The sequence below is a fragment of the Cobetia sp. 29-18-1 genome, assembly GCF_029846405.1.
In the GTDB taxonomy this organism is placed as follows: Bacteria; Pseudomonadota; Gammaproteobacteria; order Pseudomonadales; family Halomonadaceae; genus Cobetia; species Cobetia amphilecti.
In genome coordinates this window covers 344,673-402,343 of sequence record NZ_JARWKS010000001.1, presented here as the reverse complement: position 1 = coordinate 402,343, position 57,671 = coordinate 344,673, and the positions used below count along the sequence as shown (strand labels likewise).

Genomic DNA, 57,671 nt, shown 5'->3' with positions numbered 1-57,671 from the left:
CCTCGGTGTAGAACTTCAAGGAGAAGCCGCGCACGTCGCGAGTGTTGTCGCCGCTGTCCTGGCCACCGGCCACGGTGGAGAAACGCGCCAGCAACGGGGTCTGCTTGCCGACGCCCTGCAGGAAGCGGGCGATGGTCAGGTCAGACAGGTCACGGGTCAGGGTGAAGGTGCCGTAGGCGGCGACGCCACGGGCGTGGACGACACGCTCAGGGATGCGTTCACGGTTGAAGTGCGCCAGCTTCTCGAACAGACGCCAGTTGTCGAAGGTCAGTGAACCATTCGGGCCCGCTGTCTGGCTGATGTCATCGTGAGGCACCGGGGCGCCGTTACCTGTGGTATAGCGTGGAGTCTGGGACATGTAGACGTTCTCCTGTCAGGTAGAAAAAAGCGCTATCAAACTCGACTGGCAAGGCCAGATGCTGCTGATGTCACATTTTCATGCGCTGCTTGATGTGAAAGCCTGCAGCCCATTGTCGAATCGGGTCGGGGCCGATGCCTGCCCGGCATGTGCTGGCTTGTGACCCCTTGATGCCTGCTTACCTTACGCACCTGGTGCTTCTAGCGATAATCAATTACCAGCATGCCTTCGATAATCAGCCCCTATCACTGAGCCTATCAACCGCTCTCAGCGGCGTGAACCGCAGGACGGCACTCAATCCGGCGGTATCACCAACCCTGTTTTCACCTTTCTTCGCTACCCCATCTTCACGTCCGGAAATGACCGCATCATGACCATGAAAAAGCCCCCTGACCTTTGCAGGTCAGGGGGCTTGGTGAGTTACATCATACCTTGTGGGGCGTCAGCACCTCATGCCGGCATCTGGTTGGCACGCGCATCACGCGACCACACACGGTGAGCCATCAGGGCATCACGCAGCGGCAGGCTGGCGGCGAGCACATCATCCACCAGGATGACGCCCTCCTCGACCGGCACGCGAGCGGCGGCCAGCAGCTCCTTGCCTTCGCAGATCGCCACGATGGGCTTCAGGTGCTTGTAGGCTTCCTGGACATAATAGAGCCCCAGGCCCGAGCCGCTCAGCGCCTCGACGCTGCCCACGCCGCCAGCGACGACGACGGCATCCACCGTCACGGACGGCAGGCCATTGAGCATCGCATCCGGCGACAGCATGGTGCCGTCTCCGGGCTTGATCGGCGCCATGCTCGGGGCGATCAACAGCCCTTCGGCACCCTCGGCGGCCAGCTGCTCCTTGATCGAGCGAACATCTTCCATGGCGACGCCATCGGCGGCCAGGATCGCGACCTTGCGGGTGGCGATGGAGTCCGGCAGGCGCGTCATCAGGCTCAGTGCCGGGTCGCTGTCGACCTGGCTGGTGCCCAGTTCACCGTCCGGCGCGGGCTTGCTGGTCGGTGTCTCGATGCCGTGATTCTCACCGACGCGACGTGCCAGCTCCAGATCAATGTTGGGCAGGATCTCGGTGATCACCCGCTCACGGATCCACGGACGCTCGACCTTGGAAAGCTCGAAGGTGTAGGCCGCGATGATGTGTTCCTTCTCCACGTCAGTCTGGCTGTTCCAGAACAGGGTGGCCTGGGAATAGTGATCCCCGAAGGAGGCGCTGCGCGCACGCACCTTGTGCGCCTCGATGCGCTCATGATACGGCTCGAAACCTCCATGGGCGTCCTGGGACGGCGGTGTCTCGGCCGGCCAGCCACCATCGATGGAGTTCGGCTCGTAGGACGCCTGCCCCGTGTTGATGGTCTGACGATGCTGGGCATCGCGCTGGTTGTTGTGGAACGGGCACACCGGCTGGTTGATGGGAATCTCGTGGAAGTTCGGCCCACCAAGACGCAGCATCTGGGTATCCAGATAGGAGAACAGACGCCCCTGCAGCAGCGGGTCATTGGAGAAGTCGATCCCCGGCACGATGTTGGCCGGATTGAAGGCGACCTGCTCGGTCTCGGCGAAGTAGTTGTCCGGATTGCGGTCCAGCACCATCTTGCCGATCGGCACCACCGGCACCAGCGATTCGGGGATCAACTTGGTCGGATCGAGGATATCGAAGTCGAAGCTGTGCTCGTCCTTCTCCTCGACCACCTGGATGCCCAGCTCCCACTCCAGCGGCGCACCGCTCTTGATGTCATCCCACATCATGCGACGGTTGAAGTCCGGGTCACGTCCCCACAGCTTCTGGGCTTCATCCCAGATCAGCGAGCAGGTACCGGCCACCGGCTTCCAGTGGAACTTGACGAAGCGCGACACGCCTTCACGGTCGATCAGACGGAAGGTATGCACACCGAAGCCTTCCATGTTGCGGTAATGGCGCGGGAAGGCGCGGTCCGACATGGTCCACAGCACGGTGTGAGTGGTTTCCGGCATCAGTGACACGAAGTCCCAGAAGGTATCGTGGGCTGACTGGCCCTGGGGAATCTCGTTGTGCGGCTCCGGCTTCACGGCGTGCACGAAGTCAGGAAACTTCATCGCGTCCTGGATGAAGAACACCGGGATGTCATTGCCGACCAGGTCCCAGTTGCCGTCATCGGTGTAGAACTTGGTCGCGAAGCCACGCACGTCACGTACCGTGTCGTTGGAGCCACGCGAGCCCTGCACGGTCGAGAAGCGCACGAACACCGGCGTCTTCTTGGACGGGTCGCTGAACACGCCGGCCTTGGAATACCTGGCGGCATTGTCGTAGGCCTGAAAATACCCGTGCGCGGCCGCGCCACGCGCGTGAACGATACGCTCAGGAATACGTTCATTGTCGAAGTGGTTCATCTTCTCACGGAAGATGAAATCTTCCATCAGGGTCGGACCGCGTTCCCCCGCCTTCAGCGAGTTGTGGTTGTCCGCGATGCGCAGCCCCTGGTTGGTGCGCAGGTCATGCCCTTCGGCGTCGGCGCGATAGGTCTCCAGCGCCTCGTCCTTGGCATGGCCATCACCGGCATTGGGCTTGGTGTCGTGCGGCCCATTGCGGTTGGGATGGGTATAGGGGTTCTCTCCCTCTGCCGAGCGATTCTGACCCTCGTGATAGGGGCACTTCGCGCTGTCGGCATTCGACTGGGAAGAAGGTGCTGAATCGTGCTCATTGCTCGCCATGCTCAAACGCTCCTGTTTTCGCTAGATCCGCAACGCGCCACTAGTGTGACGCTGAAGGATGATTCGGCCTTGCCGCCTCTTGCCGGCGTACTGCTTGTCCAGGTACTGCTTCTCAAAGCACTTCTTGTCCAAGTACTTGTGATCAAAGTACTTCTCGAACAAGGCACCTCTCGGCGCCGTGACAGATCACCGGGCAGTCAGGTGCCCCGGGTGACAAGAGGCGTTGCTGCGGCGGGTGTCTACATCGAATCCATCCAGACACCCGCAGGGGACTTCACTTGCTGTTGACGACTGCACTTGCTGCTTGCACGCCTGACGGGGCTCGACACCGCGCCGTCAGGCCTTGGACTTGACCTTCGAGACGATCCACAGCAACACCACCGCCCCCACGACCGAGACGACCAGCGAGCCGATGATGCCGGTGGAGGCCAGCCCCAGCAGCTTGAAGATGACGCTGCCCAGCAAGCCGCCGACGACACCGACGACGATGTTGCCAAGAATGCCGAAGCTGCCGCCGCGCATGATGTTGCCTGCGATCCAGCCGGCCAGACCACCGATGATCAACCCGAGAATGATACCCATCTGCTGTCTCCTTCCTTGCTGATGTACAGGCGCTTGGCGCCGCTGTACAAGTCTTGGAGACGACGTCACACAATTAAAAGGGGGCGATCTTTCATTTGTCAGAATGAGGAGCCGGGCTGGCCCAGGAAGGCGATTTCTTCCGGCGTGGACTCGCGACCGAGAATCGCATTGCGATGCGGGTAGCGGCCGAATCTACGCACGATGTCCGCATGCAGATGCTCATAGCGCAGGGTGTGCTCGAGACCGGGGCGTGCGAACAATTGTTCGGCGTGTTCATGGATGCGCAACGATTCGCTGTGCATCCACGGCATGATCGCGAAGGGCTGCCAGGCCAGCGGAAGGCGATCCAGGTCGCCCAGCGCGACGGCCTGCTGGGAGAGCGCGAGTGCCAGGTTGTCGCCACTGAAGGCGCGCGGAGTATCGCGATGGATATTGCGCGCGAACTGGTCCAGCAGCAGGATTTCCGCCAGCCGCCCACCGATACTCGCCCGCCACTCCCACAGCTCACAGACGAGCGCCTGCTCGAGCCGCGCGGCGAATCGCTCACGCAGCTGGCCATCGAGGGCATCGCTCTTGCGAAACCAGTCCTTGGGCGTCAGCTGAGTGAACCAGTAATCGAGCACCTGCCGTGCCTGGGGATGGCTGTCCGCGATCAGCGTGGCGGCGTCAGGTTGCGGGGATTCCGAGGGGCTTGAAGGGGGCATGGAGGGGGGCATCGAAGGTGTCCTTGCGTGGAGTCGGGAAGAAAGCCGCGAGACAGGCCTGGCTGAGCGCACCACCTTGCACTGCGAGTGCCGGGCCTGAGCGGCGCGGGGCGATCATGGTTCTGACACCGGATCTTCATCTTGAGCGTGGAAAGTAGCCTCTCCCATCAGCGCTGTCAGCCTTTGCGGCATGTCCCGCGCTGGCTGGTGCACTGATGTCACTTGTGTTGCCACTTATGTTGCCACTCTCTATCTCAACCTGACGCCAGACCGTTACAAGGAAGCCCGTCATGTCCCGCCGTCTGTCTGATCTGCTGCCTTTGCGTTCCTCTCGCAAGTCCCACGCCGCTCAAACCACCCCCACATCCCCCGCTTCACCAAGTGCTGCGCCAGCCGGCAATGGTGCTGCGCCAGTCACCCCCGCAGGCGCCCCGTCACGGATGGACCGCCGCCAGCTGCTGGGGCGCGGCCTGCAAGGTGCCGGGGTCGGGCTGCTGGCGACCACAGGCCTGCTCGGCGCTCCCGCCATCGTGATGGCCGAAGGACGGCGCCCACGCATGCCCTCCGGCGTGATGAGCGGCGACGTGACCGCCAGCCGCGCCATGCTGTGGAGCCAGAGCGACAAGCCGGCACGCATGCTGATCGAACTGGCCGACAATCCCGAGATGCGCGGCGCCTTCCAGATGCGTGGCCCGGTGGCCCTACCGACGGACGGCCTGACCAGCAAGCTCGACCTGACCCGCATCGGCACTCGCGCCAACGCCAGCGGCGAGGTCTTCTACCGGGTGCGCTACGCGGCGCTGGATGACCACCGCGCCATCAGCGAGGCCACCGCCGGTCGCCTGGTATTGCCGCCGAGCGTGCAGGCACCGCGTGCGCTGCGTTTCGTGTGGTCCGGTGACACCGTCGGCCAGGGCTGGGGCATCAACCCGGACTTCGGTGGCCTGCGCCTCTACGAGACCATGCGTCAGGTCAAGCCGGACTTCTTCCTGCACTCCGGCGATACCATCTATGCCGATGGCCCGCTCGAGGAGAGCGTCACCCAGCACGACGGCAGCCTGTGGCGCAATATCGTCACGCCCGCCAAGTCCAAGGTGGCAGAAACGCTGGACGAGTATCGTGGCCAGTACGCCTACAACCTGATGGACGAGAACCTGCGTCGCTTCAATGCCGAAGTGCCGATGTTCGCCCAGTGGGACGACCACGAGACCACCAACAACTGGTACCCGGGCGAGATTCTCGAGGATGATCGCTACACCGAGAAGAATCTCGACGTGCTGTCCGCCAATGCGCGTCGCGCCTTCCTCGAGAACATGCCGCTGCGCACCGGCCCAGCCGCGCCGGAGCGCATCCACCGCAACTTCAGCTTCGGGCCGGGGCTCGAGATGTTCATGCTCGACATGCGCAGCTTCCGCGGTGCCAATTCAGCCAACCGCCAGACGGGACGTGGTCCACAGACCGACTTCCTGGGTCGCGATCAGCTGGCATGGCTCAAGCAGTCGCTCAAGGCCAGCACCGCCACCTGGAAGGTCATCGCCTCCGACATGCCGATCGGGCTGCTGGTGCGTGACGGCGACAATTTCGAGAACGGCGCCAATGGCGATGGCGAGGCGCTGGGACGCGAGCAGGAGATTGCCGAACTGCTCAAGTTCGTGCGCGATCACGACATCCAGAATCTGGTCTGGCTGACCGCCGACGTGCACTACACCGCCGCGCACCACTACTCGCCCGAGCGCGCCGTCTTCAAGGACTTCACGCCGTTCTGGGAATTCGTCAGCGGCCCGATCCACGCCGGCACCTTCGGTCCCGGTGAGCTGGACAACACCTTCGGGCCGAAACTCGAATTCGTGAAGGCACCGCCTGAGGGGCGGGCCAACATGTCGCCCAGTGAGGGCTTCCAGTTCTTCGGCCAGGTGGATCTCGACCCCGAGAGCGAAGCGCTGACCGTGACGCTGAAGGACATCCACGGCGCCTCGCTCTACCAGCAGGTGCTGACCCCCGCCGGCGCCGGCGTCTGACAGCGGTGTCTGTTTCTGCCACTCGCTTCTGATGTCGGCATGTGGCACTCGCTGCTGACTATCGGCTTCTGACACCGACTTCCGATACCAGCTTCTGACAACGACAACGCCCCGCCTCCTGCTGTCGATCGACACGCAAGAGTCGGGGCGTTCTGCTCATGGCGGCAGGTCGACAGCCGCCATCGGGCTATGTCTGCATGAATCAGACAATTGCAGAAAAATGTCAGACAAATTGTCAATGGTGAGGGTCAGGCATTTCTTTGACACTGATCGGCACGCTAGATGTCGGTCGCTGACAGCGTGTCTCGTGGTACCGCGCGCCAACGGTGAGGCATGTTCTGCAGACGATGGGCAGCTGAGCAAGCAGGCCTCCGAGCCCTGTTGTTCAACAAGGATAATGCCATGAACGCCCTCACCCTGAGCTCCTTCGTGTTCTTCACGGGGCTGGTCGCCGTGATCACCTGGTGGCTGACCCGTCGTGACGACCATCAACATTCCACCGGCTATTTCCTCGCCGGACGCAGTCTGACCTTCCCGATCATCGCAGGCTCCCTGCTGATGACCAATCTCTCCACCGAGCAGATGGTGGGCCTCAACGGCGCCGCCTTCAACGACGGCCTCTCCGTGATGGCCTGGGAAGTGGTGGCCGTGGTCTCGCTGGTCGCGATGGCCATGTTCTTCCTGCCACGCTTCCTCAAGAGCGGTATCACCACCCTGCCGGAATTGCTCGGGTTACGGTTTGATCGCACCACCCAGCTGCTGGCCAACCTGATCTTCATGCTGGCCTACGCGATCATCCTGCTACCAGGGATTCTCTATACCGGTGCACTAGGCCTGATGGGCGTGCTCGACCTGCGCGCCCTGACCGGCATCGACTCGCAGATGGTGCTGCTGACCGGTACCGTGATCTCCGTCGGCATCGCCGGTGCCATCTATGCCCTCTTCGGTGGCCTGCGCTCCATCGCCATTTCCGACACCTTGAACGGCATCGGTCTGCTGATCGGCGGCATGATCATCGTCTACTTCGGGCTGGACCGTGTCGGCGACGGCAATGGCATTCTCGCCGGCTGGGAGACGCTCAAGGAGACCCATCCGGAGAAACTCAATTCGCTGGGCGGTGATGACCAGTCAGTGCCGGTCTCGACCCTGTTCACCGGGGTGCTGCTGCTCAACATGTTCTACTGGTGTACCAACCAGCAGATCATCCAGCGCACCTTCGCCGCCAAGACCCTCGCCGAGGGCCAGAAGGGCGTGCTGCTGACTGGCGCCCTCAAGCTGCTGGGCCCGCTGTATCTGGTGCTGCCGGGCATCATCGCCTTCCAGCTCTACGCCGGTGACGGCATCAAGGCCGATGCCGCCTATGGCCGGCTGGTCTTCGATGTGCTGCCCGCCCCACTGACCGGCTTCTTCGCCGCGGCGATGGTCGGCGCGATCCTGTCGTCCTTCAACTCGGCACTCAACTCCACCGCCACCCTGTTCAGTCTCGATGTCTACAAGGCACGCATTAATCGCGATGCCAGTGATGAACGCGTAGTGGTGATCTCCAAGCGTGCGGGCTGGATCATGGCCGCCGCCGCGATGACCATCGCCCCACTGCTGGCGGGGCAGGAAAGCCTGTTCGTCTATGTTCAGAAAGTGAACTCCATCTACTACATTCCACTGCTATCAGTCATTGTGGTCGGACTGATGTCCAAGCGCGTGCCGGCCATCGCCGCCAACCTGGCGCTGGTGCTCGGCTGCGTGATCATCGGTTTATTCTACTTCGTGCCGCCATTAGCAGAACTGGTCGAGGCGATTCATAACTTCCATTTCGTATCTGTGGTACTTCTCCTTTTGATCGCTCTCATGCTGGTGATCGGCAAGCTGTCACCGCGCGCCGAACCCTGGATCCAGCAGGACGTCGGTGCCATCGACATGACGCCCTGGGCCGGCACGCGTATCGCCAGCATCATTCTGCTGGTGCTGGTGATGGCGATCTATCTGGCCTTCGCCGGCTGATCGCTCCCCTCGTACAGCGCGACTGCACGCCACTTGTCATTGTCATCGTCATCGTCATCGTCATGACATCACGACATGAGCGTATGACATGAGTGCACGACATGAGCACGCCAGCGCCCCGTCATCTTCACCGATGGCGGGGCGCTGGCGTCTCTGATTGAGCATGAAGGATGACCCGCAATGCGTGGTGAAAGCCGCGACATGCGTCTTTTTACGACACTGCGATCAAGACCTGATACCAGAGACTGAGAAGCAATGACCGCCTGTTCATTCTCAACGCTCAGTCGACGCCGACCACACCCCGAAACCTACGTATGTTCTACAAATGGCGGATAGCGAGAAATCGGGAGATACCTACACTAGCGCCAGTCTTGCCGTGAATGTTACCGGTGAGTCTCTTCACGGACGATGACACAGATTGCTGTGTGCATTGCATCGCCACGGCTGAATCGGCGTCGAATCGCCACCCGGGCCACCTGCCCACCGCCTCATGATTCGCCGCCGCGCGCCTAAAGGAATCCTCCCCCATGCATGCCTTGACACTTGTTTCTTTCGTGTTCTTTACCGGCCTGGTCGCTGCCTTGACCTGGTGGTGGACACACCGCGATGACACCTCGCATTCCACCGGCTATTTCCTCGCCGGACGCAGCCTGACCTTCCCGCTGATCGCGGGTTCCCTGTTGATGACCAACCTGTCCACCGAACAGATGGTCGGCCTGAATGGCGCCGCCTTCACCGATGGTCTGTCGGTGATGGCCTGGGAAGTCATGGCGGTACTGGCCATGGTGGTGATGGCGATGTTCTTCCTGCCACGCTTCCTCAAGAGTGGCATCACCACCCTGCCCGAGCTGCTGGCCTTGCGCTATGGCCGCAGCACCGAGCTGATCACCAACCTGATCTTCCTGTTCGCCTATGCGGTGATCCTGCTGCCGATCATCCTCTACTCCGGTGCCATCGGCCTGCAGGGCATGCTGGATCTGCCGTCGCTGACCGGCATCAGCTCGCCCAATGCGCTGCTGTGGATGACCATCTGGGTGGTCGGCATCATCGGCGCCATCTATGCCCTGTTCGGCGGCATGCGCTCCATCGCCATCTCCGACACCTTGAACGGCGTGGGCCTGTTGATCGGCGGCATGCTGATCGTCTATTTCGGCCTCGACGCCGTCAGTGATGGCCAGGGCGTGATGGCCGGCTGGGACACGCTGACCGCCGCCAATCCGGAGAAATTCAACTCCATGGGCGGTGAAGACCAGTCGGTGCCCTTCTCGACCCTGTTCACCGGCGTGATGATCATCAACTTCTTCTACTGGTGTACCAACCAGCAGATCATCCAGCGCACCTTCGCCGCCAAGACCCTCGCCGAGGGCCAGAAAGGCGTGCTGCTGACCGGTGCCCTCAAGCTGCTGGGCCCGCTGTATCTGGTGATTCCCGGCATCATCGCCTATCACCTCTACGCCTCTTCCGGCGTCAAGGCCGACAGCGCCTACGGCCAGCTGGTCTTCGATGTGCTGCCCGCACCGCTGACCGGCTTCTTCGCCGCGGCGATGGTCGGCGCGATCCTGTCGTCCTTCAACTCGGCGCTGAACGCCACCACCACGCTGTTCTCCACCGGTATCTACAAGGCGCATCTGCGTCGTGATGCCAGCGACGAGGAAGTGGTCAAGGTCTCCAAGGGCTTCGGCTGGGTGCTGGCGATCGCCTCCATGACCCTCGCGCCGCTGCTGGCCGGTCAGGAAAGTCTGTTCGGTTACCTGCAGAAGATGAATGCCATCTACTTCATCCCGATCTTCGCCGTGGTGCTGATGGGGCTGCTGACGCGTCGCGTGCCGACCATCGCCGCCAACCTGGCACTGCTGATCGGTTGCAGCGTGATCGGGGTGGTCTACTTCGTGCCGGCCTTCTCCGGCGTGCTCGACGTGATCCACGAGTTCCACTTCGTCGGTCTAGTGTTCGTGCTGCTGATCGCGATGATGCTGATCATCGGCAAGCTGGCACCGCGTGACGAGCCGTGGATCCAGCAGGATGTCGGTGCCATCGACATGACGCCCTGGAAAGGCGCCAAGGTCTGTGCACTGTTGCTGGTCGTGCTGGTGATCGCCATCTATCTGGCCTTCATCTGACGCCTGAAAGTCGCCGCTTCAAAACGACAAATCGTCATCAATTGAGTATCACGCCCCGCGCTGCCCTCTCGGACACGCGGGGCGTGTGCATTTCAGGCATGCTGGACTGCATGTTCCCTGAAGAGGTCGCCCATGCCCTGCTTACCCTATCGACAGTTAAAGGGGCTGTTTCCCTCGCTGAGGGGTCCTTTCTTTTCCTCGCTGAGGGCGCCTTGGGCGCTCAAGGCGCTGGGCATCGCCCTGCTGCTGTCCAGTCTGGCCGTCGTCAGCCCGAGCCAGGCCGCCGAGCGCTGGCAGCGGGCCGCTGTGCTGACGGACAGCTTCATGGAAGTGGCACTCAAGCGTGAATACCAACCCGGCAGCAGCGCCTCGCTGGTGCGCTGGCAGGCACCCATCAAGGTGCGGGTCGATTCACAGCTGGGCAATTCGCGCATGCAGCGCCAGATGAGCGAGGTCCAGTTTCGTCATCTGGCCGCCATCACCGGCCAGCCGCTGAGTTTCGTGTCCTCCGCCCGAAAGGCCAACCTGCGCATCGCCTTCATCGCCCGGGACCACATGACGCGCGAGGCCGCCGCCTACGTCGGCAAGCAGCAGGCCGCCACCCCGGGCATGCGCAAGGCACTGCGTGAAGGCGTATGCCTGACGCTGTTCAAGACCGGGCCGGATCACGCCATCGCCAGCGGCCTGATCCTGATTCCCGCGGACTATGCCCGCCAGAAGGCGCGTCTGGTGGACTGCGTCGTCGAGGAGAGCGCCCAGTTGATGGGGCTACCCAATGATTCGGACAGGGTCTTCCCCTCCATCTTCAGTGACGTCACGGTGGATACCTGGCTGAGCCCGCTGGATTACGTGCTGCTCAAGATGCTGTATGCCCCGGAACTTTCCCCCGGCATGTCAGCCGCGCAAGTCCGCGCTGCGCTGCCTGCGGTCATCCAGCGTCTTGCCGAGCAGGGCGAGCTGTCACACGCCATCCGCCGCGTGCGCCAGGGCAGCCTGCGGGAATGGGCGGGAGACTAGGCTCACCGAGAGCGCAATTCTAGGCATGGAGTTGGAACGCCTGAGCGGAGCACAGGCATAATCAGATCAGGCGCGCCGGGCGCCGACATCCGACGGAGCTGCGCCTTCATGCCACTATCTTCTCCCGCTGCCGACCGGGCACGCCTGCCCTTGGCCGTCACGCTGCTGTCGCTGTGTCAGGCCTTGCTGGTCAGCGGCAACATCCTGCTGATCGCGGTCTCACCGCTGATCGGTGCCCAGCTGGCCTCGAGCAGCTGGTCGACCGCGCCGGTCGCCACCCAGTGGCTGGGCCTGATGTGCGCCACCATTCCCGCCTCGTTGATCACCGCCCGTCTCGGGCGGCGGCGCGGCTTCGTGCTCGGCAATCTGTGCGGGTTGGCTGGCGCGGGGCTGGCCGTGCTGGCGCTGCATCTGCAGCATTTCGGACTGTTCCTGCTTGCCACCTGGCTGGTGGGCATCGGTATCGGCTTCGGCCAGCTGTATCGCTTCGCCGCGATGGAGGCTGCCCCGGAAGAGCAGCGTGAACGCGCCATCGGGCTGGTGATGGGCGGTGGCGTGCTGGCGGCCTTCTTCGGGCCCTGGCTTGCACGCACCAGTCATGCATTGGCCGACACGCCCTTCCTGGGCAGCTTCATCGGACTGGGGGCGCTCTATCTGCTGGCGCTGTTGCTGCTGGCCTTCATCCGCCTGCCCCGCGAAGGCAACGCCCGGTCAGCCGACCATGATGCAGCGGCGCCTGCACGCCCACTGGGCGTGATCCTGCGTCAACCGACCTTCCTGCTGGCCGTGCTCAGCGCGATGGTCGGCTACGGGGTGATGAATCTGGCGATGACGGCCACACCGCTGGCCATGGCCCATGCCGGACACGGCTTCGATCATGTCGCCACCACCATTCAATGGCACGTGGTCGCCATGTTCCTGCCGTCCTTCTTCACCGGGCGGCTGGTCGCCCGCTTCGGGGCGGGCACCATGATCGTGACCGGCTGCGGCTTTCTGCTGGCAAGCCTTGCCACCGCGCAGCTGCTGGCCGCCGACTACCTGACGGGAACCCAGGGGTTCTTCCTCGGTCTCATCCTGCTCGGCATCGGTTGGAACTTCACCTTCTTGCCCGCCACCACGCTGCTGACCCGCTGCCATCGCCCCAACGAGAAGGCCCGCACCCAGGCCGCCAACGAGTTCCTCGTCTTCACCACCGGGGCGGTGACGGCGCTGCTGGCCGGCCCCCTGGTCAGTACGCTGGGCTGGGCGCTGCTCAACTTGCTGCTGATCCCCGCCTGCCTGCTGCCCATCGCCCTGCTGGCGTGGCGTCAGCTTGCCTTGCGCGCCGATCGCCCGCAGATAGAGGGATGATGGCGAGCCGTGCGGCGCACGCTGACAAGTCCCGACCATCACCCAGCTCATCATCAGCTGCCAGGACGCCATCACGTCGCGCCGCCGCCCCGCCCCCACTGACAGGGAATTCCTGATGTTCAACACCATGACCCGCAACGCCCGCCAGCTTGCCCGCGATGTGGGCCGCGAAGCACATGACCTGCTGGAACGCGGTCTCGACCGCCAGCTGCGGCTCGCCGTCACGGGCCTGTCCGGCGCCGGCAAGACCGCCTTTCTCGTCTCGCTGATCGAGCAGCTGCGCCATGCCGGACTCGGCGCGCGTCTGGAACTGCTGCCTGCTGCACGCGATGGCCGCCTGCTCGGCGCGGAACGCGTCAGCCAGCCGGACCTCTCCATTCCGCGCTTTCCGCTGGAAGCCGGCTTGCGTTCGCTGTCCGGCCAGCATTCACCCCACGGCCCCGAATGGCCGACGCCGACCCGCAGCATCAGCGAGCTGCGTCTCAAGATCGGCTTTCGCCCCACCTCGCGCGCCGCGCGCATGCTCGACAGCCAGCGCGCCACCCTGACGCTGGACCTGATCGACTATCCCGGCGAATGGCTGCTGGACCTGCCGATGCTGGAGCAGGACTTCAGCGGCTGGAGCAGCGAGTGCGAGACCCAACTGGCCGACGGGCGTGGCGACTGGGCGCATGACTGGATGGCGGCCATCGAGGGCCTGACACCGGACAGTGAGGTGGATGAAGACCGCCTCGCCGAGATCGCGAGCCTCTATACCGACTATCTGCACGCCGCACGTCGCAAGGGTGGCTTCGTCGACCTGACACCGGGCCGTTTCCTGCTGCCCGGCGAGCTGGACGAAGCGCCGGTGCTGCAGTTCTTCCCGCTGCCGGGACTCGGTGACTGGACACCCGACGCGCTGGCCGCCCTGCCGGAAGCCAGCCTGTATCGCACCCTCGCACGCCGCTTCGATCACTATCGCCGCCGCGTGGTGCGCCCCTTCTATCACGACCACTTCCGGCGCTTTGACCGCCAGATCGTGCTGATCGACGTGCTGGGCGCGCTGAATGCCGGCCCGGCGCCATTCCGCGACCTGAGCCGTGCGCTGGACAAGCTGTTCGACAGCTTCGCCTATGGCCGCCGTCATCTGCTGGCGCGCCTGATGGATCGCCGCATCGACCGCCTGGCCATCGCCGCCACCAAGGCCGACCACGTCACGCCAGAGCAGCATGGCGCGATGCGCGACCTGCTCGAGCAGCTGCTGGCGGACCCGCTCAAGCGCCTGCGCTATCGTGATGTGCCGCTCAAGGCCTTCACCATCGCCGCCATCCGTGCCAGCGAGGCGCGTGAGGTGGTCGAGAATGGTCAGCGTCATCCGGCGCTGGCGGGACAACTGCTCGGCGAGCACGAGAGGGCGAGCGACTCGGATACGCAAGGCGCCGGCCGCGAGTCCGTGCTGCTGTTCCCGGGCGAGGTGCCCTCACGGCTGCCCGACCCGAATTTCTGGGCCGAAAGCCGCTTCGACTTCCCCCACTTCGCGCCGCCGAAGATCGACGGCAATGCGCCACCTCACATTCGCATGGACGCCGTGCTCGACTGGCTGCTGGGAGACCACCTGAAATGACCACCGAATCCCGCCATCCGCGCCCGGGCAAACGCTTCACGAGCCCCGACTCTGCCGACTCAGCGCAGGCCGATGCCGTCTCGACCACCTATGCAGAGCGCCCCACCGAGAGCGCATCAGAGAGCGCGGCAGAGGCCCTGCGCGGTGCGCGTCACTTCTCGCCGGAGATGGAAAGCCAGCCCCTGGCGGCGGCCGAGCCGGAACCCGCCACGCCGGGACTCGATGCGACGCTGAGCGCCCGGCCACGTCATCGCGGCCTCAAATGGCTGCTGCTCGGCACCCTGACACTCGGGGGTGTCGAAGCCGGTCATGCGCTCTATCAGGCGGCCATGGGCGGTGACCTGATCGCCGGCGCCTGGGGCCTGCTGGGCCTTGGCGCCATCTGGCTCGGCGCCCGCGCGCTGGGCAAGGAGCTCTTCAGGCTGCGTCACCTGCGCAAGCACGTCGCGCTGCGCGCCGAGCTGGAAGAACATCAGCAGGATGACTTTGGTCAGGAGAGCTTTGGTCAAAGGGGTTTTGGCCAGAAAAGCTTTGGCCAGCGCGGTGATGCGCTGGCCACGCCTGACGAGGACGCGGGCAAGGCAGGCGGCAAAGCCGACAGCCAGCAGGAAGACCTTCTCGAACAGCTGCGCCGTCAGATGAAGCTCGGCGATGATGATGCCGGCGTGCGCGCCTGGCGCGCCGCCTGTGAAGCGCATCACTCCCCGTCGGAGCGCCGCGAGCTGTTCGCCTTCCACGTGCTGGGGCCGCGGGACCGTGAGGCGCGGCGTCTGATCTCGCGCATGAGTGGCGAGACGGCGGTGATGGTAGCGGTCTCGCCGCTGACCTGGGTCGACATGAGTCTGGTGGCCTGGCGCGGGCTGCGCATGATGGAGCGCCTGTCGCGCCTCTACGGGCTGGAGCTGGGCTATGCCAGCCGCCTGCGGCTGTTCAAGGAGGTACTGGCGTCGATGGCCTTCGCCGGTGCCAGCGAACTGGCCGCCGAGGCCAGCATGGACCTGCTGTCGATGAATCTGGCCGGCCGGCTCTCCACCAAGGCCGGTCAGGGGCTGGGCAGCGGCCTGATGAACGCACGTCTCGGCCTGCGAGCCATGCGCCTGCTGCGCCCCATCCCCTTCCATGCCGAGGAGGTACCACGTATCGGTGAGCTGCGCGCGGAGCTGTTCTCGCGCATGCGCAAGGCCGACAAGGGCGAGGACGACGCGAGCTGAGCAGGCCGCGCGCCCCCTTGCCACTGCCTTGAAAACAAGACGCGCGCCTCTGATTGCTGGCCATTCGGCCTTCAGGGCGCGCGTCTTTCGTGAGTCATCTCACCTTCGATGGTTTCAGCCTTCGAGGATTTCAGCCTTCGCTGGCGATGCCGGCCTCCAGCCACTTCATCACGCGCAGTGCCTCATGAGGCGAGGTCGGATTGCCGCCCTGGCCGCGAATGCAGTCGCGCAGCCCCGCATACCAGGCCGGATAGTCGCCATCGCGGCCCTGATGGGTGCCGCCTACCAGCACCTGCTCGCCCTCGGCGCCGTCCGGGTCGGCCTCCAGCACGGTCAACATTCCGGGACGCGCATCCCGCCCCCACTGGCGCGCCTGGCGCTCCTGCGGGTCACGCGAGGGCCAGTCACCGGCCTTGAGGCAATCCTCCTGAGGGTCGAGCCCGAATACCACATAGCTGCCACGGGTGCCGTGCGCGGCGAAGCGTGCCGTCGGCGCCGCCGTCAGTGCACTGGCGTGCAGCTCCACCACCAGACCGGGGTGCCTTGGATGGTGGGAATAATCGAGCACGGCGTGGAAGAAATCATCGGTCACCGCGCCCTCGCGCTGGGCACGACGCGTGAGCTGGATGGCGCCCGGTTCACCGAACAGGCGCAGCGCCTGATCCAGCAGGTGCGGGCCGAGGTCATACCACAGGCCGCTGCCGGGCAGTGCCTGCTCACGCCAGCGGTTCGGCACCGTCGGGCGGAAGCGGTCGAAGTGGGATTCCAGATGCGCGATGCGCCCCAGCGTGCCGTCGTTGATCAATTCCGCCAGCGTCAGGAAGTCGGCATCGAAGCGCCGATTGTGAAATACCGCCAGCACCCGGCCGGCCTGCTCGGCCTGGCGGGTCAGGGCCTCGCCTTCTTCAAGCGTCACCGTGAAGGGCTTGTCGACGACCACATGCTTGCCTGCCGCCAGCGCCGCAGAGGCCAGCGGGGCGTGGGTCTCGTTGGGCGTCGCGATGATGATCAGGTCGATGTCGTCACGCGCAAGCAAGGCCTCCGGGGTGGCCTCCACCTCCAATTGCGGACGCTCGGCCCTGACGACCTCGGGCCGCGAGGTGGACAGCGCCACCAACGCCAGCCCGTCCGTGGCCTCGATCAAGGGCGCGTGGAAGGTGCGCACCGCCATGCCATAACCGATCAGCCCGACCCGGATCGCGCTCTCGGAAGGGAAGGCGGCGCCGTGCCATGCGGCGGTGTCGCTGTGATCATCAGTGGCGGGGTGGGCTATGCGGCTCATCGGGCATCCTTGTCGTTGGCGCAATCTTGAGGGAGTCGTGCCTGGCAGCGCCATCCTAGCAAGGCTCCCGTGCCACAGACAGAGATGACAGCCGCCTTTAATGCTTGTCCATCGCAGACTTCATCCCGCGAGCGAGTCGCCGCGTAATGCCCGCCACCGAACAGCATTCCCCTTGAAGTCACGTGGCTCAGCCCGCAGACATTGCTGTACCAGGAGAGGCGTGGCAATGAGTGGCAAATCACTCGCCAGCCGCCTCGCCATTTGATTCGCGAAGGAGCAGACAGCATGCGCAAGACGCTCATCATCGGTGCCAACGGCAAGATCGGTCGTCAACTCTGCGAGAAGGCTCAGACCGCCGGCGAACCCGTCGTGGCGATGATCCGCTCGACCGAGCAGCAGGGCTGGTTCCATGAACGCAGCATCCCGACGGTTCTGGGCGATCTGGAAGGCGAGATGCGCCAGGCCTTCTATGGCTGCGATCAGGCGGTGTTCGTCGCGGGCTCCGGCCCGAATACCGGCCCGGACAAGACACTGACCATCGACCTGCACGGTGCGATGCGCACCGCGGAGCTGGCCGCCGAATTCGGGCTGTCGCGCGTGATCCAGGTCAGCTCGATCCGCTCCGAGACACCGCTGGCCGGTCCGGCGGCGATGCGCCCCTACTTCGCGGCCAAGAAGGCAGCCGACCTGTGCCTCGCCGAGAGTGGCCTGCGTCACGTCATCGTCAAGCCCGGCCGTCTCACCAACGAGAGCGGCAGCGGCAAGCTGACACAAAGTGCCGATGACTCCGACGAGATGCAGGTCTCGCGCGCCAATGTCGCCGAGTTCCTGCTTGGCTTGATCAAGGCCCGCGAGATCGGTGGCCGTCATCGCAAGGCGCCCATCTTCACCCTGTTCGACGGTGATACGCCGGTTTCGGGTCTGCTGAACGCCACGACGACCGCCGACTGAGCGCGCACCCGAACCTGTGGCAAAGTGCACCGGCAGGCCGCTTTCACCAGGCTTGCCCGCGCTTGACCTGCCGCTCATCCACGCCTGCGCGCAGCCCGCGCGGGCGTTGGGCCATCTGGTAGCTTTCCCCCCATGCTCCATGTCCGTATAGTGAGCCACTGACCCCGCCAACAGAACTTCCGAAATGCTGCAGAACAATTCGCTGCTGGCGCAGCTGAAAGATCAAATCCGCCAGGAAATTCCCCGTGTCACGGGGGTGATCAAAGGCACCGACAAGGGCTTCGGCTTCCTCGAATGCGAGGACGGCGAGTCTTACTTCGTGCCGCCACCCGCCATGAAGCAAGTACTGCACGGCGATACCGTCGAAGCGACCGTCAAGGTGGAAGGTGAGAAGAAGTCCGTACAGCCGGAAGTGCTGATTGAGACGGGTGTCGATCGCTTCGTCGCTCGTGTCGGCAAGCGTGATGGCCGCCTGAACGTGATGCCGGATCATCCCTCCATCAACACGCGCATGAAAGCGCGTGTGAAGCGTGGCATCAATGAGGAAGCCCTCAATGATGGCGACTGGGTCGTGGCACGTCTGCTGCGTCACCCGATGCGCAAGGACGACCGCAGCTTCTTCGCCCAGATCGAGGAAGTCATCGCCACCGTGGACAACCCGCGTGTGCCGTGGCGCGTCACCCTGGCGCGTCACGCGCTGGAACAGGCCTCTCCGGAGGGCGGCACTGACTGGCCGCTGCTCGAGGAAGGCCTGACTCGCGAAGACATGACCCACGTACCCTTCTTCACCATCGATGGTGAGAAGACGCGTGACATGGATGACGCCCTGCACATCGTCGAGCGCCCGGAAGGCGGCTGGACCCTGAGCATCGCCATCGCGGACCCGACCGCCTACGTACCGGAAGGCAGCCGTGTCGACGAAGAGGCGCGCACGCGCTCCTTCACCGTCTACCTGCCGAGCCAGAACGTCACCATGCTGCCGGAAATCCTGGCCGACGACCTGTGCTCGCTGAAGGAAGGTGAAGACCGTCCGACGCTGATGTGCATCGTCGACATCGATACCGATGGCGTGATCGGCGAGCCGAAGTTCTTCGCGGCCACCATGCGCTCCCACCACCGCCTGACCTACGACAATGTCTCCGACTGGATCGAAGGCCAGGAAGGCAGCTGGAAGCCGGAAACCGAAGAGCTGGCCGAAGGTCTGCGTCAGCTGGAAGCCTTCACCCAGGCGCGTATCGCCTGGCGTGCACGCAATTCCCAGGTCTTCCGCGAGCGTCCGGACTTCGAGTTCGAGCTGGATGAGGAAGGCAACGTGCTCAACGTACGTGCCGACCACCGCCGCATCAGCAATCGCATGATCGAAGAATCCATGATCACCGCGAACCTGAGCTGCGCACGTCTGCTCTCCAAGCACATCGGTCACGGTATCTTCAACGTGCACCAGGGCTTCGCGCCGGAGAAGTACGACGACACCATCGAGTTCCTGGCTGGCCAGAACATCACCGCCACGCCGGAACAGCTGGGCAGCCTGGAAGGCTACCGCCTGATCCGTCAGGAGCTGGACAGCCGCGAAGACACCTGGCTGGACGTGCGCATGCGTCGCTTCCAGGGTTACACCGTGATGTCCGCTCAGCCGGGACCGCACTTCGGTCTGGGTCTGGAAGCCTACGCGACCTGGACCTCTCCGATCCGCAAGTACGGCGACATGGTCAACCACCGCTTGATCAAGCGCGTGATTCTCGGCCAGGATGTGCCAGCGGAAGCCACCGAGCAGCTGACCGAGCACCTCAGCGAACGTCGTCGTCTCAACCGCATGGCCGAGCGCGATGTGAAGGACTGGCTCTACGTGCGCTACCTGACCAAGGCCGCCGAAGAACAGCAGGTCTTCACTGGCGAGATCATCGACATCCGTCGTGGCGGCATGCGTGTGCGTCTGGAAGAGAATGGCGCCAGCGTCTTCATTCCGGCACCGCTGATCCACAGCGATCGCAAGAAGGTCGCGATCGATGACAAGGAAGGCCGCGTGCGCATCGAAGACGAGCTGCGTTACTCACTGGGCGACATCATCAAGGTCTCCTTGACCGAAGCCCGTGAAGAGCGTCGTTCACTGGTAGGTCGTCCGGCCGAATAAGCCGCGACCCACCACTGCCGTATGTAACTGCCTTGTCATCACGGGCAATTGCCACGGCCATCTACGCCCCGGAGCGCTCTGCGCCCGGGGCGTTTTTCGTTCTTGTGCATTACGTATACGCATCGTGTGCCAAGCGTGAAAAATTGTAATTTTGTGAAACAGAAGCTCACGCTATACTCCTCACATCGACACACGACATCTGCTTTCACTGCTGCAGCGTTACTGGATTGACCCAAGCGCGAATGACTGAAGCCTGTCCCTGATGAAGTTCGTCCATGCGAGGACCCGGAAATGAAAACTCATCGCTCCACTGCAGCTACCTCACTGCGTCACCTGGCCGAGCATGCCGCCATCGTTCGTCACCCGGCCATGAGCTACGCCCGCGTCGACGCCGGAGCAGACAGCAGCTCGGGCAGAAGCTCGGATGGCAGCTCCACCTCTCCGGAGCGCCAGCGTGAGATTCAACGTGAAGCGATGGAACATGTCGCGATGCTGCTGGAACGTGATCGTCGCCGCACCCGCAACCGTCTGCTGCTGGCCGCCGGCCTGCTGCTGAGCCTTGTGCTGCTCGCCAGCCAGCGCCCAGCCGAGCCGGAAGCCGCCTTCTCGCAGGAGCTTGGCCAGGCCATGCCCAGCGCCCTGCAACTGTCCCAGCATGGACTGGCGTGATGACGCCCGATCTCCCTCCATCAGGACAGATAACGATGCCAGGACCCCATGCAATACCAGGCACGGATGCCAGACATGACTGAGTCGATCCTCTGCTAGACCCTGCAATGCCCGCTCCGGCGACCCTCCCCCCTGTCGCCCCCCTGTATTCCTGTAGTGCACGCACTTGCCCTGTCCGGTGGCTCCGGACAGGGTCTTTTTTTGCCTGTCGTATGGCTTCTCTTGCGCAGCACTGACCAGAGGCCAGCTGCCGGCACTCCCTGCTGGACCATCGCCAGCATGGCGTGACTTCTCTCCTCCCCTCGCAGTGAACCTGATGCCAGGGACCGGATGCCAAGAGCCTAATGCCAGGAGCTTGATGACAAATGTCCGAGAGCGGGAGCGCATCGCACCAACATTGTTCCCTGTTGTCACACAGACCAGTCATCTCCTGATGTAACGTCATTGCCAGCCGCAGTGTGGAACATCGCGTGGCGAGGCGTCTCGTCACGCGCGACACCGCATGTCATGCCTCGTGCCCTTGGTTTCACGTCGGGTTCCCCCCATGACTTGACCAGAGGCTCGTTCGTCATTGCCACTGGCTTGCTGGAATCTGCGTGCTCGATTGCGTCTTTCTCAAGCACCCGGAAGCACCCTGAAGCACGACAAGGCAGCCATGGCGGGCAGTGACGTCGGGATTCATCTTCATCGCGCACGACCGGTAAAGCGGTCTTGAGGAGTCCGTGTGCATATCGCTGACATGACCATGTTCCATGCCCCCTCCAGTGGCGGGGTCAGAACCTACCTGGAAGCCAAGCGACGACGTCTACGGACGCGGCCCGATGTTCGTCACAGCCTGCTGGTCCCCGGCGAGACCACCAGTGTCAGTGATGACCTCTACAGCGTGCCGGCTCCGCCCATTCCCTTCGGCAACGGCTATCGCTTCCCCCTGCGCCGAGGCGGCTGGGTCAGCACGCTGCTGGCACTGCAGCCGGATGTCATCGAGGCCGGCGACCCCTACGTCACGGCGTGGGCGGCACTCGATGCCGGTCGCAAGCTCGATGTCCCGGTACTGGGCTTCTATCACTCGGACCTGCCACGCCTGATCACCAATCGCCTGGGCGAGTGGTCAGGGGCCAACGTCGATCGCTACGTCAAACGCCTCTATCGCCACTTTGACCGCGTGTTGGCCCCCAGCCAGGTGATGGCCGACCGACTCGACCGACTTGGCGTCGACAATGTCCATATCCAGCCACTGGGTGTCGATCTATCCACCTTCCACCCTGACTGCCGCGATGAGAGCCTGCGCCGCGAGCTTGGCCTGGAAGACCACGTGCGCCTGCTGGCCTTCGCCGGTCGCGGCTCACGCGAGAAGAATCTGGATGAGCTGCTGGAGGCCGCCCGCCTGCTCGGCCCCGACTACCATCTGCTGTTGATCGGCTCGGGCATGCCGCGGCATCTGCCCGACAATGTCAGCGTGACCGGGCATTTCTGCAGCAGCACCGAAGTGGCGCGTCTGGTGGCCTCGGTGGATGTGCTGCTGCATGCCGGCACCCAGGAAACCTTCGGTCTGGTGGTACTGGAAGCCATGGCCTGCGGCACACCAGTGGTGGCTGCACGCGCCGGCGCGCTGGCCGAGAATGTGCCACTGGGCTGCGGTCAGCTGTGCAACCCGCACTCGCCGCATGCCATGGCGCGTGCCGTGCAGGAAGTCTTCGCCAATGACCCCGCCGCACTGGGTCGCCAGGCGCGGCGGCATGTCGAGAAGCACCATGCCTGGGACCGTGTCGTGGATGGCTTGCTCGGCCATTATCACGCGGTCACCGGGACTCGCATGCAACCGGTACTCGAGGAGGTGACCCATGGCTGAATCGCCGGCTGCCAAACAGCACTTTCTGCTGGTCCTGCACGATGTCGCGCCCGAGACATGGACCGACTACCGGGACTTCGTCGCCGAGGTGGATGCCCTCTGCCAGGCACGCCTGAACCATCCCTGCCCGATCACCTGGCTGGTGGTGCCTGACTTCCATCATCGCAGCGCCCTGGAAGACGCTCCGGAATTCATCGCCCTGCTGGACTCTCGCCGCCAACAGGGGGACGAGCTTGCCCTGCATGGCTTCCATCACTGCGATGACGCGCCAGCCCCCCGCACCCCGCGCGATTACCTGATGCGCCGCGTGCTGACCTGGGAAGGCGAGTTCTACCCCCTCGATGAGGCCGAAGCCAGACGACGCCTGCGGGAAGGCGCCGCACTCTTCAAGCGTCTCGGCTGGCCATTGGACGGCTTCGTGGCCCCTGCCTGGCTGATGAGTGACGGCACTCGTCAGGCGCTGAAGTCCCTCGACTTCCGCTACACCAGCGACCCCCAGCATCTCTATCGACTGCCTGACTTCACGGTCATCGATGCGCCCGGACTCGTGTGGAGCGCACGTTCAGCGCCACGCCGCCTGATGTCGCAGTGGGTGACGCAGCGCAAGCTGAGCCGCGAGCAACAGGCGCCGGTGTTGCGTCTGGGTCTGCATCCGGTCGATATGCGCCATGCGCGCTCGCGCCAGTATTGGCTGACGCTGGTCGAGCGCTTGCTCGATGAAGGGCGCCTGCCGATGACCAAGATCGGCTGGCTGACCCAGCAGGGGCTGCTCACCCCCGCCACGTCTGACACGACGCAACTGAACTCGCACCAGGCGGCTCACAGTGCTGCCTGAGACCCACCTACCGGATGAGTCCCGTCGTATGGGCCTTGTTGACAACCCGCTGCGGGAATCTGCCATGAATCGTGCCCTCTGGTTACTGGGTGCTGGCCTTGTGATGGTCATCGCGATACCGCTGGTGCTGGGTGGCAGCGGACTGGGTGGCCAGCTGCGCCAGTTCCCCCTCGACACCTTCCTCTTGATGCTGGGCATGATCGTGATGTGCTGGAACCTGAACGCCGGCCGGTTGCGTCTGCTGCTGGCCGGGCGTGGCGGTCACCTGGGGCAACGGCGCGCCGTCGGCATGGTGATGGCGACCGAGTTCGCCATCAGCGCCACCCCCGGCGGCAGTGGCGGTCCGCTTACCCTGATGGGGCTGCTGTCACGTCAGGGGGTGCGCCCGGCGCAGGCCACGGCGGTATTCGCGGTCGATCAGATCACCGACATGCTGTTCTTCCTCTCGGCGCTGGCCAGCATCGGGCTCTATGCCCTCTCGCATACCATCGACCTGCGCCTGGGGTGGATGCTGGCCGTGCCGGCGCTGTTGCTGATCATCGGCTTTGGCCTGCTGGCCGCGCTGGGCAAGCATCATCGGCGCCTGCTCAAGATCAGCGGACGCCTGCTGCGCTGGCTCAAGGTACGCCATCGCTCACGCGTCAAGCTGGCGCGGGGCCTGATCCACTTCCGCCATGCGCTGGTCGAGACGCTCGCCCTGCCGCGCCTGACGCTGAGCCTGATCTTCCTGCTCTGCTGTGCCCATTGGCTGCTGCGCTACTCGATCCTCTATCTGGCCGTGTCCGGGCTGGGGCAGGACATCGACTGGAGCTGGACCTTCATCGTGCAGATGCTCTCGCTGGCAGCGGGCCAGCTGACGCTGCTGCCCGGCGGTGCCGGAGGCGCGGAGCTGTCCTCCACTGCCCTGCTCAGCCCGATGATCGGCGCCGCCAGTGCCGCGGCGGCCGTGGTGATCTGGCGAGCGGTGACCTTCTATTTCTACCTGATCGCCGGCGCCCCGGTGTTCTTCGTGATGGCGGGACGCAGCATGCTGGGAAGCTTGCTCAAGCGTCGCTCGGCAGCCACATGACAGGATGACCGAGCATCGCTGCAGACATCATCATGAAAAACACTTGATCATCGCCATATGAATAAGACTTTGTTATGTTGGCAGGCGGCTTTATTGAACGGCCATACAATAACCACAGCTCAAGGTGATCTCACATGCCGCATCCTTCCCAGCGTCACCCGACTTCCGCCCGCATTCGCCGCCCGCTGGCCATGATGGGCGTGGTCGGCTCGCTGCTGGCCACCTCGACCTCAGCGGCACTCGCTGATGACAGGCCCCTGCGCAGCATCGACCCCGGCCATGGCACCGACAAGGTCGTGGTCGCCCACCGGGGTGCCTCGGGCTACCTGCCGGAGCACACCCTGGCGGCCAAGGCGATGGCCTACGCCCAGGGCGCCGACTTCCTCGAGCAGGATGTGGTGATGAGCAAGGATGACCAGCTGGTGGTGCTGCACGACCGCTTCCTGGACCGCGTGACCAATGTCGCCGAGGTCTTCCCCGAGCGTGCGCGTGATGATGGCCGCTACTATGCCATCGACTTCACGCTGGACGAGCTGCGCCAGCTGTCGTTCAGCGAGGGCTTCACCATCAAGGATGGCGAGCAGGTCGCCGACTACCCTGAGCGCTTCCCGCTGGGCAAGTCGCACTTCGGCCTGCACACCCTGAGTGAAGAGATCGAGATGATTCAGGGCCTGAATCACTCCACCGGACGCGATGTCGGCCTGTATGTGGAGATCAAGGCGCCCTGGTTCCACCAGTCGGAAGGCAAGCAGGTCTCGCGAGCCGTGCTCGAGACCCTCAAGCAGTACGGCTACGTCGCGCAGGATGACAATGCCGTCGTGCAGGTCTTCGATCCCAATGGCCTCAAGCGCATCCACGACACGCTGCAGCCCGAACTGGAGATGGACCTGCGTCTGGTGCAGCTGATGGGCGAGACCAGCTGGGACATGACCTTCCAGCCGGATGCGGAGGGCAAGCTTGAGCCCTACGACTATGACTGGATGTATCAGGAAGGCGGCATGCAGCGCATCGCCACCTACGCCGATGGCATCGGGCCGTGGAAGCCGATGGTGATCGAGGACAGCTCGACCCGGGACGACATCAAGGTCACACCAATGGTCGAGGAAGCCCATGCGCAGGGCCTGATCGTGATGCCCTACACCTTCCGCCTCGATGAAGGCCGCATCCCCGACTGGGCCAGCGATTACGACGACATGCTGCGCGCCTTCTTCGTCGACGCCAGGGTAGATGGTGTCTTCACTGACTACCCGGACCGCGCCGTGCAGTGGCTGAAGCAGCACGGTAAGGCTCTGTAAGAGCTCTACGAGCAGCCCTGCAAGCTCCCCTACAACACAGTCAATCCTTGACAGGGGAACATCAAAAAGCCGGACTCCATGAGGAGCCCGGCTTTTTCGTCCTGCCTGATCGTCAGCGCTCGATCGTCAGCACCCGTTGTCAGTTCACGATATCAGCATCGACACGTGATGAGCGCTGCCTTCATTGACCCGCCGCTTCGGCGGCCAGTCCCTTGAGCAGCCCGGCGATCTTGTCCAGCGGCAGCTTGCAGTCGCCCAGATCATGACGGTTGGCCATGTACTGGGGATCATTCCACTCGATCACGCTGCCACCCTCCACGGCGCGAATCAGCATCTTCTGCGGCAGGTCCAGAGCGGCCGCCCCGTTGCACTGCATCAACAGAGTGCCCACCTTGGGATTGCCGAAGATGACGGTATGCGTCGCGGGCAGCTCCATGCCGACCTTCTCGGCACCCGCCTCATGATCGATGACGCTGAACAGCGTCAGCCCCTTGGCCTTGAGCGCCGTCTCGAGACGCGCCTGGACGGAGGCGACATCATCACGACTGGTCACCGACTCGATGCCCTTGGCAGGCACCTGCATGCTCGCTGAAGCTTCAGGGGCGGAGGCTGCCGCCGCGCCGGAATCTGCACTGGCAGACAGCGGCATGCCAGCAGCCAACGGCAGGGACAGCAACGCCAGCAGGCGCGCGGAGCGCGTAAGGGCGGGGAATGACTTGAGCATGGAACATCCTTATCAGTGAGTCGTGTTGCGCCGTGGGGCATCTGCACGTGTCGCTTGGTCAGGTGCCAATGAACAGACATCAGATTAGCAACTGCTTGATATGAACGCACCTGCCCCGCCTGCATCAGCCGAAACATCTCTCCCCTCGCCTGCGCCACCGGCCGCAGGTAACCCCGCCGGCATGCACTAGAGAGAGACTGGTGAGGGCCAGAAACGAAAAAAGGGCAGGCCCTATGGGCCTGCCCTTTCGGTGACATGCGATCCGCTTGACGCCGATCGCTGTCAGGAGATCAATGGCTTACCAGCCAGTGACTTCCTTGATGGCATCGCCGATCTGCGCGAGTGAACGCACAGTCTTGACGCCAGCCGCTTCCAGAGCCGCGAACTTCTCGTCGGCAGTACCCTTGCCGCCGGAGATGATGGCGCCTGCATGGCCCATGCGCTTGCCCGGAGGCGCAGTCACACCAGCGATGTAGGAGACGACCGGCTTGGTGACGTTCGCCTTGATGTAGGCAGCGGCTTCTTCTTCAGCAGAACCGCCGATCTCGCCGATCATGACGATGGCTTCGGTCTTCGGGTCCTTCTCGAACATCTCGAGGATGTCGATGAAGTTGGAACCCGGGATCGGGTCGCCGCCGATGCCGACACAGCTGGACTGACCGAAACCGTGGTCAGTGGTCTGCTTGACGGCTTCGTAGGTCAGGGTGCCGGAACGAGACACGATACCGACCTTGCCCGGCTGGTGGATGTGACCCGGCATGATACCGATCTTGCACTCACCCGGAGTGATGACACCCGGGCAGTTCGGACCGATGACGCGCGCGCCCAGCTCGTCGCACTTGACCTTGACTTCCAGCATGTCGAGAGTCGGCACGCCTTCGGTGATGCAGACGATCAGCTTGATGCCTGCATTGGCCGCTTCAAGGATGGAATCCTTGCAGAACGGTGCCGGCACGTAGATGACGGACGCTTCAGCGCCAGTCTCGGCAACGGCTTCGGCGACGGTGTTGAACACCGGCAGGCCCAGGTGAGTCTGACCACCCTTGCCCGGCGTCACGCCACCGACCATCTTGGTGCCGTAGGCGATGGCTTGTTCAGAGTGGAAGGTACCCTGGCCGCCAGTGAAGCCCTGGCAGATCACCTTGGTGTTCTTGTCGATCAAAATGCTCATTACTTGCCCTCCGCAGCTTTGACAACCTGCTGCGCCGCGTCAGTCAGGCTGGTAGCAGCGATGATGTTCAGACCGCTTTCGGCCAGCTTCTTGGCGCCGAGTTCAGCGTTGTTACCTTCCAGACGCACCACGACCGGCACGTTGACACCGACCTGCTCGACGGCACCGATGATGCCTTCGGCGATCATGTCACAACGCACGATGCCGCCGAAGATGTTCACCAGAACAGCTTTGACGTTGTCGTCGGACAGGATGATCTTGAATGCTTCTGCAACGCGTTCCTTGGTAGCACCGCCACCCACGTCGAGGAAGTTGGCCGGCTTGCCGCCGTTCAGGTTGACGATGTCCATGGTGCCCATCGCCAGGCCTGCGCCGTTGACCATGCAGCCGATGTTGCCGTCGAGGGCAACGTAGTTCAGTTCGAACTTGGCAGCATGCGCTTCACGCTCGTCTTCCTGAGACGGATCGTGCATCGCCTGCAGGTCCGGGTGACGGTAGACGGCGTTGGCGTCGATGTTGATCTTGCCGTCGAGGCAGTGGAGGTTGCCTTCGTCGGTGATGACCAGCGGGTTAATTTCCAGCAGCGCGAAATCCTTGTCGGCGAACATCTTCGCCAGACCCAGGAAGATCTTGGTGAACTGCTTGATCTGGGTCGGGTTCAGACCCAGCTTGAAGGCCAGTTCACGCGCCTGGTACGGCTGTGCGCCGACCAGCGGATCGATCTCGGCTTTCAGGATCTTTTCCGGCGTCTCTTCAGCAACCTTCTCGATTTCCACGCCGCCTTCGGTGGAAGCCATGAAGACGATGCGACGAGTGGTGCGGTCAACGACGGCGCCTAGGTACAGCTCTTCGGCGATGTCGGTGCAGTTCTCGACGAGAATCTTGGTGACCGGCTGACCGTTTTCGTCAGTCTGGTAGGTCACCAGGTTCTTGCCCAGCCACTGGGTCGCGAAGTCGGAAGCGGCTTGTGCGCTGTCGACCAGCTTGACGCCGCCAGCCTTGCCGCGGCCACCTGCGTGGACCTGTGCCTTGACGACCCACTTGTCGCCGCCAATCTTCTTGCACGCTTCAGCAGCGTCTTCCGGGGTGTCAACGGCAAAGCCCTTGGACACCGGCAGGCCATAGTCGGCAAAAAGTTGTTTTGCCTGATATTCGTGAAGGTTCATCGTGTCATGCCATTGGTTGCATTAGACTCGAACGGCAGTCGCAAGATGCCACTGCCACCGTTCGCCCCGGCCTGGCCGGGGCGACGCGCCTCTTGTTCGGAAGGACGCTTACTTGCGCTTCTTGCGGTTTGCGATGTGAATCGCATGCCCGTCAACGGCCAGCGCGGCTTCGTGTACGGCTTCCGACAGGGTCGGGTGAGCTGTACAGATCAACGCGAGGTCTTCGGCGCTTGCGCCGAACTCGAGGGCAGTCACACCCTGTGCGATCAGCTCACCGGCATGCTGGCCGATGATATGAACGCCCAGGACGCGATCAGTCTCAGCGTCGGCAATGATCTTGGCCAGACCTTCAGTGGCATTGTTGGCCATGGCACGACCGCTTGCCGCGAACGGGAAGCTGCCGGTCTTGACTTCGATGCCTTCGGACTTGGCTTGTTGTTCGGTCTTGCCGACCCACGCCACTTCCGGGAAGGTGTAGATGATGCTCGGGATGGCGTCGTAGTTCATCTCGGCCTTGTGGCCGGCGATGATGTCGGCAACCATCACGCCCTCTTCAGAGGCCTTGTGCGCCAGCATCGGGCCACGCACCACGTCACCGATGGCGTAGACGCCCGGCACGCTGGTCGCGCACTGGTCGTCGACGTGGATGAAGCCACGCTCGTCCAGATTGATGCCGACATCGCTGTCGAGCAGGCTCTGGGTGTACGGACGACGGCCGACCGCGACGATGATCTTGTCGAAGGTCTGTTCCTGTTCGCCGTTGGCGTCGGTGTACTTGACGACGACTTCGCTGTCCTTGATGTCGGAACCGGTCACACGGGCGCCGAGCTTGATGTCCAGACCCTGCTTCTTGAGCAGCTTCTGGGCTTCCTTGGCGACGGCCGCATCGACCATCGGCAGGAAGCTGTCGACCGCTTCCAGCACGGTGACTTCAGAACCGCAACGGCTCCACACGCTACCGAGCTCGAGACCGATGACACCGGCACCGATGACACCCAGACGCTTCGGCGCTTCGTCGAACTCGAGCGCGCCGGTGGAATCGACGATCAGACCTTCGGTCAGCGGCGTCGGCGGAATCTCGACCGGCACGGAACCGGACGCGATGACGATGTTCTCGGCTTCGTAGGTCGCCTTGCCACCGTCGTGATCGGTCACTTCGACCTGCTTGTTCGGCAGCACCTTGCCGGTACCTTCCAGCGCGGTGACACCGTTGGCCTTGAACAGACCGGAGATACCGCCGGTCAGGTTCTTCACGATCTGCGCCTTGCGCTCGATCATCTTGGCCACGTCGATCTCGACGCCGTCGGCCTTGATGCCCAGTTCGGCGAACTCATCACGCGCTTCGACGTACTTGTGCGAGGTTTCCAGCAATGCCTTGGACGGAATGCAGCCGACGTTCAGGCAGGTACCGCCGTGAACGACCTTGCCTTCCTTGTTGACCCACTTCTCGACGCAGGCGGTCTTCAGACCCAGCTGAGCAGCGCGGATAGCGGCAACATAGCCACCAGGGCCAGCGCCAATGACGATCACATCAAATTTATCGGCCATGTCTCTTCCTGTTGGTGCAGTTCGATTCGGGTTGGCAACCCGGCGAGTGTCAGTGCCACCCGCCGGGGCCGCTCACGCCCTCGAGATCCTCAAGGGCGTGAGACATTGCGGTCTCAGACGTCGAGCAGGAAACGAGCCGGATCTTCCAGCAGGTCCTTGATGGCGACGAGGAACTGGACTGCATCCTTGCCATCGATCATGCGGTGATCGTAGGACAGTGCCAGATACATCATCGGACGGATGACGACCTGACCATTCACGGCCATCGGACGCTCCTGGATCTTGTGCATGCCCAGGATGGCGGTCTGCGGCGGATTCAGGATCGGGGTGGACATCAGGGAACCGAAGATGCCGCCGTTGGTGATCGTGAAGGTACCGCCCTGCATCTCATCGATGCCCAGCTTGCCGGCGCGGGCACGCTGACCGAAGTCGACGATGGTCTTTTCGACATCGGCGAGCTTCATGCTGTCGGTATCACGCAGCACCGGCACGACCAGACCGCGGTCGGAAGACACGGCCACACCGATGTCCTGGTAACCGTGGTAGACGATGTCGGTGCCGTCGATGGAGGCATTGACGTCCGGGAAGCGCTTGAGCGCTTCGGTGGCCGCCTTGACGAAGAAGCCCATGAAGCCGAGCTTGGTGTCGTGCACCTTCTGGAAGGTGTCCTTGTACTGCTTGCGCAGTTCCATCACCGCGCTCATGTCCACTTCGTTGTAAGTGGTGAGCATGGCGGCAGTCTGCTGGGCATTGACCAGACGCTTGGCGATGGTCTGACGCATGCGGCTCATCGGCACGCGCTTCTCGGGACGCTCGCCCTCGAAGGTCGGTGCAGATTTCGGCGCGGCCTTGGCATCAGACTTGGAAGCGCCGGACTTGGCAGCCGGCTTGGCAGCGGACTTGGCCGCAGTGCCTTCCTTGACGGCCTTGGCCACGTCTTCCTTCAGCACGCGACCGCCCTTGCCGGTACCGACCAGCTTGCTGACGTCCAGATCGTGCTCGGCGACCATCTTGCGCGCTGCCGGGGCGAGGATCTTGTCGCCGACCTTCTCGTCCTGACCTTCGTCAGAGCCGGACTTGTCGTCGCTTGCCTCAGCGGCAGGCGCGGCGCCACCGGAAGCACCAGCGCTGAACAGTGCCAGTACGGCTTCAGTCTCGCAGGTATCGCCTTCCTCGACCTTGATCTCGCTCAGGGCGCCGTCGGCCGGAGCCACGACTTCCAGCACGACCTTGTCGGTCTCGATCTCGACGATCAGCTCGTCGCGCTCGCAGGCTTCACCGACCTTCTTGTGCCAGGTAGCGACGGTGCCTTCGGCAACGGATTCCGGGAAGCTCGGCGCCTTGACTTCCAGCGTCTTGCCTTCGCCACCGGCGGCCGGCTTGCTGTCGGCCTTGGCGTCGTCCTTGCTCTCTTCAGCGGCGGAGTCGTCCTTGGCGTCAGAAGACGCAGCGGCGTCTGCATCACCGATGGAGCCCAGCACTTGCTCGGACTCGCAGGTGTCGCCTTCCTGAACCTTGATCTCGCCCAGGGTGCCGTCCTGCGGTGCGACGACTTCCAGCACGACCTTGTCGGTCTCGATCTCGACGATCAACTCGTCACGCTCGACGCTGTCGCCGGGCTGCTTGTGCCAGGTCGCCACAGTGCCTTCGGCGACGGATTCCGGAAAAGACGGCGCTTTGATATCGATAGCCATTGGAGTTCCTTAACTCAATTCTCTCTCGGTGCCCTTGCGGGTCGCGAGCCTTTACTTGTTGAAGGCGTCGTCGACCAGCTGGCGCTGCTGCTCGTTATGAACGGACATGTAGCCCGCGGCAGGTGCCGCAGAGGCCGGGCGTCCGGCGAAGTCCAGGCTCATGCCAAGCCCCTGACGGTGCTGCTCAGCGACCTGACGCATATGGTGCTGACTCTGATACCAGGCACCCTGGTTGAGCGGCTCTTCCTGACACCACATCACCTGCTCGAGATTCTCGTAGTCGGCGATGGCGGCCTGGAGCTCTTCCTTCGGGAAGGGATAGAGCTGCTCGACACGGATGACGGCAACATCTTCACGGCCCTGCTCGGCGCGATAGGCGGCCAGGTCATAGTAGACCTTGCCCGCACACAGCACGACGCGCTTGACCTTGGAAGCTTCCAGGTTGCCCTTGTCGGACAGCACCATCTCGAAGCGGCCATCGGCCAGTTCGTCGAGGGTGGAAGTCGCTTCCTTGTGACGCAGCAGAGACTTGGGTGACAGCACGACCAGCGGCTTGCGCAGCGAGCGGATGACCTGACGACGCAGCAGATGATAGATCTGCGCCGGCGTGGTCGGCATGCATACCTGCATGTTGTGCTCGGCACACAGCTGGAGGTAACGCTCGAGGCGTGCGGAGCTGTGCTCCGGGCCCTGACCCTCGTAGCCGTGCGGCAGCAGCATGGTCAGACCACACAGGCGGCCCCATTTGCTCTCGCCGGAGGAGATGAACTGGTCCATCACCACCTGGGCGCCGTTGGCGAAGTCACCGAACTGGGCTTCCCACACGACCAATGCCTTGGGCATGGTGGTGGCATAGCCATATTCAAAGGCCAGCACCGCTTCCTCGGAGAGGTAGGAGTCATGGATGGTGAAGGTCGCCTGACCATCCTTGATGTGCTGCAGCGGCACGTAGGTGTCGCCATCCTTCTGGTTGTGCACCACCGCGTGACGGTGGGAGAAGGTACCGCGACCCACGTCCTGACCGGTGATACGCACCGGATGGTCGGCATCGACCAGGGTGGCGTAGGCCAGTGTCTCGGCGAAGCCCCAGTTCAGCGGCATGCCACCAGCGGCCATCTTGCGACGGTCTTCGTAGATCTTGTTGACCTGACGCTGGACCGAGATGCCGTCCGGCACTTCGCACATCTTGTTGGCGAGGGCCTGCAGCTGCTTCATGTCCATCGAGGTATCGGCAACGCCGGTCCACTCGTGGCCCAGGTACGGCGTCCAATCGACGAACAGACCGGTGTTGGGCTGCTTCACCAGCGCATTGGCAACGTGGTTGCCGGCATCCAGGTCAGCACGGTACTGGTCGACCAGGTGCTTGGTCTCTTCCGCGCTGAGCACGCCTTCCTCGACCAGACGGTCCGCATACTTCTCGCGGGCAGTCTTCTGGGACTTGATCTTGGCGTACATCAGCGGCTGGGTACCGGACGGCTCGTCGGCTTCGTTGTGACCGCGCTTGCGGTAACACACGAGGTCGAGCACGACGTCACGCTTGAACTGCTGACGGTAGTCGATGGCGACCTGAGCGGCGTGCAGCACGGCGTCCGGATCATCTCCATTGACGTGGATGATCGGCGCCTGAACCATCTTGGCGATGTCGGTGCAGTATTCGGTCGAGCGAGCATCATCGGCACGCGAGGTGGTGAAGCCCACCTGGTTGTTGATGACGACATGCACGGTACCGCCCGTCTTGTAGGCACGGGTCTGCGACATCTGGAAGGTTTCCATGACCACGCCCTGACCGGCGAATGCCGCGTCACCGTGGATGGAGATCGGCAGTACGCTGTCGCCTTCGCTGTCTTCGCGACGGTCCTGACGGGCACGCACGGAGCCTTCCACCACCGGAGAGACGATTTCCAGGTGCGACGGGTTGAACGCCAGCGCCAGGTGGACTTCGCCGCCCGGGGTCATGACATTCGAGCTGAAGCCCTGGTGGTACTTCACGTCGCCGGAACCCTTGGCAATCTGCTTCTTGCCATCGAATTCCTCGATCAGCTCTGACGGGCTCTTGCCCAGCAGGTTGACCAGCAGGTTGAGACGGCCACGGTGGGCCATGCCGATCACGACTTCCTTGGTACCGTACTTGCCGCTGCGCTGGATCAGCTCATCCATCATCGGAATGAAGGATTCGCCGCCTTCCAGACCAAAGCGCTTGGTGCCCGGGTACTTGCTGGCGAGATAGCTCTCGAGGCCTTCGGCGGCGGTCAGACGTTCCAGCACGTGATGACGGACATCGCGTGAGAAGTTCGGCTTGGAACGTACGGACTCGAAACGCTGCTGCAGCCAGCGCTTCTCTTCCGTGTTGACGATGTGCATGAACTCGGCGCCGATGCTGCGGCAGTAGGTCTGCTCCAGCGCGGCGTGGATTTCCTTGAGCGGTGCAACATCCTTGCCGAGGAACAGCGAGCCGGTCTGGAACTCGACGTCCATGTCAGCGGCGGACAGCTGATGGAAGGACAGTTCGAGGTCCGGCACCGGTGCCGGCTTGCGCAGGCCGAGGGGATCGATATCCGCCTTCTGGTGGCCACGGAAGCGGTAGGCGTTGATCAGCTGGAGAACACGAACCTGCTTCTTGTTCTCGCTGCTTTCGCCCGCAGAGACAGCCACCGGGCGGCGACTGTTGCGACCCATCTCGTAGAACTGATCACGGATCGGCGCTAGCGGAACATCCTGGGAGGGGCTGCCGTCATGACGCGGCAGAGTATCAAAGTAGTTGCGCCACTCGTCGGGAACCTCATTCGGGTCGACAAGATAACGCTCGTAGAGATCTTCTACGTAGTGGACATTCCCCCCGCTCATATGGGAAGTGCGCCACATCAACTCCATTGTGCCTTCTTGCATCTCTCGGTCACCCTGACTGATGGGGTGGGGTAGGCGCCTGACAAGCGCTGTCGGCGTCACTCGATTATGCCCTGTATGGCGAAACCATGGAGGCCTTCACCATCTGAGTCTTCTTTTATCGTCAAAAGCCGGTGCACAAGGCACCGGCTTCAGCAAGCTGTGCGCTGCGACAAGGTGTGACACCCTGCCGCAGCTGACGTGCATCATAGCAAGCTAAGGCGCGGCTTTTAAGTGGCGTTTGCCAGCAAAAGCTCACGAATCTTGCCGATGGCACGTGTCGGGTTCAGACCCTTGGGGCAAACCGCGACACAATTCATGATTCCGCGACAACGGAATACGGCAAACGGGTCGTCCAGCTCGCTCAAACGCTCCTTGGTGGCGGTGTCACGCGAGTCCGCCAGGAAGCGATAGGCCTGCAGCAGACCGCTCGGACCGACGAACTTGTCCGGGTTCCACCAGAAGGACGGGCAGGCAGTCGAGCAGCAGGCACACAGGATGCACTCGTAGAGACCGTCGAGCTTGTCACGGTCTTCCGGCGACTGCAGACGCTCGATGGCCGGCGCCGGCGTGTCGTTGAGCAGGTACGGCTGGATGCGCTCGTACTGCTTGTAGAAGATGCTCATGTCGACGACCAGGTCACGCACGACCGGCAGGCCCGGCAGCGGACGCAGCACCAGCTTGTTGTCCTTGACGACTTCGGACAGCGCGGTGACACAGGTCAGGCCGTTCTTGCCGTTCATGTTCATGCCGTCCGAACCGCAGACGCCTTCACGGCAGCTGCGACGATAGGCCAGCGAGCTGTCCTGTTCCTTAAGCATTTCCATCACGTTCAACACCATCAGGTCACGACCCTGGGTGTCGACCTGAAACTCCTGCATGTACGGCGCAGTATCGGTTTCAGGGTTGTAGCGGTATATGGATACCTGAAGCATGGTTTCCCCTCCGGGCAAACGGGTCAGGTGCGTGCGGTGACCTGCACGCACCTCGATCACGGCGAACTCAAGCGAGAGTGAACTCGAGCGAGTGCGAACTTGGTCTGAAGCAAGGCGCGGCGTCCCGAGCGGGTCGCGACGCGCGCCTTGGGTTCAGACTCAGTAGGTACGAATCTTCGGCTCGAAACGCTCGACGGTCTTCGGCGCGAAGTTCACATCACGCTTGCCGACACGCTTCTCGTTCGGGAAGAACAGAGAATGCTTGAGCCAGTTCTCGTCATCACGGTCCGGGAAGTCGTAACGGGAGTGAGCACCACGGCTTTCCTTGCGGGTCAGGGCCGCAATGGCAGTGGCTTCGGCCACTTCCATCAGGTTGTCCAGCTCGAGAGCTTCGATACGCGCGGTATTGAAGACCTGAGACTTGTCGGACAGACCCGCCTTGGCGATACGCTCACGCAGATCGGACAGCTGCTTGACGCCCTCTTCCATCTTGTCTTCCTGACGGAAGACACCGAAGGAGTTCTGCATGATCTGCTGCAGTTCGCGCTTGAGTTCCGGCACGGACTCGCCGCTTTCGGACTCGTTCCAGCGGTTCAGGCGCACCAGGGCTGCATCGATGTCGCTCTGCGTCGGCTCGAGGTACTCGACACCTTCGTTGAGCGCGCTTTCGATGTACTTGCCCGCGGCGCGGCCGAAGACGACCAGATCCAGCAGCGAGTTGCCGCCCAGACGGTTGGCGCCGTGAACGGACACACAGGCCACTTCACCCACGGCATAGAGGCCGTTGACGATGCGGTCGCTGCCGTCTTCGTTCTGTGCGATGGCCTGACCGTGCACGTTGGTGGCGATGCCGCCCATCATGTAGTGGCAGGTCGGCACGACCGGGATCGGCGCGTTGGTCGGGTCGACGTGCGCGAAGGTCTTGGACAGCTCGGAGATACCCGGCAGGCGCTTGTTCAGCACTTCCTCACCCAAGTGATCCAGCTTCAGGAAGACGTGGTCGCCATTCTCGCCACAGCCACGGCCTTCGAGGATTTCCAGCACCATGGAGCGCGCGACGACGTCACGGCCCGCGAGGTCCTTGGCGTTCGGCGCATAACGCTCCATGAAGCGCTCGCCGTCCTTGTTGACCAGGTAGCCACCTTCACCGCGGCAACCTTCGGTGACCAGCACGCCCGCACCGTGAATTCCGGTCGGGTGGAACTGCCACATTTCCATGTCCTGGACCGGCAGGCCGGCACGCAGTGCCATGCCGATACCGTCGCCGGTGTTGATCAGGGCATTGGTGGTGGAGGCGTAGATACGGCCCGCACCGCCAGTGGCCAGAACGGTGGCCTTGGACTTCACGACCACGGTCTCGCCGGTCTCGATGCACAGGGCAATCACGCCGACGATATCGCCGTTGGCATTCTTGACCAGATCGATGGCGTACCACTCGTCGAGGAAGACGGTGCCGTTCTTCAGGTTGGCCTGATACAGAGTGTGCAGCAGGGCGTGACCGGTACGGTCAGCCGCGGCGCAGGTACGAGCCGCCTGGCCGCCCTTGCCGAAGTCCTTGGACTGGCCACCGAACGGACGCTGATAGATGCGGCCGTTGTCGAAACGGGAGAACGGCAGCCCCATGTGCTCAAGCTCGAAGACCGCTTTCGGGCCTTCGGTACACATATATTCCGCAGCGTCCTGATCAGCGATGTAATCGCCACCCTTGACGGTGTCATACATGTGCCAGCGCCAATCATCATTCGGATCAGCAGAAGCGATGGCACAGGTGATACCGCCCTGGGCAGAGACAGTATGCGAGCGGGTCGGGAAGACCTTGGACAGCACGGCGGTCTTCTTGCCGGACTGGGACAGTTCGAGACCGGCACGCAGGCCAGCGCCGCCGCCGCCGATGATGATCGCGTCGAATGTCAGGCTACGCATGGTGGACATGTATCAGGCTCCCCACAGGACTTGAACGCCCCAGACCAAGAAGATGAACAACGCAAGGATGACGAAGACCTGGAAACCGAAACGCAGTGCGGTCGGCTTCATGTAATCGGTCGCCACGGTCCACAGACCGATCCAGGCGTGTGCGGCAATCGAGATGAATGCCATCAGAGAGAAGATGCGCATCGCCGTGTTCTCGAACAGACCACTCCAGGTGGTGTAGTCGAGGTTCGGGTGGAGCAGCAGGTAGCCGACCATGAACACGGAATAGACTGCCAGAATCACGGCAGAAACACGCTGCAGCACCCAGTCGGACAGACCGCTGCGGCTGAAATTGGTGATGTTGTTTACCATACCCAGACTCCCGCCAGGACCACGAGAACAGCACTGATCACGACAGTGACCTGCGCCTTGCGATTAGCACTTTCCAGTTCGACACCAATATCCATGTCCATCAGCAGGTGCTTGATGCCAGCCACGAAGTGGAAACCGAGGGCAGACAGCAGGCCCCAGGCCACGATCTTGGCCAGGAAGTTGGTCGCCAGGGTGTCGCGCACTGCCTCGAACCCTTCCGGGGAGGACAGCGAGGCATCGAGTGCCCACAGCGCAAATACCAGGCCCACGAACAGAATCACGCCGGTAATACGGTGGGTGATTGAAGTCAGCGCAGGGAGAGGGAACTTTATCGTCGTCAGATCGAGATTTACGGGTCGTTTGCTATTCACGGCTCTTACACACTCTCTTGGCCCAACACGGACGCAAGCCCGCAGGGGCGGTGGTTTGAGGAAGGGTCTCGGGCGCAGGCCATCCACGGTACCGAGCCGAATTTCCCGCCAGTCGCGCGACGGTGGATTATAGGGGTTGGCCATTGGCATGACAAATGGCATGACGTCGCAGGGCCGCAACCACGGATTGCACAAAATGCAGTGAACAGGACGCGACCTGACGGCACGGGATACGTAAACGTCGGAGAACTGACGCACAGCAGCATGGCGCGCGTCTCTACGCCGTGTGGCGAATTGACAATCTTTCGCGGGCTTCTATAGTGGGCGGGATTGATGCAAGCCCGGCATGGCAAGCAAGTCAAAGAGTTACGCGAATAATGAGGAGGTCGGCATGACTGACAAGAAAGCGACATTGACAGTAGACGGTATCGACAAGAGCATCGAGTTCCCGGTCTATTCCGGCACGCTCGGCCAGGACGTCATCGACGTTCGCGGCCTGACCGCCGAAGGCATGTTCACCTACGACCCGGGCTTCGTCTCCACTGCCGCCTGCGAATCATCCATCACCTTCATCGATGGCCAGAAAGGCGTGCTGCTGCATCGCGGCTACCCCATCGACCAGCTGGCCAAGAGCTCCAACTACATCGAGCTGTGCTACCTGCTTCTGTTCGGAGAGCTGCCGAGCGACGAGGAATACGACAAGTTCGCCCAGCTGATCAGCAACCACACCATGGTGCATGAGCAGATCGTCAACTTCTTCAAGGGCTTCCGTCGCGACGCCCACCCGATGGCGATCCTGTGCGGCGTGGTCGGTGGCCTGGCCGCCTTCTATCACGACAACCTGAACATCACCAACGAGAAGGAACGCTACGTCAGCGCCGTGCGCCTGATCGCCAAGATGCCGACCCTGGCGGCCATGTGCCACAAGTACAACATCGGTCAGCCGTTCATGTACCCGCGCAATGACCTCTCCTACGGCGAGAACTTCCTGTACATGATGTTCGGCAACCCGTGCGAGGAGTACAAGATCAACCCGGTGTTCGCCAAGGCGATGGACACCATCTTCATGCTGCACGCCGACCACGAGCAGAACGCCTCGACCTCTACCGTACGTCTGGCCGGCTCCACCGGGGCCAACCCGTTCGCCTGCATCAGTGCCGGTATCGCGGCACTGTGGGGCCCGGCACACGGCGGCGCCAACGAAGCCGTGCTGGCCATGCTCGACGAGATCGGTGAAGAGTCCGAGGAGAACATCCAGCGCTTCATCGACAAGGCCAAGGACAAGGAAGACCCGTTCAAGCTGATGGGCTTCGGTCACCGCGTCTATCGCAACTTCGATCCGCGCGCCAAGGTCATGAAAGAGACCTGCGACGAAGTGCTGGAGCAGCTGGGCATGGCGGACGACCCGCAGCTCAAGATCGCCAAGCGTCTGGAACAGATCGCGCTGGAAGACGAGTACTTCATCGAGCGCAAGCTGTACCCGAATGTCGACTTCTACTCCGGCATCATCCTCAAGGCGATCGGCATCCCGACCAACATGTTCACGGTCATCTTCGCCATGTCGCGCACCATCGGCTGGATCTCCCACTGGAACGAGATGATCGCCGGCGGCCACCGCATCGGCCGTCCGCGTCAGCTCTACACCGGCCACCCGCAGCGCGACTATCCGGCCAAGTAACCCAGCACCAGGTAACCAAGCACCAGGCAACCAAGCACCCGGCAACATCGAGTCATGCGCCTGCAGGACAGACCGCCTCTTCGGAGGCGGTTTTTTTGGCCTGTTGCCTCTCATGCGCGCAGCCCCTGCCTGACAGCAAGCCATAAAGCCGCCCCATCCCCGCCCCGGACGTGCTAGCGTGCTGATGTACCGGCCTCTTCACGTCCTGTACGCGCCGGCACGCCATGCGCCCCACCGCGAGCGGCGCAACCTCATTCCTGATTGATGGCAAGGAGCCCCCAGCATGTCAGACACACACACAACGCCACGTACCGCCGCCTTCATCGGACTCGGCGTCATGGGTCACCCCATGGCCGGCCATCTGAAACGCGCAGGCCTTGAGGTGCGGGTCTACAACCGCACACGTGCACGCGCCGAGCAGTGGAGCGAGGAGTATGGCGGCAGCCATCACGCCACCCCGCGAGAAGCCGCCGAGGGCGCCGATATCGTGCTGATGTGCGTGGGCAATGATGATGACGTGCGCAGCGTCACCTACGGCGACGACGGCGTGCTGGCCGGCATGACGAGCGGGAGCCTGCTGGTGGACCACACCACCGCCAGTGCCGACCTGGCACGCGAGCTGGCCGCCGCCGCAGTCGAGGCCGGCATCGGCTTCGTCGACGCACCGGTCTCCGGCGGCCAGCAAGGCGCCGTGAATGGCGTGCTGACCATCATGTGTGGCGGCAGCGAGGCGGATTACGCGCGCGCCGAGCCGGTGCTGACGCACTACGGTCGCATGGTGAAGCGCATCGGCGAGACCGGTGCCGGCCAGACCACCAAGATGGTCAACCAGATCTGCATTGCCGGGCTGGTGCAGGCGCTTTCCGAGGGCCTGCACTTCGCCGAGCAGGCCGGACTGGATCGCGAGGCGGTGATCGAGGTGATCTCCAAGGGCGCCGCCGGTTCCTGGCAGATGGAAAATCGTCACGCCACCATGATCAAGGACGAGTACGATCACGGCTTTGCCGTCGACTGGATGCGCAAGGACCTCGACATCTGTCTGGCGGAAGCACGCCGCATCGATGCCAGCCTGCCGGTGACCGCGCTGGTCGATCAGTTCTATGCCGACGTGCAGGCCATGGGCGGCAATCGCTGGGACACCTCCTCGCTGCTCAAGCGCCTCTCCAGATGAAGCGGGTCTGAATACACACGAGCGAGCTGAATCGCATCACACGGCCTCGCACTGAAAACGCCTCATTCCAACGCCATATGGACGCGGGAATGAGGCGTTTTTTCATGCCGCAGCGCAACATCCCAGACAGCAGCGGCGCTCGGCAGGTTTTTCCACACTATCTGTGGATAACCTCGTTGATAACCCCTAGACAAGCGCGGCGAACCAGCATGACAGCGGGCTTACCAACAGATTGCACAAAATTTAACCAGCGCATAAACCATTGATATAAAAGAAATTTTTGGTAACACGACGTAAGCGCCAGCCGCAGGGTCCGCACTTTGGGAAGAGATGCAGGGGGAGATGTGACAGCGCGCGAACAGTGGACAAGACACGGGGTCTGTCAAGGGCGACTTGGGGATAACATGCTTTTCTGCCGACACACAGGCTGTGCATAAGCCAGAATCAGGGACAAAAAAAACACACCCCGCAAGGTGTGCTTTTTTGTTGACTTCACGAGACCTGAAAGGTGACTCGAGATGTCTGAAGAGTGGCGTCCCATAGGGGGTTCGAACCCCTGTTACCGCCGTGAAAGGGCGGTGTCCTGGACCACTAGACGAATGGGACGCAGTCGCTTGAGAAACTTGGTGGAGCCTAGCGGGATCGAACCGCTGACCTCAACACTGCCAGTGTTGCGCTCTCCCAGCTGAGCTAAGGCCCCGTCTCTCAAGAACGAGGCGTATCTTACTGATAACCCTCGGGGTCGTCAACTTCTTTTTCACACAATTCTCATCGTGCTGCTGATCAGCAATGAAAGCGCTGTTCAGCGCCCTGCTGCAAGACATGGCCCCCATGACGACATACGTCACGGGGGCCATCATCTGCACATCGCAGACACCCTTGCAGGTCGCGATATTCTTACAGGTCGCGATATTCTTACAGGTCGCGATATTCCTTCTCGAAGCGCTTGGCGGCCTTCTTGGAGACGCCGCCCAGTACGGCCACGGCGTGACGCAGACGCGCGCGCGTCATGTCGGAGCCCAGAATGACCATCGCGTCCATCACCGAGGTGGAAGTCGCCGAGCCGGTCACCGCCACGAACACCGGTGCCAGGAAGTCCTTCATCTTGAGCCCGAAGTGCTCGGAGAGCAGCTTCACTTCCGCCAGCAGGTGCTCCTTGTCCCAGCGGCTCACGGCTTCAAGCTTCCAGGTCAGGAACTGCATCTGACGCACCAGGTCTTCGCCTTCCAGCTTCGCCTTGGCGAAGTCGTCCGGCGTGATGGCCGGCAGACCGGAGAAGAAGTGGCCGGCCAGCGGAATCGCCTCGGACAGCGTCTCGATGCGCGGCTTCACTTCCGGCAGGATCTGCTTGACGTAGGACTCGTTGAAGGCCCACTGACGCAGCTCGCTCAGCAGCTCGTCCTCGGACAGATCACGGATGTAGAGACCGTTCAGCCAGCTGAGCTTCTCGACATCGAATACCGGGCCACCCAGCGAGACACGCTGGATATCGAAGTGCTCCTGCATCTCGCTCAGGGTGAACTTCTCGCGCTCGTCCGGCATGGACCAGCCGAGACGACCGAGATAGTTGATCACCGCCGCCGGCAGGTAACCCATGCGACGGTAGTAGAGGATCGATGTCGGGTTCTTGCGCTTGGACAGCTTGGTCTTGTCCGGGTTGCGCAGCAGCGGCATGTGGCACAGTTCCGGCATCTGCCAGCCGAAGTATTCATACAGCAGCTGATGCTTGGGCGCCGAGTTGATCCACTCCTCGCCACGCAGCACGTGGGTGATCTCCATCAGGTGATCATCCACCACGTTGGCCAGGTGGTAGGTCGGCATGCCATCGGACTTGAGCAGGATCTGCGCATCGACCTGGGCCCACTCGACCTCGATCTCGCCGCGCAGCATGTCCTTGACCACACAGGTGCCGCTTTCCGGCACGTTCATGCGGATGACGAAGGGCGCGCCCGCCGCTTCACGACGTGCCACTTCTTCTGCCGGCAGCGCGAGATCGGACGGCTTGAGCGCCATGTGCAGACCTTCGGCCTTGCGCGACTCGCGCAGCTCGTCCAGCTCTTCACTGGTGCGATAGCACTTGAAGGCATGGCCGGCATCGATCAGCTGCTGGCAGTGCCTGGCGTAGATGTCGCCACGCTCACTCTGACGGTACGGGCCGTGCGGACCACCGACATCCGGGCCTTCGGCCCATTCGATGCCCAGCCAGCGCAGCGAGTCGAGGATCATCTGCTCGGATTCGCCGGTGGAACGCGTCTGATCGGTATCCTCGATACGCAGAATGAACTCGCCACCGTGCTGACGAGCGAAGCACTGGTTGAACAGGGCGATGTAGGCGGTGCCGACGTGGGGATCACCAGTCGGCGACGGTGCGATGCGCGTACGAACGGTCATGTGGAGTCCAGTAGTTCGAGAAGAGAGGGCAACAAGCGTCTCGGCAATGACTGACTGCCGGGCCGTGAAATCACGCTGCTGTCTCAGCAGCAAGTGCTGGGGCATATTATACGCAAGGTGAAGATGTGCGACAGTGCGTCGCCGTGTACCAACGCTCTCTCGGCGGTAAGCTTGCGCCAGATGCGTCATTCTCTGCCTTGAGACGTGACGCCAGCGCCTCCCTGCAACTATCTCTGCCACCACCGGCAGGAGCATGAATGCCCCGAACTGCCGCTGCACCCGATGTTTCACCCTCCCCCACCGATGCCACTGCATCGGCAGAATTCGTGCCACGCCGCTGGCTGGAGACACTGGCACGTGCCGGTGGCCGCTGGCCCCAGCTCGCCATCCTGTGCGCCCTGCTCTCGACGCTGGTGCTGCTCGCCCAGGCCTGGGCCATCGCACGCCTGGCCCAGGGCGTGGCGATCGACCGCGAAGGCCTGGCGACACTGTGGCCGGCCATCGCGGTGCTCGCCGCCAGTCTCTCGCTGCGCGGCGCGCTCACTGGCCTGCGTGGCTATGCCGGCACCCGCGCCAGTCAACAGATCCGCCGTCGCCTGCGCGAGCGACTGTTGCAGCGCTTCGCCGAACTCGGCCCGCTGTGGGTGCGTCGCCAGCATCGCGCCAGTCTCGCCAACCGCGTCTGGGACCAGGTCGAGTCACTGCACGGCTACTACGCCGACTTCCGCCCACAGACACGCCTCGCGGGGCTGATTCCGCTGATGCTGCTGTGCGTGGTGTTTCCGCTCAACTGGGCGGCCGGCCTGATTCTGGCCGCCACCGCACCACTGGTACCGATCTTCATGATTCTGGTCGGCATCGCGGCGCGCAAGCGCTCGCAGGAGCAGTTCCGGGAGATGGACCGCATGGGCCGCCACTTCATGGACCTGCTCACCGGCCTCAAGACCCTGAAGCTGTTCGGCAGCGCCAGACGCGGCCCCCAGGTCGAGGCGGTCAGCCATGCCTTTCGCAAGCGCACCATGCGCGTGCTGCGCCTGGCCTTCCTGTCCTCCACGGTGCTGGAATTCTTCACCGCGGTGTCCATCGCGCTGCTGGCGGTCTACCTCGGCTTCCACTTCCTCGGCCACCTGCAATTCGGCACCTGGGGCGACTCACCGCTGACCCTGCAGACCGCGCTCTTCATTCTGGTGCTGGCGCCCGAGTTCTATCAGCCGCTGCGCGAGCTGGGCGTGCACTATCACGCCAAGGCCGAGGCCGAGGCTGCCGCCAGTGATCTCGCCCCCATCGTCGGCAGTGCCCCCTTCACGCAAGAGGCCGAGGCTGGCGCACAGGCGCACAATGCCATCAGCGACCTGCCCGCGGCGCGCCCTCAGACCCGCAAGCTGCACTCGCTGATGCTGGAAGAGGTCTGTGTGCGCTATCCCAATCAGTGGAACCGCCAGACCAGCACGCTGACTCCGCCGGCGCTCGGCCCGCTGACCCTGCGGATCACCCAGGGCGAACGCGTCGCGCTGACCGGCGCCTCCGGTTCCGGCAAGTCGACGCTGCTCAATCTGCTGCTCGGCTTCGTCGCGGCCAGCGACGGCCTGCTGTATTTCAATGGCCATCCGCTGAGCCACGGCCTGCCGCCGGGCATGGCGACCTGGGTCGGTCAGGAGACGGTGGTCCTGTCCGGCACGCTGGCCGACAACCTGCGCCTGGCCAGGCCTCAGGCCAGCGACGCACAGCTCGAAGCGGCGCTGGACAATGCCGACCTGCTTGACTGGTACCAGCACCTGCCGCGCGGGCTCGAGACGCGTCTTGGCGAGGGCGGCCAGGCGCTGTCCGGCGGTCAGGCACGCCGCCTGTCTCTGGCCCGCGCCTTCTTGCATGACGCGCCGCTGGTGCTGCTGGATGAACCCACCGCCAGCCTGGACGCCGACAGCGAAGCGCGCGTGATCGCCGCGCTCAAGCGTCTCGGCGAGGGTCGCACCCTGCTGCTGCTGACCCACCGACCAGAGCTGCTGACGCTGTGCCAGCGCCTGATTCATCTGGACGATGGCCAGCTGGTGCAGGACCGCCCGCTCCCCCTCCCGACACCGCGAGGTGACGCATGAACCGCGCCATCCGCAAGCCCGCGCCTGACACGCCCGCGGCTGTCACAGCAAGTGAGCCAGCACTGGGTGAAGCGTATAGCGAGCAGCGCCCACGTCTGCGCGAACTGACGCCCTATCTGGCCTTGATGCGCGAGCATCGCGGCTGGCTAGGCATCGGCGCGCTGCTGGCGCTGATCACCCTGCTGGCCGCCACCGGTCTGCTGGCGCTGTCGGGTTGGTTTCTCTCCGCCACCGCCGTGGCCGGCTTGAGCGTCGCCGCCACCCAGGCCTTCAACTTCTTCACACCGGCGGCAGGCGTGCGCGGTCTGGCGCTGGCGCGCACCGCCGGACGCTATGGCGAGCGCGTCACCACCCACGAAGGCACGCTGCGTCTGCTGGCGAGCCTGCGCCGCCGCCTGTTCGAGGCCATCGAGCCGCTCTCCCCCGCCGCCCTGCAGCATGCCGGCCAGGGAGAGTTGATGACCCGCCTGGGCGCGGATGTCGACGCCCTCGACAGCCTCTACGTGCGCGTATTGATTCCCTCGCTGGTGGCGGTCTGCGCCATCCTCGCCGCCGGCACGCTGATCGGCATCTTCGCGCCGACATTGGCGCTGGTAGCAGTGATAGGACTGATGCTGACCGGCGGACTGGTGCCGTGGCTGGCCTGGTGGCGTGGCAGCCGTGACGCCATGCGGCATCAGTCCTCGGCCAGCCGCCTGCGCGCGCGCCTGCTGGAGCGCCTGCAGGGACTGGGCGAGCTGGTGATCTATGGACGCTGGAATGAAGAGCTTGAGCGCCTCGCCGAGCAACAGGCCGAGCGGGACCGCATCGAGCGCGCCCAGGCACGCCGTCAGGCACTGGCCAGCTGGCTGAGCCACAGTCTGCTGGGGCTGACGCTGGCCGGGGTGGCGCTACTCGGCGTCATGCAGATGGCGCCATATGCGAACACCGACATGACGACGCCTTCTGGAGAGCTGCTCGATGGTCGCCTGCTGGCACTGTTCCTGCTGGCCGTGCTCGGCGCTTTCGAGGCGCTGGCGCCACTGCCGCTGGCCTGGCAGGGGCTCGGTCGCTGTCTGTCGGCGGCCGCGCGCCTCAACAGCGTGCAGGCCAATACGCCGGCGGCTCAGTTCCCCAGTGACTGCGAGGCTGCCACGCCGGTGGGTCATGCATTGGAGATCGAGCAGCTGAGCGTCACCCACGGCGACACGCCGGTGCTTGAAGAGCTTTCCCTGACACTGGCCGCAGGCGAGCATCTGGCACTGCTCGGCCCGTCCGGCAGCGGCAAGAGCACCCTGCTGGACGTGCTCAGTCGCTTCCATATTCCCAGCGCCGGACGCATCACGCTGGGCGGCGTGGCGCTGGAATCACTCGATGAGGCCACGCTGCGCGCAAGCTTCGCGGTCTGCCCGCAGGACACGCATCTGTTCTGTGCCAGCTACGCCGACAACCTGCGCCTGGCCGCTCCCGAGGCCAGCGATGAAGCACTGACGCGCATGCTGGAAAGCCTTGGCCTCGGCGACTGGCTGGCCCGCCAGCCACAGGGGTTGGCCGGCTTCCCGGATGAAGGGGGGCGTTCATTGTCCGGTGGCCAGCTGCGCCGCTTCGGTGTGGCGCGTGCGCTGCTGTCACCGGCACCGATCGTGCTGCTCGATGAGCCCTGCGAAGGACTGGACCGCCCCAGCGCCGAGCAGGTGATGAGCGCGATTCTCGCCGCCTGCGAGGGCCGCAGCCTGATCATGATCACCCACCAGCCGCTGGGGCTGGAGCGCTTTGCGCGTCTGGCACTGCTGGAAGCGGGCCGCCTGCAGGAAGACGCCACCCCGACCACGCTGAGCCGCGATTCCCGCCTCGCCAGGCTGATGGAGCGCACTGCCTGACGACAGTCACATTCGGCCACTACAGAGGGAGACATGCATGGCAGACAGCAGACTGGAAGATCAGCCATTGGCGGCGGACACCTTCGCGCGCCTGCCACAGGGCTTCTGCGCACTGGTCACCGGTGCCAGCGGCGGGATCGGGCGGGCGCTGATCGCTGAGCTGCTCGCCCATCCCCACTGTGGAAAAGTGCTGGCGGTGAGTCGCGATGTCTCATGCCTTCCGGCACATCCCGAGCTCGAGGCGCTGGAGGCCGACCTGACCACCGAGCAAGGCACCGCGCGCCTCGAGGAGTGGCTGGCACAGCAACTGGATGGCGAGAGCGAGACGGGACAGCCACCGGCGCTGATACTCAACGCGCTGGGCCTGCTGCATGACGAGCGCGAGCAGCTATGGCCGGAGAAGCGCCTGGAGGATTTGAGCCTAGTGGCCCTGACGCGCCTGCATCAGGTCAACGCCTTCGCCCCGGCCCTGTTGCTGGGAATGCTGGCGCCACGCCTGCGCCGACGCACGCCGGTGATCTTCGCCTCGCTGTCGGCGCGGGTCGGCTCGATCTCCGACAACCGCAGCGGCGGCTGGTATGCCTATCGCGCCAGCAAGGCCAGCCACAACATGCTGCTCAAGACCGCCGCCATCGAGATCGCGCGGCGCAATCCCGAGGCGCTGCTGGTCGCGCTGCATCCCGGCACCACTGACACCGGCCTGTCGACGCCCTTCCAGGCCCGCGTGCCCGAGGGCAAACTGTTCACCACGGGCTTCGTGGCGCGCCGTCTGCTGCGCCTCGCCAGCGAGCTTCCGCCCACCGCCAGCGGCGGCTTCTACGACTGGGCCGGTCAGGCCATCGAGTGGTAACCCTCTCGGTAGAGGCAACGTCAGAGCTGAAGATGCTCCTGGAACCACTCGGTGATGAAATCGAGGTAGGCGCGGGTCTTGTCGGGCAGGTACTTGCGTGAGCGGAACAGCACCACCATCGAGCCATGCTCGTTCCAGTAGGGCTGCAGCAGCGGCACCAGTTCACCACTTTCCACTGCCGCGCGGGCCGAGAAGGTCGGCAGATAGGCGAGACCGAAGCCGGCCTTGGCCGCCTCCACCACGCCGAGCAGATTGTTGATCACCAGCCGCGACTCCGGCTCCACATCGAAGGGCTGACCATTGAGCGTGAAGCGCCAATGGGCCCCCAGGTCGTAATTGCCGTAGAAGATGGTATCGAAGGCGCGGATGTCCTGGGGCTGCACCGGCGGTGCATTGACGCGCGCCAGATAGTCCGGCGCCGCATACAGGCCATAGACCACCTTGCACAGCGGGCGCGAGACCATCGAGGAATCCGGCAGCGGCCCCATGCGAATCGCCAGATCCACCGATTCATCGATGGGCTCGAAGCGCTGATCCTCGAGCAGAATCTCGACGCTGACATCCGGGTAGCGGCGCATGAAGGCGGTGGTCGGCGCGGCCAGATACATGAAGCCGAACGACACCTGCGCCGACACCTTGAGCTGGCCCATCGGCTGCGAGGTGACGGACTGCACGCGGGCCTCGGCGGATTCCAGCTCCTCGCGGATGCGCAGGCCGTGCTCGTAGTAGATGCGCCCCGCCTCGGTGAGATGCAGCTTGCGGGTCGAGCGGTTGATCAGGCTGACGCCCAGCTGCTCTTCCAGTGCCGCCACCCGCTTGGACGCCAGCGACTTGGAAATTCCCAGTCGCCGTGCCGCCGCCGTGAAACTGGCCGCGCGCACGACTTCGACGAATACGCGCAATGCATCAAGTGTCGCCATGTGTCTCCCTTACCCTCGCTGTGCAACCGCCATGGCCCCCTGAACACGGCCAGACACCCCATCAATCTTCCAGGTTTCCATATTGGAAACCCTAGTTTTCGATTGTACGCGCTTATTCTCCAAAGCGCGGCACCCTATACTGTGCGCCACGAACATGCGGGAGCAGGCGCGCCGCGGCATCGGCCGCCTGCTCCCGGACTAGACCGACGACGGCCGGGCCTGCGTGGCGCAGCCCGACCGTCCAGGTTCGCGCTCAGGTAGTTGCACTGCTCATCCCACCGATTCCCGGTGACTGGTCTGCATGGCGACGCCCCCACGCGCGGTTTCGCTGTCGGCCCATCCCGGGCCTCGGTGGCGATCTTCAGTGTTGTAATGCAAGTTTCTTGTGCGCCTGGCCGTCTCACGACGCCAGGCGCTTTTTTATGCCTGTCTTCAGTGACTTACAGCCACTTCTTCCACTTGAAGAATAGATAGGTCGAGAGCGCCGATACCCCCATCAGGCACAGCGCGAAGGGATAGCCCCAGTCCTCGTCCAGCTCCGGCATCCAGTGGAAGTTCATGCCGTAGATGCTGGCGATCAAGGTCGGCGGCATGAAGACCACAGCAGCCACCGAGAAGATCTTGATGATGCGGCTCTGATCGAGGTTGGTGAAACCGATCGAGGCATCGAGCAGGAAGTTGACCTTGTCGAAGATGAAGGTGGTGTGCGGATTGAGCGAGTCGATGTCGCGCAGCATGTCGCGGATCTCCTGCCGTCGCGACTTCTGGCGTGGCGCCGAAGGCAGGTGGCGCGTCAGCTGACGCAGCAGGCGCTGACTGTCCAGCAGCGACTGGCGCACCTTGTCGTTGTAGCGCTCCTGCAACAGGATGCCGTGCAGGGTGTCTTCCAGCGCCTCGGGGTGCACCGCCTGCTTGCCCAGCGCCTCCAGCGCCCGGTAGATATCCTCGATCTCATCGGCCAGGTAATCGACCTTCATCGCCAGCAGCGCCAACAGCACCTCCCAGCCATCCTCCGGACTCAGCCGCTGGCGACGCAGGTGATTGCGGAACAGCCGCAGCAGGCCGATATCCTCGTGGCGCATGCTGATCAGCTGGCGCCCATGCAGATGGAAGGCGACGTTGGCCGTCTGCGGCTCGCGCCCCTTGCGATGAGGAAACAGCGAGACGACGTGGATGCCATCGCCTTCCAGGTAGAAGCGCGACGACGACTCGATCTCCTCCAGCTCCTCGACATCAGGCAGCTCCACCGTGAACTGTTCGCTCACCCAGCGCTTTTCCTGCTCATCCGGCTCACAGAGATCGATCCACAGCACATCGCTTCGCACCAGAATCGGTGGCGCCAGCTCGTCATCGGCCAGCAGCCCGGCATGCAGGGCAGCCGCCTCTTCTGCGCTATCCGCCAGGCGCGGCGGCGCATCGGGCTGGCCGGGCTGCGGGTCGGGCAACACGATATGTTCGCCGCGCAGGCGGCCATCATCGTGCAGTCGATAGAGTGTGATCATGATGACTTCCTCGAAAAGCCCCGCGGGTCGCGCCTGTGCACTGACTGATGACAATGACTGGCCGCAATGGCCAACCGTCTGAAAAGGCAGCGAAACCCGGGCGCCTTGGCGGCGTGGGAATAGGATGTCGTCATTCTAAACGAGATGGCGCGCCAGCGGAGGCCGAGCGACGGGGCGTATCAGGCATGAGCGCGAGGCCGCGTGCGAAAGATCGCCCGCAGGAGTGATTGAGCGAGTGATCGTGCGAGGATCGAGATAGCGCGCCAGAGCAGCGCCTGACGGCCAGACACGAAAAAAGGCGACCCGTGAGAGTCGCCCTAAGACCGTGACTAGCTTGATGAGGAGAAACCCGAACAGGGGCCTGACTCCGCTGTTCTGGCTACCGCATTCCATGGCGGGAAGCGATGAATCCAGATTATGCTCTCCAGCAGACGCCGTCAATACTAATGAGAAATATTTTCATTAACATTGAGTCAGCGTTTATCTCACGCGCCGCTGGCCTCCCCTCACCGGCTGACGTATCATGGCGCCAGAATATCAAGGTCGTGACTGGCCTGATGAGACGCTTGCCAGGGACCTGACATCCAAATCTGGTGAGCACGAAGCACCGCTCGACTCGCAAGCCTTCCTCCCTGTCATTGGCAGACGGAAAGCGAATGAATCGAGAAGCGCTTCCGGACGCCTCCCTCGCGCAAGCGAAGGAGGCGTCTTTTTTTGCGCATAAAAAAGCGGCCCCCCCGTAGGATGAGCCGCTGGCAAGGACCGTAAAACTGTCTGATGAGAAGCCTCCCGGACAGGGGCCTGACTCCGCTGGCCGGGACACCGCTACCCATGGCGGGGAAGCGATGACCCCAGAATATGACCCGCAGGCTCAGACGTCAACACTAATGAGAAATATTTTCATTAGCATTGGAGAGTCAGGCACTTGCCGTGCCTTCTCGCCTCAGCTTCAGCCCTGCTTGTGCCACTCGAACTTCTTGAACGGCTCGTCGATCGGCGTCTCGGCCAGGTGATTGGTGTAGTTGCTCATCACCTTCTGGGACAGGCCCAGAATCACTTCCAACACATTGCGCTTGGTATAACCGGCATCGAGGAAGGTCTGCACGGTAGCGTCATCGACGAAGCCACGCTCACGCACCACGGCCAGCGTGAAGGTACGCAGGGCTTCCAGACGCTCGGTCGGCAGCGGCGTCTCGTTGCGCAGCGCCTCGATGATGGCGTCATCCACCTTCATCGACTTGGCGATACCGGTATGCGCCGGCACACAGTAGTGGCAGTTGTGCTCGACGTTGATGGTCTGCCAGACGACGGTGGTCTCTTCATCATCGAAGCTGCTGTCGAGGAACAGCTGGTGCAGCACCTGGTAGCCTTCCAGCAGGCCCGGCGCTTCGGCCATCACGGCGTGCAGGCCCGGCACCATGCCGAAGGCTTCGACGGACTTGCCGAGCAGCGGCTTGCTTTCCTGCGGGGCATTGTCGGCGGTGTACAGCGTGAAATCTGTCATGAGAACTCCTTCGGAATGATGAGCGAGATGCGCGGAGCCTCAGGGGCGGGCTGCCAATCAGTGGCATGAAGCCTTGAGCAACGCCCCTGAGGATGCAGGGCAAGATATGAGCAAACGCTCAAAATAACGCCTGACCATCCGCTGCACTGCGTTGTCGGGGAACACACTAGCTGGATTTGAGCGATCATTCAAGTTAAACTTGAGTACTCACTCAATACCTTGCTCCTTGCAGACCGCCCGCTTCGCCAATCCGCGCGAAGACAGGCGTCACTCGCGAGCCCCATCGTCAGGACAGCCATGCCACGCGCGACCTTGCACAACCGCCAGGATTCCCTCGAACGGGCGCTCAATCTCTTCTGGCAGAAGGGCTTTCATGCCACTTCGCTGAAGGATATCGAGCACGCGCTCGACATGCGTCCCGGCAGCATCTACGCCACCTTCGGCAGCAAGGATGGCCTCTTCCAGGAAGCGCTGGACTGCTATTCCGCGCGCAGCCTGCGCGAGATGGAAAGCCTGATGGCCAGCCACGACTCGCCATTGACCGCCCTCGCCACCTATATCCGCAAGCTCGGCGGACTGCGCGACTGCGAAGTGCCGTCCCGCGCCTGCATGTTGGCCAAGAGCCTGCTGGAACTCGGCGAGCGCGAACAGGCCGCCCGCGACAAGGTCGAGATTCTGCTCGCCAACATGGAAGCCCGCTTCCGCCAGGCCTTCGCGGACGCCCGCGACGCCGGTGAGCTCATCGACCCCGAGCGCCCCGCGCACCAGCCGGAACGCCTCGGCCGTCGCCTGCAAGCCGAAGTCATGGGCCTGCGCGCCTACGCCCAGCGCGAAGGCGAAAGCGAAGCCGTCCGCCAGCTCGCCGAAGACATCGCCCAGGATATCGAGGCGCTGAAGGTCAACAACACGCATTGAGCCATGAGCGGCGCATTGGCTCGCGGCTCCCTCTGACTCGGCGCTTCGCATCACAAGCTGATAGAATCACCGCCCGCTTGTCTCGACAGCGCCTGCACCTGATGCTCCGATCCCTGCTCCCACACCAGCCGATATGACTGCCATGCCGATGACACCGATTGACCGCACCTTTTCCGTTGCGCCGATGATGGAATGGACGACCCGTGACTACCGCGCCTTCGCGCGCGTGTTGAGCCGTCGTACGCTGCTGTACACGGAGATGGTGACCACCGGGGCATTGCTGTTCAATCCGGACCGCGTGCGCTTCCTCGGTCACGACGAGACGGAGCATCCGCTGGCGTTGCAGCTGGGTGGCAGCGACCCGCAGGCGCTGGCCGAGTGCGCGGCGATCGCCGAGAGCTGGGGCTATGACGAGGTGAACCTGAATGTCGGCTGCCCGAGCGATCGCGTGCAGAACAACATGATCGGTGCCTGTCTGATGGGCCATCCGGAGCTGGTAGCCAAGTGCGTGGCGACGATGCAGGCGCAGGTGAAGATTCCGGTGACGGTGAAGTGTCGCATCGGGATCGATGATCAGGATGAGGACGCCGATCTCGAGCGCTTCATCACCACCGTGGCCGATGCCGGCTGCGACACCTTCAGCGTGCATGCGCGCAAGGCGTGGCTGCAGGGTCTGTCGCCGAAGGAGAACCGCGATGTGCCGCCGCTGAACTATGGCCGCGTGCACCGCCTCAAGCAGGCGCACCCATCCTTGCATATCGGCATCAACGGCGGCCTGAAGCTGATGGACGAACTGCACGAGCAGCTGGAGCACGTCGACAGCGTGATGGTCGGCCGTGAGGCGTACCACAACCCCTGGTTGCTGGCGACGGTGGACAGCGAGCTGTACGGCGAGGCCGAGAATCCGCACACCAGCCGCCACGATGCGCTGCGTGCCTTCCGCCCCTACATCGAGAAGCGTCTCGCCGAGGGCGTGCGCCTCAACCACATCAGCCGCCATCTACTGGGGCTGTTCCAGGGGCAGCCGGGCGGCCGCCAGTTCCGCCGTCATGTCTCCGAGAACGCCCACAAGCCGGGCGCGGGCATCGAGGTCATCGATGATGCCATGGCGCGCGTGCCGGAGCATCGGCCCGAGGCACAGGTCGAGCAGGCCTGATCGAGCTGGCCTGCTCGCGCCGCTTCTGCTGCCTCTTCTTCCCTCTCTCTTCTGCCCTCTCTCTTGAGAGCAGCGCTTTCAAAAAAACAGTCCCCCGACACCCGGCCCTCGCGCCGGGTGTCGCCGTCTTGGCAGTCAGCAAAGTGACGGCACTGCACTGGCAGGCGTGACACCAGACGCAACCCTGCGTCGCCATCTAAGCTAATAACCCCTTAAATACCAATAACATGCATGACTTTCGTTTGATTGTCTGACAAAGCTATCTCACGCAGAATGGCTGACCATACGGACAACAACCGGTCTCGACATCGTCACGCCATGCTTGCGTGAGGTCAGCCACACAACTGCTCCGTCATCGGCGATTCCTCCACAGTCCTCTTCTGCAGCCCTGTGGGCCGGTCCATGCAGTCCCGTCATCCGGGCTGCGCTGCTTCAGCTGACACTTCCTTCGAGGTTCCATGTCCACACACTCCCCTACCGGAGCCAACAGCCGTGAGCTGTTCGGACATCCGGCCGGACTCTATCTGCTGTTCTCCACGGAACTGTGGGAACGCTTCTCCTACTACGCCATGCGTGCCCTGCTGGTGCTCTATCTCACCGATGCCGTCACCAGTGGCAGTCTGGGCTGGAATCAGGGCGACGCCCTGCAGCTGTACGGCATCTTCACGGGCCTGGTATACATCACGCCGATGTTCGGCGGAGCACTGGCCGACAACTGGCTGGGCGCCCGCCGTGCGATCCTGATCGGGGGCCTGATCATGGCGGCCGGGCAATTCGTGCTCGCCGTGCCGCCGGCCATGAGCGGCCTCGACCCCGAGATGCTGCTGTATGTCGGCCTCGGCCTGCTGATCGTCGGCAACGGCCTGTTCAAGCCCAACATCTCCACGATGGTCGGCGACCTCTATCAACAGGGCGATCACCGCCGTGATGGCGCCTTCACCATCTTCTACATGGGCATCAACATCGGTGCGCTGCTGTCGGGCATCGTCGCGGGTTCCATGGCCGAAGGCTATGGCTGGAACGCCGGCTTCCTGGTGGCCGGTATCGGCATGCTGCTGGCGGTCGCCATCCAGCTCATCTTCGCGCCGCGCCATCTGGGTGACCTGGGGGTCGAACCCAGCGCCCGGCGTGAGGCACGCCTGAGCAAGAGCAACAACCGCAAGACACCGCTGAGCCGCGAAGAGCGTGACCGCATCAAGGTCATCATGGTGCTGGGCCTGTTCACCATCCTGTTCTGGGCCGGTTTCGAGCAGGGCGGCGGCCTGATGGCGCTGTATGCGCAGGACTACACCGACCGCATGCTGATGGGCTTTGAAGTGCCGGCGGCCTGGTTCCAGTCGCTCAATCCGCTGTTCATCATCCTGCTCTCGCCGCTGCTGGCGGGTCTGTGGACGCGCATGGACAACCGCGAGCCCAGCTCGCCGGTCAAGTTCGCCTTCGGCCTGATCGCCCTCGGCATCGGCTTCGTGTGCATGATCGGCGCAGTGCTGGAGCAGAAAGCCGCAGGCAGCGCCTCGATGATGTGGCTGGTCGGTGCCTTCTTCTTCCACACTCTCGGCGAGCTGTGCCTGTCGCCGGTGGGGCTGTCGATGGTTACCAAGCTGTCACCGGTGCGCATGGGCGCGCTGATGATGGGTGCCTGGTTCGCCTTCGTGGCGCTGGCCAACTATCTGGCCGGCATGATCGGCTCGCTGGTCGGCGAAGCTGGTGCCATGAGCGTGTTCGGTGGCATCGCCATCACCGGCGTGCTCGGCGGCCTGCTGTTGCTGGTGTTCGCCGGCAAGCTGGTGGACTGGATGCACGGCGCGGAAGCGCGTCATGACGGCCCGCTCGAGACCCAGACCAGTCACGGCTGAGTGCTCTGTGCCTGTCGTTTTCGACCCCACGAGATTCTCTGCTGCAACGCAAACGCCCCGCTCAATGAGCGGGGCGTTTGCGTTATCACTGCCAGCAACAGGGGCGTAAAGGGGCGTGATGCGCCTAGATGGAGTCCGGCTCGAACAGCTGCTGGAAGTTGTCGACGGCGCTCTCGGCATCGTCGATCGCATGGAAGCGCGCCACGTGGTAGAGCGCCTCGCCCTCGTTGGCCAGCGGCAGATTGGCCATGCCGATGATGATGCCATCCGCGGGTGACAGCACCTCGCTTTCGCTGTTGCCGAAGGGGTCGGCGACGATGCCCAGCACCTGATGCTTCTCGACGCGGTCCCCCAGGCCCACGCGGCTCTGGACGATGCCATCGATGGAGGCCCGCGCCCAGCTGGAGCCGTTGGACATCTCCACCGCACGCGAGCTGGGCTTGCGGTCGCGGTCCTTGGCCAGCATGCCGATGGAGCGCATCACGCGCTTCACGCCGCTGACCCCCGGGCGAATCGCCCACTCATCGAAGCGCAGCGCCTCACCGGCCTCATAGGTGATGACCGGCACGCCGCGCTCGCTGGCATAGGCACGCAGACTGCCCTCGCGCAGCTCGGCATTCAGCAGCACCGGTGCGCCGAAGGCATCCGCCATCTGACGCGTGGCATCACTGCCCGTCATGGTGGCGCGGATCTGCGGCAGGTTGGTGCGATGAATCGCGCCGGTGTGCAGGTCGATGATGTGGGTGGCCTGATCGGCGATCTGCTCACGGAACAGCGCCGCCACCCGCGAGCCCAGCGAGCCGCTCTCACTGCCCGGGAAGCAGCGGTTGAGGTCACGGCGGTCCGGCAGGTAGCGCGTGTGCTGCACGAAACCGAACACGTTGACGATAGGCACCGCGATCAGGGTGCCGCGCAGCCGCGCGAGGCTGGAACTCTTGAGCAGCCGCCGCACGATCTCGACGCCGTTGATCTCGTCACCGTGGATGGCACCGCACACCAGCAGCACCGGGCCGGGCTGGCGGCCATGCACCACCTCGACGGGGATGTGCAGCGGCGCATGGGTGTAGAGCTTGGCGACAGGCACATCGACCTGGGCCCGCGTTCCCGGCGCGATGCGGGTACCGCTGATTTCAAATGGAGCGCGTGACATCGCCACCTCAGAGATTGTTCGACCAACGAGCGGCAGGCACTGCGACATGCCCGCCAGATCAGGCTACTCACCCAGTGTCTCGAAAGAAAACACTGTGCGACATGCGCCT

General features: G+C 63.4%; 42 protein-coding genes and 2 tRNA genes (1 of these 44 only partly in view). 22 read left to right on the top strand and 22 right to left on the bottom strand.

What is annotated here, in order from left to right:
* The 4 genes from QD208_RS01620 to QD208_RS01605 all read right to left on the bottom strand — a co-directional run.
* Positions 1-358 carry the beginning of a catalase gene (locus tag QD208_RS01620; protein ID WP_153635106.1) on the bottom strand. Its footprint begins 1,169 nt before the window's first position, so 358 of the gene's 1,527 nt are visible here — the first part of the coding sequence; its start codon is at positions 356-358; its stop codon lies off the left edge, out of view.
* Between the two features lie 450 nt (positions 359-808).
* Positions 809-3,055 (bottom strand): catalase HPII, encoded by a 2,247-nt coding sequence (katE, locus tag QD208_RS01615; RefSeq protein ID WP_279835412.1) that lies wholly within the window; start codon positions 3,053-3,055, stop codon positions 809-811.
* A gap of 336 nt (positions 3,056-3,391) precedes the next feature.
* Positions 3,392-3,637 (bottom strand): GlsB/YeaQ/YmgE family stress response membrane protein, encoded by a 246-nt coding sequence (locus tag QD208_RS01610; protein ID WP_043333988.1) that lies wholly within the window; start codon positions 3,635-3,637, stop codon positions 3,392-3,394.
* Positions 3,638-3,735: 98 nt separating this feature from the next.
* Entirely contained in the window at positions 3,736-4,353 is a 618-nt protein-coding gene (locus tag QD208_RS01605; protein ID WP_279835411.1) for a DUF924 domain-containing protein, read from the bottom strand.
* 428 nt (positions 4,354-4,781) lie between these two features.
* Between QD208_RS01605 and QD208_RS01600 the strand changes: the two genes are divergently transcribed.
* From QD208_RS01600 to QD208_RS01570, 7 genes are all read left to right on the top strand, one after another.
* Entirely contained in the window at positions 4,782-6,359 is a 1,578-nt protein-coding gene (locus QD208_RS01600) for an alkaline phosphatase D family protein (protein WP_279835410.1), read from the top strand.
* A gap of 402 nt (positions 6,360-6,761) precedes the next feature.
* Positions 6,762-8,357, top strand: a complete 1,596-nt coding sequence (locus QD208_RS01595) for a solute:sodium symporter family transporter (protein WP_279835409.1) — start codon at positions 6,762-6,764, stop codon at positions 8,355-8,357.
* Positions 8,358-8,884: 527 nt separating this feature from the next.
* Positions 8,885-10,477, top strand: a complete 1,593-nt coding sequence (locus tag QD208_RS01590) for a solute:sodium symporter family transporter (RefSeq protein ID WP_054555381.1) — start codon at positions 8,885-8,887, stop codon at positions 10,475-10,477.
* A gap of 132 nt (positions 10,478-10,609) precedes the next feature.
* Complete coding sequence (locus QD208_RS01585; RefSeq protein WP_279835408.1) at positions 10,610-11,494, top strand: DUF2927 domain-containing protein; 885 nt, start codon at positions 10,610-10,612, stop codon at positions 11,492-11,494.
* A gap of 144 nt (positions 11,495-11,638) precedes the next feature.
* Positions 11,639-12,844 carry an MFS transporter gene (locus QD208_RS01580; protein ID WP_279835462.1) on the top strand — a complete coding sequence of 402 codons (1,206 nt, stop codon included), beginning with the start codon at positions 11,639-11,641 and terminating at the stop codon, positions 12,842-12,844.
* Between the two features lie 115 nt (positions 12,845-12,959).
* Entirely contained in the window at positions 12,960-14,447 is a 1,488-nt protein-coding gene (locus tag QD208_RS01575; RefSeq protein ID WP_279835407.1) for a YcjX family protein, read from the top strand.
* On the top strand, positions 14,444-15,658 hold the full coding sequence (locus tag QD208_RS01570; RefSeq protein WP_279835405.1) for a TIGR01620 family protein: 1,215 nt from the start codon (positions 14,444-14,446) through the stop codon (positions 15,656-15,658). Before QD208_RS01575 ends, QD208_RS01570 begins: the two co-directional genes overlap by 4 nt.
* Before the next feature lie 130 nt (positions 15,659-15,788).
* Here QD208_RS01570 and QD208_RS01565 read toward each other — a convergent pair whose 3' ends face one another.
* Positions 15,789-16,940, bottom strand: coding sequence for an oxidoreductase (locus QD208_RS01565; RefSeq protein WP_279835403.1), 1,152 nt, complete (start codon positions 16,938-16,940; stop codon positions 15,789-15,791).
* Positions 16,941-17,225: 285 nt separating this feature from the next.
* On the opposite strand from QD208_RS01565, the gene QD208_RS01560 reads away from it, so the two are divergent.
* From QD208_RS01560 to glpQ, 7 genes are all read left to right on the top strand, one after another.
* Entirely contained in the window at positions 17,226-17,891 is a 666-nt protein-coding gene (locus QD208_RS01560) for an SDR family oxidoreductase (protein WP_279835401.1), read from the top strand.
* Positions 17,892-18,075: 184 nt separating this feature from the next.
* Positions 18,076-20,022 carry an exoribonuclease II gene (locus QD208_RS01555; RefSeq protein ID WP_043333994.1) on the top strand — a complete coding sequence of 649 codons (1,947 nt, stop codon included), beginning with the start codon at positions 18,076-18,078 and terminating at the stop codon, positions 20,020-20,022.
* A gap of 291 nt (positions 20,023-20,313) precedes the next feature.
* Positions 20,314-20,691 carry a hypothetical protein gene (locus QD208_RS01550; protein ID WP_279835399.1) on the top strand — a complete coding sequence of 126 codons (378 nt, stop codon included), beginning with the start codon at positions 20,314-20,316 and terminating at the stop codon, positions 20,689-20,691.
* A 724-nt stretch (positions 20,692-21,415) separates the two neighbouring features.
* Entirely contained in the window at positions 21,416-22,540 is a 1,125-nt protein-coding gene (locus QD208_RS01545; RefSeq protein ID WP_043333996.1) for a glycosyltransferase family 1 protein, read from the top strand.
* Entirely contained in the window at positions 22,533-23,375 is an 843-nt protein-coding gene (locus QD208_RS01540; RefSeq protein ID WP_279835397.1) for a polysaccharide deacetylase family protein, read from the top strand. Before QD208_RS01545 ends, QD208_RS01540 begins: the two co-directional genes overlap by 8 nt.
* 64 nt (positions 23,376-23,439) lie before the next feature.
* Positions 23,440-24,444 (top strand): lysylphosphatidylglycerol synthase transmembrane domain-containing protein, encoded by a 1,005-nt coding sequence (locus QD208_RS01535; RefSeq protein WP_279835394.1) that lies wholly within the window; start codon positions 23,440-23,442, stop codon positions 24,442-24,444.
* A gap of 134 nt (positions 24,445-24,578) precedes the next feature.
* Positions 24,579-25,739, top strand: a complete 1,161-nt coding sequence (glpQ, locus tag QD208_RS01530) for a glycerophosphodiester phosphodiesterase (RefSeq protein WP_279835393.1) — start codon at positions 24,579-24,581, stop codon at positions 25,737-25,739.
* Positions 25,740-25,920: 181 nt separating this feature from the next.
* On the opposite strand, the gene QD208_RS01525 is transcribed toward glpQ, so the two are convergent.
* From QD208_RS01525 to sdhC, 10 genes are all read right to left on the bottom strand, one after another.
* Positions 25,921-26,463: a DUF302 domain-containing protein gene (locus QD208_RS01525; RefSeq protein ID WP_107335512.1), complete on the bottom strand. Its 543-nt coding sequence runs from the start codon at positions 26,461-26,463 to the stop codon at positions 25,921-25,923.
* A gap of 298 nt (positions 26,464-26,761) precedes the next feature.
* Positions 26,762-27,634, bottom strand: coding sequence for a succinate--CoA ligase subunit alpha (sucD, locus tag QD208_RS01520; protein ID WP_043333998.1), 873 nt, complete (start codon positions 27,632-27,634; stop codon positions 26,762-26,764).
* Positions 27,634-28,800 (bottom strand): ADP-forming succinate--CoA ligase subunit beta, encoded by a 1,167-nt coding sequence (gene sucC / locus QD208_RS01515; RefSeq protein ID WP_279835391.1) that lies wholly within the window; start codon positions 28,798-28,800, stop codon positions 27,634-27,636. Before sucC ends, sucD begins: the two co-directional genes overlap by 1 nt.
* 108 nt (positions 28,801-28,908) lie before the next feature.
* The gene (gene lpdA / locus QD208_RS01510) at positions 28,909-30,348 is read right to left on the bottom strand and encodes a dihydrolipoyl dehydrogenase (protein WP_043334000.1); all 1,440 of its coding nucleotides are present in this window, start codon (positions 30,346-30,348) and stop codon (positions 28,909-28,911) included.
* Between the two features lie 113 nt (positions 30,349-30,461).
* Positions 30,462-32,042 carry a 2-oxoglutarate dehydrogenase complex dihydrolipoyllysine-residue succinyltransferase gene (odhB, locus tag QD208_RS01505; protein ID WP_131431292.1) on the bottom strand — a complete coding sequence of 527 codons (1,581 nt, stop codon included), beginning with the start codon at positions 32,040-32,042 and terminating at the stop codon, positions 30,462-30,464.
* 51 nt (positions 32,043-32,093) lie between these two features.
* Positions 32,094-34,928 (bottom strand): 2-oxoglutarate dehydrogenase E1 component, encoded by a 2,835-nt coding sequence (locus QD208_RS01500; RefSeq protein ID WP_279835390.1) that lies wholly within the window; start codon positions 34,926-34,928, stop codon positions 32,094-32,096.
* A 227-nt stretch (positions 34,929-35,155) separates the two neighbouring features.
* Entirely contained in the window at positions 35,156-35,860 is a 705-nt protein-coding gene (locus QD208_RS01495; RefSeq protein ID WP_043333105.1) for a succinate dehydrogenase iron-sulfur subunit, read from the bottom strand.
* Between the two features lie 159 nt (positions 35,861-36,019).
* A complete protein-coding gene (gene sdhA, locus QD208_RS01490; RefSeq protein WP_043333106.1) occupies positions 36,020-37,792 on the bottom strand; it encodes a succinate dehydrogenase flavoprotein subunit in 1,773 nt (590 codons plus the stop codon).
* A gap of 3 nt (positions 37,793-37,795) precedes the next feature.
* A complete protein-coding gene (gene sdhD, locus QD208_RS01485; RefSeq protein WP_043333107.1) occupies positions 37,796-38,143 on the bottom strand; it encodes a succinate dehydrogenase, hydrophobic membrane anchor protein in 348 nt (115 codons plus the stop codon).
* The gene (sdhC, locus tag QD208_RS01480; RefSeq protein ID WP_043333108.1) at positions 38,137-38,514 is read right to left on the bottom strand and encodes a succinate dehydrogenase, cytochrome b556 subunit; all 378 of its coding nucleotides are present in this window, start codon (positions 38,512-38,514) and stop codon (positions 38,137-38,139) included. The genes sdhD and sdhC overlap by 7 nt, the downstream gene beginning before the upstream one ends.
* Positions 38,515-38,905: 391 nt before the next feature.
* Here sdhC and gltA point away from each other — a divergent pair, with 391 nt between their 5' ends.
* Positions 38,906-40,192, top strand: a complete 1,287-nt coding sequence (gltA, locus tag QD208_RS01475) for a citrate synthase (protein WP_043333109.1) — start codon at positions 38,906-38,908, stop codon at positions 40,190-40,192.
* Between the two features lie 283 nt (positions 40,193-40,475).
* A complete protein-coding gene (locus tag QD208_RS01470; RefSeq protein WP_279835388.1) occupies positions 40,476-41,363 on the top strand; it encodes an NAD(P)-dependent oxidoreductase in 888 nt (295 codons plus the stop codon).
* A gap of 530 nt (positions 41,364-41,893) precedes the next feature.
* Here QD208_RS01470 and QD208_RS01465 read toward each other — a convergent pair.
* The 3 genes from QD208_RS01465 to gltX form a co-directional block, all read right to left on the bottom strand.
* Positions 41,894-41,969: transfer RNA gene (locus QD208_RS01465), tRNA-Glu, on the bottom strand.
* An 18-nt stretch (positions 41,970-41,987) separates the two neighbouring features.
* Positions 41,988-42,063: transfer RNA gene (locus QD208_RS01460), tRNA-Ala, on the bottom strand.
* Between the two features lie 215 nt (positions 42,064-42,278).
* Positions 42,279-43,754, bottom strand: coding sequence for a glutamate--tRNA ligase (gltX, locus tag QD208_RS01455; protein WP_043333111.1), 1,476 nt, complete (start codon positions 43,752-43,754; stop codon positions 42,279-42,281).
* Positions 43,755-44,011: 257 nt separating this feature from the next.
* On the opposite strand from gltX, the gene cydD reads away from it, so the two are divergent.
* From cydD to QD208_RS01440, 3 genes are read left to right on the top strand one after another with little or no spacing between them, the layout of a single operon-like run.
* Entirely contained in the window at positions 44,012-45,850 is a 1,839-nt protein-coding gene (gene cydD, locus QD208_RS01450) for a thiol reductant ABC exporter subunit CydD (protein ID WP_279835386.1), read from the top strand.
* Positions 45,847-47,709 carry a thiol reductant ABC exporter subunit CydC gene (gene cydC / locus QD208_RS01445; RefSeq protein ID WP_279835385.1) on the top strand — a complete coding sequence of 621 codons (1,863 nt, stop codon included), beginning with the start codon at positions 45,847-45,849 and terminating at the stop codon, positions 47,707-47,709. Before cydD ends, cydC begins: the two co-directional genes overlap by 4 nt.
* Positions 47,710-47,746: 37 nt before the next feature.
* A complete protein-coding gene (locus QD208_RS01440; RefSeq protein ID WP_279835384.1) occupies positions 47,747-48,559 on the top strand; it encodes an SDR family NAD(P)-dependent oxidoreductase in 813 nt (270 codons plus the stop codon).
* A 20-nt stretch (positions 48,560-48,579) separates the two neighbouring features.
* Here QD208_RS01440 and QD208_RS01435 read toward each other — a convergent pair whose 3' ends face one another.
* The 3 genes from QD208_RS01435 to QD208_RS01425 all read right to left on the bottom strand — a co-directional run bounded on the left by QD208_RS01435 (position 48,580) and on the right by QD208_RS01425 (position 52,485).
* Positions 48,580-49,479, bottom strand: coding sequence for a LysR family transcriptional regulator (locus QD208_RS01435; RefSeq protein ID WP_043333112.1), 900 nt, complete (start codon positions 49,477-49,479; stop codon positions 48,580-48,582).
* 440 nt (positions 49,480-49,919) lie between these two features.
* On the bottom strand, positions 49,920-50,981 hold the full coding sequence (corA, locus tag QD208_RS01430; protein WP_084589333.1) for a magnesium/cobalt transporter CorA: 1,062 nt from the start codon (positions 50,979-50,981) through the stop codon (positions 49,920-49,922).
* A gap of 949 nt (positions 50,982-51,930) precedes the next feature.
* Complete coding sequence (locus QD208_RS01425; RefSeq protein WP_213113502.1) at positions 51,931-52,485, bottom strand: carboxymuconolactone decarboxylase family protein; 555 nt, start codon at positions 52,483-52,485, stop codon at positions 51,931-51,933.
* A gap of 297 nt (positions 52,486-52,782) precedes the next feature.
* Here QD208_RS01425 and QD208_RS01420 point away from each other — a divergent pair, with 297 nt between their 5' ends.
* The 3 genes from QD208_RS01420 (at position 52,783) to QD208_RS01410 (ending at position 56,412) form a co-directional block, all read left to right on the top strand.
* On the top strand, positions 52,783-53,400 hold the full coding sequence (locus tag QD208_RS01420; RefSeq protein ID WP_279835382.1) for a helix-turn-helix domain containing protein: 618 nt from the start codon (positions 52,783-52,785) through the stop codon (positions 53,398-53,400).
* A 148-nt stretch (positions 53,401-53,548) separates the two neighbouring features.
* Positions 53,549-54,556 carry a tRNA dihydrouridine(20/20a) synthase DusA gene (gene dusA / locus QD208_RS01415; protein WP_279835381.1) on the top strand — a complete coding sequence of 336 codons (1,008 nt, stop codon included), beginning with the start codon at positions 53,549-53,551 and terminating at the stop codon, positions 54,554-54,556.
* 458 nt (positions 54,557-55,014) lie between these two features.
* Complete coding sequence (locus tag QD208_RS01410) at positions 55,015-56,412, top strand: peptide MFS transporter (RefSeq protein WP_279835379.1); 1,398 nt, start codon at positions 55,015-55,017, stop codon at positions 56,410-56,412.
* Between the two features lie 124 nt (positions 56,413-56,536).
* Here QD208_RS01410 and QD208_RS01405 read toward each other — a convergent pair whose 3' ends face one another.
* Complete coding sequence (locus QD208_RS01405) at positions 56,537-57,562, bottom strand: succinylglutamate desuccinylase/aspartoacylase family protein (RefSeq protein WP_216060074.1); 1,026 nt, start codon at positions 57,560-57,562, stop codon at positions 56,537-56,539.
* Positions 57,563-57,671 lie beyond the last annotated feature (109 nt).

Coding starts and splice junctions, on each gene's coding strand:
- sdhD (WP_043333107.1), bottom strand. CDS start 38,143: ATGGTAAACAACATCACCAATTTCAGCCGCAGCGGTCTGTCCGACTGG.
- QD208_RS01420 (WP_279835382.1), top strand. CDS start 52,783: ATGCCACGCGCGACCTTGCACAACCGCCAGGATTCCCTCGAACGGGCG.
- QD208_RS01410 (WP_279835379.1), top strand. CDS start 55,015: ATGTCCACACACTCCCCTACCGGAGCCAACAGCCGTGAGCTGTTCGGA.
- cydD (WP_279835386.1), top strand. CDS start 44,012: ATGCCCCGAACTGCCGCTGCACCCGATGTTTCACCCTCCCCCACCGAT.
- QD208_RS01600 (WP_279835410.1), top strand. CDS start 4,782: ATGGACCGCCGCCAGCTGCTGGGGCGCGGCCTGCAAGGTGCCGGGGTC.
- QD208_RS01605 (WP_279835411.1), bottom strand. CDS start 4,353: ATGCCCCCCTCCATGCCCCCTTCAAGCCCCTCGGAATCCCCGCAACCT.
- corA (WP_084589333.1), bottom strand. CDS start 50,981: ATGATCACACTCTATCGACTGCACGATGATGGCCGCCTGCGCGGCGAA.
- QD208_RS01550 (WP_279835399.1), top strand. CDS start 20,314: ATGAAAACTCATCGCTCCACTGCAGCTACCTCACTGCGTCACCTGGCC.
- gltX (WP_043333111.1), bottom strand. CDS start 43,754: ATGACCGTTCGTACGCGCATCGCACCGTCGCCGACTGGTGATCCCCAC.
- QD208_RS01560 (WP_279835401.1), top strand. CDS start 17,226: ATGCGCAAGACGCTCATCATCGGTGCCAACGGCAAGATCGGTCGTCAA.
- QD208_RS01425 (WP_213113502.1), bottom strand. CDS start 52,485: ATGACAGATTTCACGCTGTACACCGCCGACAATGCCCCGCAGGAAAGC.
- glpQ (WP_279835393.1), top strand. CDS start 24,579: ATGCCGCATCCTTCCCAGCGTCACCCGACTTCCGCCCGCATTCGCCGC.
- QD208_RS01440 (WP_279835384.1), top strand. CDS start 47,747: ATGGCAGACAGCAGACTGGAAGATCAGCCATTGGCGGCGGACACCTTC.
- QD208_RS01540 (WP_279835397.1), top strand. CDS start 22,533: ATGGCTGAATCGCCGGCTGCCAAACAGCACTTTCTGCTGGTCCTGCAC.
- QD208_RS01555 (WP_043333994.1), top strand. CDS start 18,076: ATGCTGCAGAACAATTCGCTGCTGGCGCAGCTGAAAGATCAAATCCGC.
- QD208_RS01595 (WP_279835409.1), top strand. CDS start 6,762: ATGAACGCCCTCACCCTGAGCTCCTTCGTGTTCTTCACGGGGCTGGTC.
- QD208_RS01470 (WP_279835388.1), top strand. CDS start 40,476: ATGTCAGACACACACACAACGCCACGTACCGCCGCCTTCATCGGACTC.
- odhB (WP_131431292.1), bottom strand. CDS start 32,042: ATGGCTATCGATATCAAAGCGCCGTCTTTTCCGGAATCCGTCGCCGAA.
- QD208_RS01525 (WP_107335512.1), bottom strand. CDS start 26,463: ATGCTCAAGTCATTCCCCGCCCTTACGCGCTCCGCGCGCCTGCTGGCG.
- QD208_RS01495 (WP_043333105.1), bottom strand. CDS start 35,860: ATGCTTCAGGTATCCATATACCGCTACAACCCTGAAACCGATACTGCG.
- cydC (WP_279835385.1), top strand. CDS start 45,847: ATGAACCGCGCCATCCGCAAGCCCGCGCCTGACACGCCCGCGGCTGTC.
- sucC (WP_279835391.1), bottom strand. CDS start 28,800: ATGAACCTTCACGAATATCAGGCAAAACAACTTTTTGCCGACTATGGC.
- QD208_RS01575 (WP_279835407.1), top strand. CDS start 12,960: ATGTTCAACACCATGACCCGCAACGCCCGCCAGCTTGCCCGCGATGTG.
- QD208_RS01565 (WP_279835403.1), bottom strand. CDS start 16,940: ATGAGCCGCATAGCCCACCCCGCCACTGATGATCACAGCGACACCGCC.
- QD208_RS01405 (WP_216060074.1), bottom strand. CDS start 57,562: ATGTCACGCGCTCCATTTGAAATCAGCGGTACCCGCATCGCGCCGGGA.
- QD208_RS01435 (WP_043333112.1), bottom strand. CDS start 49,479: ATGGCGACACTTGATGCATTGCGCGTATTCGTCGAAGTCGTGCGCGCG.
- QD208_RS01535 (WP_279835394.1), top strand. CDS start 23,440: ATGAATCGTGCCCTCTGGTTACTGGGTGCTGGCCTTGTGATGGTCATC.
- dusA (WP_279835381.1), top strand. CDS start 53,549: ATGACACCGATTGACCGCACCTTTTCCGTTGCGCCGATGATGGAATGG.
- QD208_RS01610 (WP_043333988.1), bottom strand. CDS start 3,637: ATGGGTATCATTCTCGGGTTGATCATCGGTGGTCTGGCCGGCTGGATC.
- sdhA (WP_043333106.1), bottom strand. CDS start 37,792: ATGTCCACCATGCGTAGCCTGACATTCGACGCGATCATCATCGGCGGC.
- lpdA (WP_043334000.1), bottom strand. CDS start 30,348: ATGGCCGATAAATTTGATGTGATCGTCATTGGCGCTGGCCCTGGTGGC.
- gltA (WP_043333109.1), top strand. CDS start 38,906: ATGACTGACAAGAAAGCGACATTGACAGTAGACGGTATCGACAAGAGC.
- QD208_RS01570 (WP_279835405.1), top strand. CDS start 14,444: ATGACCACCGAATCCCGCCATCCGCGCCCGGGCAAACGCTTCACGAGC.
- QD208_RS01500 (WP_279835390.1), bottom strand. CDS start 34,928: ATGCAAGAAGGCACAATGGAGTTGATGTGGCGCACTTCCCATATGAGC.
- QD208_RS01590 (WP_054555381.1), top strand. CDS start 8,885: ATGCATGCCTTGACACTTGTTTCTTTCGTGTTCTTTACCGGCCTGGTC.
- sucD (WP_043333998.1), bottom strand. CDS start 27,634: ATGAGCATTTTGATCGACAAGAACACCAAGGTGATCTGCCAGGGCTTC.
- QD208_RS01585 (WP_279835408.1), top strand. CDS start 10,610: ATGCCCTGCTTACCCTATCGACAGTTAAAGGGGCTGTTTCCCTCGCTG.
- katE (WP_279835412.1), bottom strand. CDS start 3,055: ATGGCGAGCAATGAGCACGATTCAGCACCTTCTTCCCAGTCGAATGCC.